The 53,355-nt window shown below is 66.8% G+C and carries 66 protein-coding genes (1 of these 66 only partly in view); 23 read left to right on the forward strand and 43 right to left on the reverse strand.

The annotated features are described in order from the left end of the window. Positions 1-109: 109 nt before the first annotated feature. Positions 110-403, reverse strand: a complete 294-nt coding sequence (locus AC07NC_RS11680) for a hypothetical protein (protein ID WP_494569663.1) — start codon at positions 401-403, stop codon at positions 110-112. A gap of 98 nt (positions 404-501) precedes the next feature. Here AC07NC_RS11680 and AC07NC_RS11685 point away from each other — a divergent pair, with 98 nt between their 5' ends. Both AC07NC_RS11685 and AC07NC_RS11690 read left to right on the forward strand, forming a co-directional pair. Beyond that, positions 502-1,029: an RNA polymerase sigma factor gene (locus AC07NC_RS11685; protein ID WP_494569664.1), complete on the forward strand. Its 528-nt coding sequence runs from the start codon at positions 502-504 to the stop codon at positions 1,027-1,029. Further along, entirely contained in the window at positions 1,026-1,598 is a 573-nt protein-coding gene (locus AC07NC_RS11690) for a hypothetical protein (protein WP_494569665.1), read from the forward strand. The genes AC07NC_RS11685 and AC07NC_RS11690 overlap by 4 nt, the downstream gene beginning before the upstream one ends. Before the next feature lie 7 nt (positions 1,599-1,605). Here the strand turns inward: AC07NC_RS11690 and rsmD are convergent, their stop codons facing one another. From rsmD to AC07NC_RS11705, 3 genes are read right to left on the reverse strand one after another with little or no spacing between them, the layout of a single operon-like run. Then, positions 1,606-2,169 (reverse strand): 16S rRNA (guanine(966)-N(2))-methyltransferase RsmD, encoded by a 564-nt coding sequence (gene rsmD, locus AC07NC_RS11695; RefSeq protein ID WP_492070836.1) that lies wholly within the window; start codon positions 2,167-2,169, stop codon positions 1,606-1,608. Positions 2,170-2,173: 4 nt separating this feature from the next. After that, on the reverse strand, positions 2,174-2,587 hold the full coding sequence (locus tag AC07NC_RS11700) for a GFA family protein (protein WP_292150462.1): 414 nt from the start codon (positions 2,585-2,587) through the stop codon (positions 2,174-2,176). Between the two features lie 21 nt (positions 2,588-2,608). Then, positions 2,609-4,165 carry a pseudouridine synthase gene (locus AC07NC_RS11705; protein WP_292150449.1) on the reverse strand — a complete coding sequence of 519 codons (1,557 nt, stop codon included), beginning with the start codon at positions 4,163-4,165 and terminating at the stop codon, positions 2,609-2,611. 12 nt (positions 4,166-4,177) lie between these two features. Between AC07NC_RS11705 and tadA the strand changes: the two genes are divergently transcribed. Both tadA and AC07NC_RS11715 read left to right on the forward strand, forming a co-directional pair. Then, a complete protein-coding gene (gene tadA / locus AC07NC_RS11710; protein WP_494569666.1) occupies positions 4,178-4,636 on the forward strand; it encodes a tRNA adenosine(34) deaminase TadA in 459 nt (152 codons plus the stop codon). Between the two features lie 39 nt (positions 4,637-4,675). Then, a complete protein-coding gene (locus tag AC07NC_RS11715) occupies positions 4,676-5,119 on the forward strand; it encodes an MliC family protein (RefSeq protein WP_008264014.1) in 444 nt (147 codons plus the stop codon). Here the strand turns inward: AC07NC_RS11715 and AC07NC_RS11720 are convergent. Genes AC07NC_RS11720 through AC07NC_RS11730 form a run of 3 tightly spaced genes read right to left on the reverse strand, consistent with a single transcriptional unit; the run spans position 5,116 to position 7,372 of the window. Next, positions 5,116-5,703 carry a GNAT family N-acetyltransferase gene (locus AC07NC_RS11720; protein WP_494569718.1) on the reverse strand — a complete coding sequence of 196 codons (588 nt, stop codon included), beginning with the start codon at positions 5,701-5,703 and terminating at the stop codon, positions 5,116-5,118. The two genes, AC07NC_RS11715 and AC07NC_RS11720, sit on opposite strands and share 4 nt — an antisense overlap. Further along, a complete protein-coding gene (gene aroB, locus AC07NC_RS11725) occupies positions 5,703-6,809 on the reverse strand; it encodes a 3-dehydroquinate synthase (protein WP_494569667.1) in 1,107 nt (368 codons plus the stop codon). Before aroB ends, AC07NC_RS11720 begins: the two co-directional genes overlap by 1 nt. Beyond that, on the reverse strand, positions 6,806-7,372 hold the full coding sequence (locus AC07NC_RS11730) for a shikimate kinase (RefSeq protein WP_035309752.1): 567 nt from the start codon (positions 7,370-7,372) through the stop codon (positions 6,806-6,808). The genes aroB and AC07NC_RS11730 overlap by 4 nt, the downstream gene beginning before the upstream one ends. A 125-nt stretch (positions 7,373-7,497) precedes the next feature. On the opposite strand from AC07NC_RS11730, the gene AC07NC_RS11735 reads away from it, so the two are divergent. The 5 genes from AC07NC_RS11735 (at position 7,498) to AC07NC_RS11755 (ending at position 10,956) form a co-directional block, all read left to right on the forward strand. Continuing rightward, complete coding sequence (locus AC07NC_RS11735) at positions 7,498-8,418, forward strand: site-specific tyrosine recombinase XerD (RefSeq protein WP_494569668.1); 921 nt, start codon at positions 7,498-7,500, stop codon at positions 8,416-8,418. 17 nt (positions 8,419-8,435) lie between these two features. After that, the gene (locus AC07NC_RS11740) at positions 8,436-8,729 is read left to right on the forward strand and encodes a DUF1902 domain-containing protein (protein ID WP_008259650.1); all 294 of its coding nucleotides are present in this window, start codon (positions 8,436-8,438) and stop codon (positions 8,727-8,729) included. Between the two features lie 175 nt (positions 8,730-8,904). Next, complete coding sequence (locus AC07NC_RS11745; RefSeq protein WP_035309756.1) at positions 8,905-9,852, forward strand: acetyl-CoA carboxylase carboxyltransferase subunit alpha; 948 nt, start codon at positions 8,905-8,907, stop codon at positions 9,850-9,852. Positions 9,853-9,988: 136 nt separating this feature from the next. Further along, on the forward strand, positions 9,989-10,471 hold the full coding sequence (locus AC07NC_RS11750; protein WP_230307721.1) for a response regulator: 483 nt from the start codon (positions 9,989-9,991) through the stop codon (positions 10,469-10,471). Beyond that, on the forward strand, positions 10,468-10,956 hold the full coding sequence (locus tag AC07NC_RS11755) for a chemotaxis protein CheE (protein WP_494569669.1): 489 nt from the start codon (positions 10,468-10,470) through the stop codon (positions 10,954-10,956). The genes AC07NC_RS11750 and AC07NC_RS11755 overlap by 4 nt, the downstream gene beginning before the upstream one ends. Here AC07NC_RS11755 and AC07NC_RS11760 read toward each other — a convergent pair. From AC07NC_RS11760 to AC07NC_RS11770, 3 genes are all read right to left on the reverse strand, one after another. Continuing rightward, the gene (locus tag AC07NC_RS11760) at positions 10,941-12,764 is read right to left on the reverse strand and encodes an ABCB family ABC transporter ATP-binding protein/permease (protein ID WP_494569670.1); all 1,824 of its coding nucleotides are present in this window, start codon (positions 12,762-12,764) and stop codon (positions 10,941-10,943) included. The genes AC07NC_RS11755 and AC07NC_RS11760 overlap by 16 nt on opposite strands. A gap of 125 nt (positions 12,765-12,889) precedes the next feature. Continuing rightward, positions 12,890-13,906, reverse strand: coding sequence for a threonine aldolase family protein (locus AC07NC_RS11765; protein ID WP_035308845.1), 1,017 nt, complete (start codon positions 13,904-13,906; stop codon positions 12,890-12,892). Continuing rightward, on the reverse strand, positions 13,906-14,853 hold the full coding sequence (locus AC07NC_RS11770; protein ID WP_372705661.1) for a mechanosensitive ion channel family protein: 948 nt from the start codon (positions 14,851-14,853) through the stop codon (positions 13,906-13,908). Before AC07NC_RS11770 ends, AC07NC_RS11765 begins: the two co-directional genes overlap by 1 nt. Before the next feature lie 782 nt (positions 14,854-15,635). On the opposite strand from AC07NC_RS11770, the gene ettA reads away from it, so the two are divergent. Genes ettA through metH form a run of 9 tightly spaced genes read left to right on the forward strand, consistent with a single transcriptional unit; the run spans position 15,636 to position 25,006 of the window. Continuing rightward, on the forward strand, positions 15,636-17,303 hold the full coding sequence (ettA, locus tag AC07NC_RS11775) for an energy-dependent translational throttle protein EttA (protein ID WP_035308847.1): 1,668 nt from the start codon (positions 15,636-15,638) through the stop codon (positions 17,301-17,303). Between the two features lie 24 nt (positions 17,304-17,327). Then, positions 17,328-17,561: a DUF433 domain-containing protein gene (locus tag AC07NC_RS11780; RefSeq protein WP_035308849.1), complete on the forward strand. Its 234-nt coding sequence runs from the start codon at positions 17,328-17,330 to the stop codon at positions 17,559-17,561. After that, a complete protein-coding gene (locus tag AC07NC_RS11785) occupies positions 17,558-17,890 on the forward strand; it encodes a DUF5615 family PIN-like protein (protein WP_494569671.1) in 333 nt (110 codons plus the stop codon). The genes AC07NC_RS11780 and AC07NC_RS11785 overlap by 4 nt, the downstream gene beginning before the upstream one ends. Next, positions 17,887-18,813, forward strand: a complete 927-nt coding sequence (locus tag AC07NC_RS11790) for a 2-hydroxyacid dehydrogenase (RefSeq protein WP_494569672.1) — start codon at positions 17,887-17,889, stop codon at positions 18,811-18,813. The genes AC07NC_RS11785 and AC07NC_RS11790 overlap by 4 nt, the downstream gene beginning before the upstream one ends. A gap of 47 nt (positions 18,814-18,860) precedes the next feature. Continuing rightward, positions 18,861-19,835, forward strand: coding sequence for an ArsR/SmtB family transcription factor (locus AC07NC_RS11795; protein ID WP_154726628.1), 975 nt, complete (start codon positions 18,861-18,863; stop codon positions 19,833-19,835). Further along, positions 19,835-20,788: a methylenetetrahydrofolate reductase [NAD(P)H] gene (gene metF, locus AC07NC_RS11800; RefSeq protein ID WP_494569719.1), complete on the forward strand. Its 954-nt coding sequence runs from the start codon at positions 19,835-19,837 to the stop codon at positions 20,786-20,788. Before AC07NC_RS11795 ends, metF begins: the two co-directional genes overlap by 1 nt. Next, positions 20,788-21,882, forward strand: a complete 1,095-nt coding sequence (locus tag AC07NC_RS11805; protein ID WP_494569673.1) for a homocysteine S-methyltransferase family protein — start codon at positions 20,788-20,790, stop codon at positions 21,880-21,882. The genes metF and AC07NC_RS11805 overlap by 1 nt, the downstream gene beginning before the upstream one ends. Beyond that, positions 21,879-22,340: a hypothetical protein gene (locus tag AC07NC_RS11810; RefSeq protein ID WP_494569674.1), complete on the forward strand. Its 462-nt coding sequence runs from the start codon at positions 21,879-21,881 to the stop codon at positions 22,338-22,340. Before AC07NC_RS11805 ends, AC07NC_RS11810 begins: the two co-directional genes overlap by 4 nt. Further along, entirely contained in the window at positions 22,340-25,006 is a 2,667-nt protein-coding gene (gene metH / locus AC07NC_RS11815; protein ID WP_494569675.1) for a methionine synthase, read from the forward strand. The genes AC07NC_RS11810 and metH overlap by 1 nt, the downstream gene beginning before the upstream one ends. A 45-nt stretch (positions 25,007-25,051) precedes the next feature. On the opposite strand, the gene AC07NC_RS11820 is transcribed toward metH, so the two are convergent. Both AC07NC_RS11820 and AC07NC_RS11825 read right to left on the reverse strand, forming a co-directional pair. Continuing rightward, entirely contained in the window at positions 25,052-25,660 is a 609-nt protein-coding gene (locus AC07NC_RS11820) for a hypothetical protein (RefSeq protein ID WP_246331471.1), read from the reverse strand. Between the two features lie 146 nt (positions 25,661-25,806). After that, on the reverse strand, positions 25,807-28,728 hold the full coding sequence (locus AC07NC_RS11825) for a TonB-dependent receptor domain-containing protein (protein ID WP_494569676.1): 2,922 nt from the start codon (positions 28,726-28,728) through the stop codon (positions 25,807-25,809). A 330-nt stretch (positions 28,729-29,058) separates the two neighbouring features. On the opposite strand from AC07NC_RS11825, the gene AC07NC_RS11830 reads away from it, so the two are divergent. Both AC07NC_RS11830 and AC07NC_RS11835 read left to right on the forward strand, forming a co-directional pair. Next, positions 29,059-29,577: a hypothetical protein gene (locus AC07NC_RS11830; RefSeq protein ID WP_494569677.1), complete on the forward strand. Its 519-nt coding sequence runs from the start codon at positions 29,059-29,061 to the stop codon at positions 29,575-29,577. A 219-nt stretch (positions 29,578-29,796) separates the two neighbouring features. Beyond that, positions 29,797-30,699: an MBL fold metallo-hydrolase gene (locus tag AC07NC_RS11835; RefSeq protein ID WP_494569720.1), complete on the forward strand. Its 903-nt coding sequence runs from the start codon at positions 29,797-29,799 to the stop codon at positions 30,697-30,699. Here the strand turns inward: AC07NC_RS11835 and AC07NC_RS11840 are convergent. Together AC07NC_RS11840 and AC07NC_RS11845 are read right to left on the reverse strand one after the other, a co-directional pair. Further along, positions 30,696-31,382: a DUF1499 domain-containing protein gene (locus AC07NC_RS11840; RefSeq protein ID WP_494569678.1), complete on the reverse strand. Its 687-nt coding sequence runs from the start codon at positions 31,380-31,382 to the stop codon at positions 30,696-30,698. The genes AC07NC_RS11835 and AC07NC_RS11840 overlap by 4 nt on opposite strands. Before the next feature lie 15 nt (positions 31,383-31,397). After that, a complete protein-coding gene (locus AC07NC_RS11845; RefSeq protein WP_008263562.1) occupies positions 31,398-33,032 on the reverse strand; it encodes a long-chain-fatty-acid--CoA ligase in 1,635 nt (544 codons plus the stop codon). A gap of 189 nt (positions 33,033-33,221) precedes the next feature. Here AC07NC_RS11845 and udk point away from each other — a divergent pair, with 189 nt between their 5' ends. Then, a complete protein-coding gene (gene udk, locus AC07NC_RS11850) occupies positions 33,222-33,869 on the forward strand; it encodes a uridine kinase (RefSeq protein WP_154726633.1) in 648 nt (215 codons plus the stop codon). Here udk and AC07NC_RS11855 read toward each other — a convergent pair. After that, positions 33,866-34,102, reverse strand: a complete 237-nt coding sequence (locus AC07NC_RS11855) for a hypothetical protein (RefSeq protein WP_154726634.1) — start codon at positions 34,100-34,102, stop codon at positions 33,866-33,868. The two genes, udk and AC07NC_RS11855, sit on opposite strands and share 4 nt — an antisense overlap. Positions 34,103-34,857: 755 nt before the next feature. Then, complete coding sequence (locus AC07NC_RS11860; protein WP_494569679.1) at positions 34,858-36,114, reverse strand: alkaline phosphatase family protein; 1,257 nt, start codon at positions 36,112-36,114, stop codon at positions 34,858-34,860. A 99-nt stretch (positions 36,115-36,213) separates the two neighbouring features. Here AC07NC_RS11860 and AC07NC_RS11865 point away from each other — a divergent pair, with 99 nt between their 5' ends. Together AC07NC_RS11865 and AC07NC_RS11870 are read left to right on the forward strand one after the other, a co-directional pair. Then, complete coding sequence (locus AC07NC_RS11865) at positions 36,214-37,140, forward strand: ABC transporter ATP-binding protein (RefSeq protein WP_494569680.1); 927 nt, start codon at positions 36,214-36,216, stop codon at positions 37,138-37,140. Then, entirely contained in the window at positions 37,130-37,987 is an 858-nt protein-coding gene (locus AC07NC_RS11870) for a hypothetical protein (protein WP_447941448.1), read from the forward strand. Before AC07NC_RS11865 ends, AC07NC_RS11870 begins: the two co-directional genes overlap by 11 nt. Here AC07NC_RS11870 and AC07NC_RS11875 read toward each other — a convergent pair. The 27 genes from AC07NC_RS11875 to rplB form a co-directional block, all read right to left on the reverse strand. Further along, positions 37,947-38,876 carry a LysR substrate-binding domain-containing protein gene (locus tag AC07NC_RS11875; protein ID WP_494569681.1) on the reverse strand — a complete coding sequence of 310 codons (930 nt, stop codon included), beginning with the start codon at positions 38,874-38,876 and terminating at the stop codon, positions 37,947-37,949. The two genes, AC07NC_RS11870 and AC07NC_RS11875, sit on opposite strands and share 41 nt — an antisense overlap. A gap of 189 nt (positions 38,877-39,065) precedes the next feature. Beyond that, complete coding sequence (locus tag AC07NC_RS11880) at positions 39,066-39,548, reverse strand: GNAT family N-acetyltransferase (RefSeq protein WP_494569682.1); 483 nt, start codon at positions 39,546-39,548, stop codon at positions 39,066-39,068. Then, positions 39,545-39,952, reverse strand: coding sequence for a hypothetical protein (locus tag AC07NC_RS11885; protein ID WP_492027852.1), 408 nt, complete (start codon positions 39,950-39,952; stop codon positions 39,545-39,547). Before AC07NC_RS11885 ends, AC07NC_RS11880 begins: the two co-directional genes overlap by 4 nt. A gap of 345 nt (positions 39,953-40,297) precedes the next feature. After that, the gene (gene rplQ / locus AC07NC_RS11890; protein ID WP_035307159.1) at positions 40,298-40,717 is read right to left on the reverse strand and encodes a 50S ribosomal protein L17; all 420 of its coding nucleotides are present in this window, start codon (positions 40,715-40,717) and stop codon (positions 40,298-40,300) included. A 104-nt stretch (positions 40,718-40,821) separates the two neighbouring features. Beyond that, positions 40,822-41,841: a DNA-directed RNA polymerase subunit alpha gene (locus AC07NC_RS11895; RefSeq protein WP_183194957.1), complete on the reverse strand. Its 1,020-nt coding sequence runs from the start codon at positions 41,839-41,841 to the stop codon at positions 40,822-40,824. Between the two features lie 91 nt (positions 41,842-41,932). Beyond that, positions 41,933-42,322: a 30S ribosomal protein S11 gene (gene rpsK, locus AC07NC_RS11900; protein ID WP_008264180.1), complete on the reverse strand. Its 390-nt coding sequence runs from the start codon at positions 42,320-42,322 to the stop codon at positions 41,933-41,935. 9 nt (positions 42,323-42,331) lie between these two features. After that, on the reverse strand, positions 42,332-42,700 hold the full coding sequence (rpsM, locus tag AC07NC_RS11905) for a 30S ribosomal protein S13 (protein ID WP_026108555.1): 369 nt from the start codon (positions 42,698-42,700) through the stop codon (positions 42,332-42,334). Positions 42,701-42,879: 179 nt separating this feature from the next. After that, positions 42,880-43,614 carry an energy transducer TonB gene (locus AC07NC_RS11910; protein ID WP_494569683.1) on the reverse strand — a complete coding sequence of 245 codons (735 nt, stop codon included), beginning with the start codon at positions 43,612-43,614 and terminating at the stop codon, positions 42,880-42,882. A gap of 30 nt (positions 43,615-43,644) precedes the next feature. Further along, positions 43,645-44,205 carry an adenylate kinase gene (locus AC07NC_RS11915; protein WP_008260031.1) on the reverse strand — a complete coding sequence of 187 codons (561 nt, stop codon included), beginning with the start codon at positions 44,203-44,205 and terminating at the stop codon, positions 43,645-43,647. Positions 44,206-44,238: 33 nt separating this feature from the next. After that, positions 44,239-45,618, reverse strand: coding sequence for a preprotein translocase subunit SecY (gene secY / locus AC07NC_RS11920; RefSeq protein WP_008262163.1), 1,380 nt, complete (start codon positions 45,616-45,618; stop codon positions 44,239-44,241). 132 nt (positions 45,619-45,750) lie between these two features. After that, complete coding sequence (gene rplO / locus AC07NC_RS11925) at positions 45,751-46,344, reverse strand: 50S ribosomal protein L15 (protein ID WP_008260404.1); 594 nt, start codon at positions 46,342-46,344, stop codon at positions 45,751-45,753. Between the two features lie 262 nt (positions 46,345-46,606). After that, positions 46,607-46,795, reverse strand: a complete 189-nt coding sequence (gene rpmD, locus AC07NC_RS11930) for a 50S ribosomal protein L30 (RefSeq protein ID WP_008258716.1) — start codon at positions 46,793-46,795, stop codon at positions 46,607-46,609. Between the two features lie 2 nt (positions 46,796-46,797). After that, the gene (rpsE, locus tag AC07NC_RS11935) at positions 46,798-47,406 is read right to left on the reverse strand and encodes a 30S ribosomal protein S5 (protein ID WP_008262674.1); all 609 of its coding nucleotides are present in this window, start codon (positions 47,404-47,406) and stop codon (positions 46,798-46,800) included. A gap of 12 nt (positions 47,407-47,418) precedes the next feature. Then, the gene (rplR, locus tag AC07NC_RS11940; RefSeq protein WP_008259637.1) at positions 47,419-47,775 is read right to left on the reverse strand and encodes a 50S ribosomal protein L18; all 357 of its coding nucleotides are present in this window, start codon (positions 47,773-47,775) and stop codon (positions 47,419-47,421) included. A 3-nt stretch (positions 47,776-47,778) separates the two neighbouring features. Next, on the reverse strand, positions 47,779-48,312 hold the full coding sequence (rplF, locus tag AC07NC_RS11945) for a 50S ribosomal protein L6 (RefSeq protein ID WP_035307166.1): 534 nt from the start codon (positions 48,310-48,312) through the stop codon (positions 47,779-47,781). 1 nt (position 48,313) lies between these two features. Next, positions 48,314-48,712, reverse strand: a complete 399-nt coding sequence (gene rpsH, locus AC07NC_RS11950; protein WP_008262310.1) for a 30S ribosomal protein S8 — start codon at positions 48,710-48,712, stop codon at positions 48,314-48,316. 15 nt (positions 48,713-48,727) lie between these two features. Further along, positions 48,728-49,033: a 30S ribosomal protein S14 gene (rpsN, locus tag AC07NC_RS11955; RefSeq protein WP_008259854.1), complete on the reverse strand. Its 306-nt coding sequence runs from the start codon at positions 49,031-49,033 to the stop codon at positions 48,728-48,730. 19 nt (positions 49,034-49,052) lie between these two features. Then, positions 49,053-49,613, reverse strand: coding sequence for a 50S ribosomal protein L5 (gene rplE / locus AC07NC_RS11960; protein WP_008262588.1), 561 nt, complete (start codon positions 49,611-49,613; stop codon positions 49,053-49,055). Beyond that, the gene (gene rplX, locus AC07NC_RS11965; protein WP_008263379.1) at positions 49,613-49,921 is read right to left on the reverse strand and encodes a 50S ribosomal protein L24; all 309 of its coding nucleotides are present in this window, start codon (positions 49,919-49,921) and stop codon (positions 49,613-49,615) included. The genes rplE and rplX overlap by 1 nt, the downstream gene beginning before the upstream one ends. Before the next feature lies 1 nt (position 49,922). Beyond that, positions 49,923-50,291, reverse strand: a complete 369-nt coding sequence (gene rplN, locus AC07NC_RS11970) for a 50S ribosomal protein L14 (protein ID WP_003164378.1) — start codon at positions 50,289-50,291, stop codon at positions 49,923-49,925. Between the two features lie 18 nt (positions 50,292-50,309). After that, positions 50,310-50,552, reverse strand: coding sequence for a 30S ribosomal protein S17 (gene rpsQ, locus AC07NC_RS11975; protein WP_008262472.1), 243 nt, complete (start codon positions 50,550-50,552; stop codon positions 50,310-50,312). A 10-nt stretch (positions 50,553-50,562) separates the two neighbouring features. Continuing rightward, complete coding sequence (rpmC, locus tag AC07NC_RS11980) at positions 50,563-50,760, reverse strand: 50S ribosomal protein L29 (RefSeq protein WP_008263673.1); 198 nt, start codon at positions 50,758-50,760, stop codon at positions 50,563-50,565. Next, positions 50,760-51,200, reverse strand: a complete 441-nt coding sequence (gene rplP / locus AC07NC_RS11985) for a 50S ribosomal protein L16 (protein WP_008259917.1) — start codon at positions 51,198-51,200, stop codon at positions 50,760-50,762. The genes rpmC and rplP overlap by 1 nt, the downstream gene beginning before the upstream one ends. A gap of 3 nt (positions 51,201-51,203) precedes the next feature. Next, positions 51,204-51,959, reverse strand: coding sequence for a 30S ribosomal protein S3 (rpsC, locus tag AC07NC_RS11990; RefSeq protein ID WP_008264251.1), 756 nt, complete (start codon positions 51,957-51,959; stop codon positions 51,204-51,206). After that, positions 51,959-52,339: a 50S ribosomal protein L22 gene (gene rplV, locus AC07NC_RS11995; RefSeq protein ID WP_008262904.1), complete on the reverse strand. Its 381-nt coding sequence runs from the start codon at positions 52,337-52,339 to the stop codon at positions 51,959-51,961. Before rplV ends, rpsC begins: the two co-directional genes overlap by 1 nt. Positions 52,340-52,342: 3 nt before the next feature. Then, complete coding sequence (gene rpsS / locus AC07NC_RS12000) at positions 52,343-52,621, reverse strand: 30S ribosomal protein S19 (RefSeq protein WP_008262211.1); 279 nt, start codon at positions 52,619-52,621, stop codon at positions 52,343-52,345. Positions 52,622-52,623: 2 nt separating this feature from the next. Further along, positions 52,624-53,355, reverse strand: partial view of a 50S ribosomal protein L2 gene (rplB, locus tag AC07NC_RS12005; RefSeq protein ID WP_008259904.1) — the 3' portion only. The gene runs 105 nt beyond the window's last position; the window shows 732 of its 837 coding nt (coding positions 106-837); its start codon lies beyond the right edge, outside the window; the stop codon is at positions 52,624-52,626.

Below are 53,355 nucleotides of genomic sequence, written 5' to 3' on the forward strand. Positions count from 1 at the left end.
TCCTCCCCCCTTGGGGGAGGGGGACCGCCGCGCCTCTTGCGCGGTGGTGGAGGGGGCTGGGCGCGCGGCCGGCGCCCGAAGCGGTCGCCCCCGCCGTCGGCTTCGACGATCAGTCGCGGCCCCGTCCCGTGATCCTGCGCCAGATCCGCTTGCGCGCCTCGACCACCGACACCCCCAGCAGGGCCGCCGTGGTCCAGAACAGGGCCTCGGTCGTCACCGCCGCGACGAGGACCAGGCTGATGCGCGCGCCGCGATCCAGATCCAGATAGAGGCCCAGCCCGAACCCGGCCCAGGCGCATACCGCCGCCACCAGCAGGGCCGCCGCCAAGGCCTTCAGGAACCCCTTGCCCCGCGTCAGCACGCCCTTTTTCGGCGTCTCCACCGTCCCTGTCTCGATCGTCATGGCGAACTCCTTTGTTTTTCGACGCCTGACCTGAAAGTCTCGGCCGGTTCCTGAGTCTTTCATCCCGACCGACGATTTTTTCACGGAGACCGCCGCGCTTGGGACGCGACCAGACCTTCGAGGCCCTGCTGGCCGAGCACGGCGGCATGCTGCGCCGCATCGCCTCGGCCTATGAGGCGGATCGCGAGCGGCGGCGCGAGCTGGAGCAGGACATATTGCTGGCGGTCTGGCGCGCCCTGCCCAAACACCGGGGCGAGGCGCCCCTGCGCCATTTCATCGCCCGGGTGGCCCACAACCGCGCCGTCACCCATGTGGCGCGCGAGGCGGCCGAGCCGCGCCGCCAGCCCCTGGACGAGGCCGCCCCCTGCGACGCCCCCACCCCGCACGAGGCGGCCGAGACGCGGGATCTGCACGACCGGCTGGGCCAGGCGGTGCACGCCCTGCCCCTGTCGCTGCGCCAGCCGGCGCTTCTGACCCTGGAAGGCTTCGCCCCGGCCGAGATCGCCGACATGCTGGGCCTGAACCCCAACGCCGTCTCCATCCGCCTGACCCGCGCCAAGGCGGCGCTCAGAATCGCTTTGGGCGAGGCGCTGAACCCCACACCGTCCCAAGAGGTCCGCTCATGACCCGCCCCGATGACGATTGGACCGACCTGACCCAGGCCTGGACCGACACCCCCGACCCCGAGCCCCGACTGGACGCCGGCTTCATCCGGTCCTTGCGCCGCCGCGACCGGCTGGCCCGGCTCAATTTCTGGGTGGAGATGGGCGGCGGGGTCGTCGTGCTGGGGATCGTGGGCTGGGGCGCCGATCGCGGCATTCCCCTGGCCCCGCTCGCGGCCGGCCTGGCCTTCGTCCTCGTGGCTCTGGGCCTGACCGTCTGGGCGCGACGCGACCATCCCGGCCTATTGACCGAGACGCCCCAGGCCGGGCTGCGCTTCGCCCTGGGCCAGGCTCGCACCGGCTATCGCTGGGCCCTGTCCGGCGTCGCCATCAGCGTGGCGGCCATGATCTTCCTGGGGGTCATCCTGACGACGGTCGATCCCGCGCGGGGACCCGCCGGGGCATTCATCGCCGGAATGTTCGGCTTCCTGGTGATCTGCATCGGCTACTACCTGCGTCACGCCCGCCGCTGCCGCCGTCGGATGGCGGCGCATCAGGCGGCGCTGGAGGCGCTGGAAATAGACGCCCCGTAGGTCCGGATTAGGCCACCCGGAGGAACAGCACCCGCGCCGCGCCATAATCCCGCGCGTCCAACCGTTCATAGCCCGGCGTGTCGATGTCGGGCTCGTCCGACCCGCGCTCGAACACCACCAGGGCGCCGGGTTTCAGCCAGTTCCCCTCCAGCAGCCTTGCCAGCGTCTGTTCTCCCAGCCCCTTGCCATAGGGCGGGTCCAGAAAGGCGATGTCGAAGGCCTCGCCGTCCGATCCGGGCCGCACGCCCAGATCCGTCGCGCTGCGCCGATGGACGCGGGTGCGCCCCATCACCCCATAGGCGTCGGCGTTCTCGCGGATCGCGCCCCGCGCCCCGTCGTCGGTCTCGACGAACAGGCAGAAGCCCGCGCCCCGACTGACCGCCTCGAACCCCAGGGCGCCCGATCCGGCGTACAGGTCGATGACCCGCGCGCCGTTCAGGCTCTCGGCCCAGGCGGCGTGTTCCAGGACGTTGAACACGGCCTGCCGCGCGCGGTCGGAGGTCGGGCGCGTGCCCTGCCCCTCCGGCGCGACGATGGCCCGGCCCTTCAGGCTTCCCGCAACGATCCGCACGGCGTCAGTCCTGCGGCGGCGCGAACTGCGCCCACAGCTGTTCGGTCGTCAGGCGCGGCCGGTCGCCCGCCAGCGCGTAGCCGTCCGGCTTGCTTTCAATGCAGAACTCGTCCTCCAGCGCAAAGGCCGTCGGATCGTCGAACGCCTGGGCCGAGACCATGGTGATCCCGCCGTCGTTGGCGCGCCAGAACAGGCCGGTTCCGCAGGCCGGGCAGAACTGCCGCGTCGCCCAGTCGGACGAGGCGTAGGTCGCCACATCGCCCTGGACCTCGACGCTGTCGCCGCAATCGACGCTGAACAGGATGCCGCCCGAAATGCGCCGGCACGTGCCGCAATGGCAGGCGTGCATGCCGCCGTTGGGCGTTGCTGTGAAGGTTACCGCGCCGCACAGGCACCGGCCGGACAGGCGTGCATCCATCGTCAGGTCTCCATTCGCCTCTTAGCGCGGCGTGCGGGGCTTGCCCCCCGGCGCGCGGCCGCTGGTGCCCGACGGGCCAGCCGGCTTGCCGCCGCCGGTGCGTGGCGGCCGGGTTTCGCGTCCGCTGGGCGAAGCCGCGCCGAAGCCGCGCGGCTTGAACTCGCGCTTGCCGGCGTCAGCGCCCGCCGTGCGCGGCTTGTACTCGCGCTTGGGCCCGTCGCTGCTGCGGGCCGGAGCCCCCTCGCGCGGCGTGTAGGCCCGTGCGGGACGATCACCCTCCTCGCGCGGCTTGTAGGTGCGGGCCGGGCGTTCGCCGTCGGTCGGCGCGCCCTCGCGCGGTTTGAAGCTCTTCTTCGGATGGCCGGTCTTGGGCGCGGCCTTGGCCCAGCCTTCCTTCTTCGGCGGGCGCTCGCGGCGCTCGACCGCGTCGGCCTGGGCCGTTTCGGCGGCGCGGACGCGGCTGGGCTTGCGCGACGGGTCCGACATGGCCGAGCCCGAACGCCCCTTGACGATGGGGGTCGACACCCGACGGCCGGGGATGGGCGCGGGCGTCTCGACCGTATTGCCGGTCGGCAGGTTCTCGGGCCGGATGTACTCCGCCAGCAGTTCGCGGATCACCCGCGGCCCGACCTCTTCGACCGAGCCGATGGGCAGGACGTCGAGGCGGAACGGACCATAGGCCAGGCGGATCAGGCGGTTGACCGTCAGGCCGACCGACTCCAGCACCTTGCGGACTTCGCGGTTCTTGCCCTCGGTGATCGAGACCGAGATCCACAGGTTGGCCGGCGCGCGACCATCCTCGGACTTGGACTCCTTGGCCTTGTCCAGCGTCGCCTCGATGGGGCCGTAGGAGACGCCCTCGACGGTCACGCCGTCCTTCAGCTTGTCCAGCTGTTCCTGGGTGATCTTGCCCCGCGCCCGCGCCCGGTACTGACGCACCAGCGAGGTCGCCGGCAGTTCCAGCGCCCGGCTCAGTTCGCCGTCGTTGGTCAGCAGCAGCAGGCCCTCGGTCGCCAGGTCGAGCCGTCCGACCGAGATCACGCGCGGCAGACCCGCCGGCAGGGCGTCGAACACCGTCGGCCGTCCGGTCGGATCGCTGTGGCTGGTCAGCAGACCGGCCGGCTTGTGATAGCGCCAGACCCGCGTCGCCTGGGTCGAGCCGATGGGCTTGCCGTCCACAGTAATCACGTCGTCGCGCGTCACCAGGGTGGCGGGCGTGTCCAGGATGCGGCCGTTGACCGCCACCTTGCCCAGACCGATCAGCCGCTCGACCTCGCGACGCGAGGCGATGCCGGCGCGGGCCATGGTCTTGGCGATTCGCTCGGCGCGCAGGGGCGTGTCGCTCTTGCCCGCATTGGACGACGGCTTGCCGTCCTTGCCGGCGCGCGGCCGATCTCCCCGGTCCGGCTTGTCGCCGAACCGCTTGGGGCCGTCTTCGCGAGGGCTGCGCGGCTTGTCGCCGAAGGAGGTCTTCCCGTCGCCGCTCTTGCGAGGACCGGAGGATTTAAAGGGCCGGGGCGACCGTTCGTCTTGACGGGCGCGGGGCTTCTTGTCGTTGTCGTCTGTATGGCGGACCATGATGAGCGGTTCATGCGCATGGCGCTGGACCAAGCGCAAGCGGCGGCGGACGCAGGAGAGGTGCCTGTGGGCGCAATTCTTGTCGATCCTGCCTCAGGTGAGGTAATTTCGACCGGCGCCAACGGTCCTATTGCGGCGCACGACCCCACCGCCCACGCCGAGATCGTCGCCATGCGGCGCGCGGCGACGGCGCTGGAAAACTACCGACTGACCGGCTTGACCCTCTATGTGACGCTGGAGCCCTGCGCCATGTGCGCCGGCGCCATCAGCCACGCCCGGATCGGCCGCGTGGTCTGGGCCGCCGACGATCCCAAGGGCGGCGCCGTGCTCCACGGCCCCCGCCTGTTCGAACAGCCCACATGCCACTGGCGCCCATCGACGGACTGGGGTCTTCTGGCCGACGAGTCGTCCGGCCTGCTCAAATCCTTCTTCCGCCAACGGAGGGGAACGGCCGCGAGCGGCGTACGTTAGACCGGCGCGCCAAGCGGCGCCGTTGTGAGGATAAGCGTCTTGTTCAAGCCGGTTCCGCCGTCGTCCCTCGTCCACCGCGGCCTGGCCGCCCCCGCCCTTGTCGCCGCCCTGGCGCTTCTGGCCGCCTGCGGCCCCGATCCCGACAAGGCGCCCAGCACCGGCGACGAGGTCAAGGAACGCGCCATCGAGGCCCAGACCGCCCGCCAGCGCACCGGCGCCGAGGTGCAGGACCGCACCCTGAACCGCGTCGTCCACACCGTCTATCTGTGCGACAACGGCGAACGCCTTTCAGTCGATTTCGACAATCCGCGCCAGATGGCGACCATCCGCAACTCGTCGGGCGAGGCCATCGACCTGTACCAGGAACGCGCCGCCGACGGCATCTGGTACCGCGCCTCCAACGTCGATCTGCGCGGCAAGGGCGTCCTCGCCACCTGGTCCGTCCAGGGCCGCCAGCCGACGCAATGCCGGGCGGTGGATTAGGCCAGCGCCGCCAGCCTTCGATCCAGCCCGTCCCGCACCTCGGGCCAGTCGTCATCGATGACGGCGAACATCGCGGTGTCACGCGCACGCCCTGTCCAGGTGATCTTGTGCTTTCTCAGCACCCCCTCGGCCCTGGCGCCCAGTTTCAGGATCGCCGCCCGGCTTCGGGCGTTGAGGGCGTCGGTGATGATCTCGACCCGCACCGCCCCGGCGTCAAAGGCATGGCCCAGCAACAGCCGTTTGCAGGCCGGATTGATCGCCCCGCCCCGCGCCTCAGGCCGATAGAAGGTCGAGCCGATCTCGCAGCGACGATAGGCCGGGTTGATCTCGTACAGACTGGTCGTGCCCACCACCGCCCCGTCCAAACACCGCCGCACGGCATAGGCGATCCGCGTCCCGGACCGCATGGCCGTCAGGGCGCTGTCCCACCAGCCGCCGAAATGCGCGCCCTGGGCCGAGCCGACCATGGCGGCCCAGGCCTCGGGATCGCAGTTCAGCGCCGCACGAACCTCGTCTTTCAGACCGTCCTCGAACGGCTCCAGCCGCACGAACCGATCCTCTAGCGGGACCGGGACGATCCGCATCACGCCGACGCGCCTTCCTCGATCAGGAAGGCGCGCACCTTGGCCGCATCCACGCCCTTGGCGACGAAGGCCTGGCCGATCCCGCGCGCCAGGATCAGGGTCAGGGTCCCGCCTTCGGCCTTCTTGTCGCCGGCCATCAGGGCCAGCAGCCGGTCGGCGCCGAACACGCCCGCCTGATCCAGACGCGTCGGCAGGCCCGCCGCCGCGACCACCGCCTCGACCCGCGCCACATCCTCAGCCGAACACAGGCCCTCGCGCGCCGAATAGCGGAAGGCCATGCAGCAGCCCAGGGCCACCGCCTCGCCGTGGGCCAGGGCGTCTTCGTCGAAGCCGACCTCGGTCTCGACCGCATGGCCGAAGGTGTGGCCCAGGTTCAGCAGGGCGCGCCGCCCGGCCTCCTTCTCGTCCTCGCCGACCACGGCGCTCTTGATCTCGACCGAGCGGATCACGGCCCGTTCCAGCGCCGCCGGATCGCCCTCGGCGCCCGCCGACCCTTCGCCCGCCAGCCAGTCGAAGAAGCCCGCGTCGCAGATCAGCCCGTGCTTCAGCACCTCGGCCCAGCCGGACTTCACCTGCCGCGCCGGCAGGGTCGCCAGAACGTCGATGTCGGCCAGCACCAGGCGCGGCTGATGAAAGGCGCCGACCAGGTTCTTGCCGCGTGGCGTGTCGATGGCCGTCTTGCCGCCGACCGACGAATCCACCTGGGCCAGCAGGGTGGTCGGAATCTGCACGAAGTCGACGCCCCGCATGTACAGCGCCGCCGCCAGACCGGCCAGATCGCCCACGACCCCGCCGCCCAGGGCGACGACCACGTCCTTGCGGTCCAGCCCGATCTCCAGCAGCCGGTCCAGCACCCGCTCCAGCTCGGCGAAGGACTTGGAGGCCTCGCCCGCCGGCACCGCCACGATCTCGCTCTTCACGCCCGCCGCCGTCAGGGACGCCGTCAGGGCCGGCGCGTGGATCGCCGCAACGGTCTCGTCGGTGATGATGACGGTCCGTCCCCTGGCCAGGGGGGCGATGCGCGCGCCCGCCTGGGCCAGCAGCCCACGCCCCACCACGACCTCATAGGCCGCAAAGGCCCCGCCGCTGACCGGAATGATCGTCATCGCCTCGTCTCCGCGCGCCGTCTGTGGCGCCAGTGTCGGCGCAGGTTCTTGTGAATGGCGTCCACCGCCTGGCCGTGCGAGCCCTGGCCCACGTCCACGGTCACATCCGCCTCGCCATAGATCGGATAGCGGGCTTCGGCCAAGGTCGTCAGCACCGCCAGCGGATCCTTGCCCCGCAACAGCGGCCGGGTGTCGCGCCGCGCCACCCGTTCGGCGATCACCGCCAGATCGGCCCTCAGCCAGACCGTGTCGGCCCGTTCCTTGAGCAGGGCGCGGGTTTCCGCATTCATCATCGCCCCGCCGCCGGTGGCCAGGACAATGGGCGGCCCTTCCAGCAGGCGACGGATCACCCGCGCCTCGCCCGCGCGGAATTCCTCCTCGCCCAGGGCGGCGAAGATTTCGGACACCGTCATCCCGGCCGCCGATTCGATCTCCACGTCGCCGTCGGCGAAGGGCAGTTTCAGCCGGTTGGCCAGCCGCCGCCCCACCGACGATTTGCCCACCCCCATCAGCCCGACCAGGGCTATGGTGCGGCTCGGGCCCGGATTCGCGCGCCGCCTCATCCGGCGGCTCCGGCGGAACGGACGGTCGAAAGGACGGCGAAGGCGGCGGAACGGGCAGGCATGATCGATCAAACCTCTACACCAAGCCCGCCCGCGCGCCAGCCGCCCAGGGACCGGATCGCGTCATGACGCCCCAGATCGAGGCCTTTCTGGAGATGATGGCGGTCGAACGCGACGCCTCGCCCCACACCCTGTCCGCCTACGGCCGCGACCTGGCGGACGCCGAGGCCGCCCTGGCCGAGGCCGGTGGGCTCATGCAGGCCGACCAGGAAGCGCTTGAGGTCTGGTTCGCCGACCTGTCGCGGCGCGGCCTGTCGGCCGCCACCGCCGCCCGACGTCGTTCCTCGGCGCGCCAGTTCTACCGGTTCGCCCTGGCCGAGGGCTGGCGCACGGACGATCCGTCGTGCCGCCTGGACGCGCCCAAGCAAGGCCGCCCCCTGCCCAAGCTGCTCAGCCGCGACGAGATCGACCGCCTGCTGGCCGCCGCCGCCGCGCGCGACGCCGCAGGGGGGCTGCGCCTGGTCGCCCTGGTCGAGATGGCCTACGCCTCGGGGCTGCGGGTCTCGGAGCTGCTGGGGCTCAAGGTCGAAGCGGTGCGTCGCGACCCCGCCTATCTGATCGTGCGCGGCAAGGGCGGCAAGGAACGGCTCGCCCCCCTGAACGCCGCCGCCCGCGAGGCGATCAAGGCCTGGCTGACCGCCCGCGACGCCAAGCTCAAGGGCAAAGATGGGCGAAAGCCCGAGGCGCCCGACAGTCCCTGGCTGTTTCCCTCGTCCGGCCGCACCGGCCATCTGACGCCGCGCCGCTTCGCCCAGCTTCTGGACGAGGCGGCGCTGGTCGCCGGCATCGACCCCGCCCGCGTCAGCCCCCACGTCCTGCGCCACGCCTTCGCCACCCACCTGCTGGAAGGCGGCGCCGACCTGCGCGTCGTCCAGACCCTGCTCGGCCACGCCGACATCGCCACGACCCAGATCTACACCCACGTCGCCACCGACCGCCTGGCCCAGGTCGTCCAGCAGAACCACCCCTTGGCGCGGGATGATTGAAAGGGCATATTTCGGGCATGGCCGAGGATTTCTACGTCAAGGCGATCTGGGATCCCGAGGCCGAAGTCTGGTTCAGCGACTCCAACATCGTTGGCCTCGTGATCCAAACCGCGACGCTGACCGAGTTCGAAGTGCTGGCCCGGCATTTCGCTGCAGAGCTTCTGGCCGAAAATATGAACGTTATCGGCGACACCCTCATTAGGTTCGAGGCTGCAGCACATTTCACAGTCGCGGCTCTTCCCTTCCCTCTCCCAGCGGGAGAGGGCTTGAGCGCCCGAGAGCGCAGCGATCGGTCTTGCGCGAAAGGGTGAGGGGTATGGGTGCGAACTCGCCCACCGACAGGCCCTCATCCGGCCCTGCGGACCACCTTCTCCGCATGGGAGAAGGAAGCGGCTCTGAACCCGGCTTGCCCGGCGGCCTCGACCTCTCTAGTTTCCCCCGCCTTCCCTAGGGGCGGTTTTCCCGCCTGCAGTCCCGGACGCCTTTATGGCCACGCACTATCTCGACTTCGAAAAGCCGATCGCCGATCTGGAAGCCAAGATCGAGGAACTGTCGGCCCTGTCCGAGACCTCCGGCGGTTTCGACGCCGAGATCGCGGGCCTGCGCAAGAAGGCGGAACAGCTGCGCAAGAAGACCTACGCCGGTCTCGATCCCTGGATGAAGACCCAGGTGGCGCGCCATCCGCAGCGGCCGCATTTCATTGACTATGTCGAGAGCCTGTTCACCGACTGGAACGAGCTGCACGGCGACCGCAAGTTCGGCGATGATCAGGCCATACTGGGCGGTCTGGCCCGGTTCCGCGGTCGGCCCGTCGTCATCATGGGCCAGGAAAAGGGTCACGACACCGCCACCCGCATCACCCACAATTTCGGCATGGCCCGGCCCGAGGGCTATCGCAAGGCCGTGCGTCTGATGGACCTGGCCGAACAGTTCGGCCTGCCGGTGCTCAGCTTCATCGACACCGCCGGCGCCTATCCGGGCCTCGGCGCCGAGGAGCGCGGCCAGGCTGAGGCCATCGCCCGTTCGACCGAACGCTGCCTGACCCTGGGCGTCCCCTCCATCGCCACCATCGCGGGCGAAGGCGGCTCAGGCGGGGCCATCGCCATCGCCGCCGCCAGCCGCGTGCTGATGCTGGAACACTCGATCTACTCGGTCATCTCGCCCGAAGGCGCGGCCGGCATCCTGTGGCGCGACGGCGCCCGGGCCAGGGACGCGGCCATGGCCATGAAGATCACGGGCCCGGACCTGCTGGCGCTGAAGATCGTGGACCGGCTGATCGACGAACCCGTCGGCGGCGCCCACACCGACCGCGCCGCCGCCATGGCCAACGTCGGCGACGTCCTGGCCGAGGAGCTGAAGGCCTTCGAAGGCCTGTCGCCCCAGCAGATCCGCAAACAGCGCGCCGACCGCTTCTACGCCATCGGCGCGCTTTGACCGAACGACGTTAACCCCGAATCCATGAAATCAGGTGAAGCTCTCCCCTGACCGGGGCGAAATCTAACCAATCATGGCGACACAGGGCGATTCTCTTCGAGAAAGCGCGGTTTTCAACCTCAGCGGCGCCATCACCATGGTCGTCGATGATTCGCCCTTCTCCCTGACCCTGACGGCGGGCGCCCTGGCCGGTTTCGGCATTCGCCCCGCCTTCACGGTCGGCAGAGGCGCCGAGGCGCGCCGTATTCTTCAGGAGAAGCCGGTCGATCTGCTGTTGGTCGATACCGACATGCCGGACATCGACGGTTTCGAACTGGTGCGCTGGCTGCGTCGGTCAGGGCCCAACCCCAACGCCTTTACGCCCGTGATCATGACCGCCAGCCATATTCGGCGCGGACGCGTCACCGAAGCGCGCGACTGCGGCGCCAATTTCGTCGTCACCAAGCCGTTCAGCGCCGCCATGCTGCTGGAGCGGATCCTGTGGGTCGCGCGCGACAGCCGGCCCTTCCTCGAGGTCGGGGACTATCTGGGACCGGATCGCCGGTTCCGGCACGACGACTATGACGGCGAAGAACGGCGGGCCGACATGATCCGCAAGAAGACCATGGAGTTCGCATGACGGTCATCACCCATGTCCAGCGCAAATCCCGTCTCGCGGAGATGGTGGATCGTCCCGGCGGCGTCAGCGTGGGGGTCGCCCTGGCCCAGGCCAAGGCCAATCTGGACGGGCTGAAGGACCAGGCCCTGGCCATCATATCCGAGAACATCGGCGCCCTGCTGGTGCCCCCGACGCCGGACATCCCCGAAGCCCTGCGTCTGGACAGCGCCTACGCCGCCTCCAGCCAGGTCATCGACGCCGCCAGCCCCTTCGCCCTGGACGACCTGTGCACGGCGGCCAAGGGTCTGTGCGATCTGCTGGACGCCGCGCCGCGCCAGGGCGGGTTCGACTGGCGCATCGCCACGGTCCACGCCCAGGCGATGAAACTGCTGCTCAGCCTGACCCCGGACGCCCCCGGCACGGCCGAGGCCCGCATCGCCATCATGGCCAATCTGAGCGAAGTCCTGAAACGCAAGCTGCCGACGTCGCCTCAGTCCCCGGCCTGAGCCGCCTTGCCCGCCCGTGTCTGCTTGCGCCACAGGGCGGCGTATTCCCCGCCCAGCCGCGCCACCAGCTCATGGTGCGCGCCCCGCTCGACGATCCGCCCGGCCTTCAGCACCAGGATCTGATCGGCGTCGGCCACGGTCGACAGCCGGTGCGCCACCACCAGGGTGGTCCGCCCCTGGCTGACCCGGCGCAGGGTCTTCTGGATCGCCGCCTCGGTGCGGCTGTCCAGGGCGCTGGTCGCCTCGTCCAGGATCAGGATGCAGGGATCGGCCAGCAGGGCGCGGGCGATGCCCACCCTCTGGCGTTCTCCGCCCGACAGTTTCAGCCCCCGCTCCCCGACCCGGGTCTCCATCCCGTCGGGCAGACCCTGGATGAAGTCGGACAGTTCCGCCGCCGCCGCCGCCGCCCACACCTGGGCCGCATCGGCGTCCGGCCGGGCGAAGGCGATATTGGCGTAGAGGCTGTCGTTGAACAGGGCCACGTCCTGCGGCACCAGGGCCACCGCCGCCCGCAACGAGGCCTGGGTCACCGTCCGCGCGTCATGCCCGTCGATCAGGACCCGCCCCTCCTGCGGATCCAGCAGCCGCAGCGCCAATTTGACGATGGTGGACTTGCCCGCTCCCGACGGCCCCACCAGGGCCGTGGTCGTGCCCGGCGCGGCGACGAAGCTGACGTCCTCCAGCCCGCTGGTCCGGGCGTCGTGGCGATAGCCGACCTGCTGGAACTCCACCGAGGCCCCGCGCGCATCGACCGGTCGCGGCAAAGGGACGGCGTCGGCCGCATCCGCCACCTGGGGCGTCAGCCGCGTCACCTTCAGCATCTCCTCCATGTCGATGAAGGACTGGCGGATTTCCCGATAGGCGAAGCCCAGGATGTTCAGCGGCGCATACAGCGAGATCATGATCAGCACCGCCGCCGTCACATCCCCCGGCCCCATCCGCCCGGCGGCCGCCTCGAACCCGGCCATCACCGCCATGACGCCCAGGCCCAGGTTCATGATCAGGGCCTGGATGCCGTTCAGCAGGGCCAGCGAACTGTTGGCCTTCAGCGACGCCTGGGCGTAGTCGCCCAGGGCCCGGTCATAGGTCTGGGCCGCCCGGCTCTCGGCCCCGAACGACTTGACCGTCTCATAGTTCAGCAGGGCGTCGACCGAGACGCCGGCCGCCTCTGAATCGGCGGCGTTCATGACCCGGCGATGCTCCAGCCGCCAGTTGGACAGGGCGAAGGTCGCGATCGTGTAGACCGCCACCACCGCCACCGCGACCGCCGCGAACCGCCAGTCGTACTTGCCGCCCAGCACCGCCGCCGCCAGCGCCAGCTCCACCCCGGTCGGAACCAGGTTGAAGGCCAGGATGCGCAACAGGAAATCCACCGCCCGCGAGCCGCGATCCATGGTCCGCGACAGGGCGCCCGAGCGTTTGGTCTGGTGGAAATCCAGCGACAGGCTCAGCGCATGGGCGAACACCTCGGCCGCCGTCTTTCTCTGCGCCGCGGACCGCACCGGGGCGAACACCACATCCGACACCTGGGGCGCGACCGACGACAGGAAGCGCACGATGGCCCAGCCTACGGCGAAGGCGGCGAAACCCCAGCCGACCGCCACGGCCGCCCCCTGCCCCGCCGCCAGCCGATTGACCGCCGCGCCCAGCATCAGGGGCGCCAGCACCCCCAGCGCCTTGCCCGCCAGCGTCAGACCGACGGCCGAGACCAGCCGCACCCGCAGCTGCGGCGCGCCCGACCGGCCCACCAGCCGCACCAGGTCCGCCAACGCCTGCAGCGTCGGGGGTCCCTCTGTCTTTTCCTGCATGCTCCCCGCCTGTTGCGCCTTGACCATAGGGTCGCGCCGGCCGCCGGAGCGCTCTCCGCGCATCGCCATGATCCGCATATGGACAGACTATGCGACCGGGGAAAGGCCGCACGCGCGACAAGGGCTCAGTTCAGGCCCGCGATCGCCTCGATCAGTTCGTCCACGGCCTCTGCCTGGGTCGCCCAGGAACAGACGAACCGCACCGATCCGTCGTCGAACTGATAACAGGCCCAGCCCAGGGCGTTCAGCCTCTGGTGCGCCTCGGCCGGCATCCGCACGAACACCGTATTGGCCTCGACCGGATGGGCCAGGACATAGGGCGAGCGGGTCGCCACCCCCGCCGCCAGCCGTTTCGCCATCAGATTGGCGTGGGCGCCGCCCGATTCCCAGTCGCCGCTTTCCAGCAGGCCCAGCATCGGCCCGGCCAGCAGCCGCGCCTTGGACGCCACCTGCCCCGCCTGTTTCAGCCGGTTGTCCAGCCGCCGCGCCAGGCTCTTGTCGAACAGGACCAGGGCCTCGACGCAGTTCGCCCCTGCCTTGGCCCCGCCGAACACCAGCACATCCACGCCCAGGCGCGGAATATCCTTCAGGTCGAACCCGGCCGCGACGGCGTTGGCCAGCCGCGCCCCGTCCATGTGAACGCCGTATCCCCTGGCCTTCACCGGCTCGATCAGATGGCGCAGTTCTTCCTCGGTATAGACCGCGCCGTATTCGGTCGCCTGGGTCAGGGACAGGGCCGCCGGCGGCTGGCGATGGCCGACCTCGGGCTCGGCCAGTTGCGCCTTCAGCGCCAGCGGATCGATCCGCCCCGAAAACCCCGGCAGGCCGATCAGGCCGACGCCCTGGCCGAAGAAGCCCGGCGCCCCCGTCTCGTCGGTGCAGACATGGGCGGCGTTGTGCGCCAGCACCGCCTCGAACGGAAAGGCCAGCATCGACAGGGCGATGGCGTTGGCCGCCGTGCCGCTGAAGACGAACCGGATCTCGGCGTCGGCGTCCAGCCGTTGGCGGATCTGATCGGCGGCCCGCGCCGTGATCTCGTCTGAACCATATGACCGGGCGTATCCGGCGTTGGCCCGCGCCAGACCTTCGACCGCGCTCGGCGCCATGCCGGCGGTGTTGTCGGATCCGAAATCGTATCGCATCAGCGCGTCTTCACCTTCACGTCATGCCCGCCGTCTTCCACCGTCCGTACACGGACGACCGGCATGACATCTTCATCGCCATAGGGCACGGCGACCTGATGCGGGAAGGGAATTTCGATCCCGGCGGCGTCCAGCGCCTCCTTGCCGCCCTGCATCAGATCGGCCTGGGTCTGCCACCAGTCCTCGACCTTGACCCAGGCGTGCAGCGTCACCTGCACCGAACTGTCCAGCAGCCCCGTCACCCCGGTCCAGGGGGGCGGATCAGCCAGCACGGTCTCGTGCGCCGCCGCCATGTCGGCCAGGACGCAACGCGCCTTGTTCAGGTCGTCGCCGTAGCCGACGCCGAAATTGATCTCGATCCGCCGCGTCTGCTGACCGGTCAGATTGGTCAGGGGATCGCTCAGAACCTTCGAATTGGGAATGACGATCTTGTGGTTGTTGGCGTTCGACAATTGAGTCGTGAACAGATCGAGCCGTTGCACCGTGCCCGCCATCCCGCCCACATCCACCACGTCGCCCACGCGATAGGGTCGCAGCACCAGCAGCATGATCCCCGATGCCACGTTCGACAGCGTCCCCTGCAGGGCCAGACCCACGGCCAGGGACGCCGCGCCCAGAACCGCGATGATCGAGGTCGTCTGCACCCCCAGCCGCTGCAGCACGGCGATCATGCCGATGATGAACACCACCACCCGCACGACCTGAACGGCGAAGCTCAGGACGGTCTGGTCGTGCCGGAAGGCGCCGACCCGCGACAGGGCGTTGCGCGCCAGGCGGGCCGACCATTTGGCCGCGATCACCGTCGCCGCAAAAATCAGGGCGGCGATTGTCAGATTGATGGCGAAATCACCGGCCATGTCGGTGATCTTGGCGATCATGACGGTATCGACCGCCACGGCCTGACGCCCGGCGGCGACGGCTTCGGCTATAGGGGAGGCATTCGACATAAGGGGGGTCTAACGTCTCGATCTCCGAATGGAAGCCCGCTCAAGGCAATTTCACCACGACGCCGACGCGACACGCCCCCTCCGTCACGGCGCTTTGCGCCGCGCCACCTCCCCCAAGGGGGGAGGAATGCGAACACCAAAATCCTCCCCCCCTGGGGGAGGTGGATCGCCGGCGCAGCCGGCGAGACGGAGGGGGCCCGAACGGCCCCAACTGTCACAATGACGCTGGTCTCACTCCAATGATTCCAACCGCTTGTCCGATTCTCGCCCCGACTTCCCCGCCAGGGTTTCCCCGTCCCTTATAATCACGCCCGGTCTCGTCGCTTGGAGGGCTCGCTTGGCCTGCGACCTTGCGGCGGCGAGAGCGGATGGAACGGGAGCGGGGATGCAACTCCCCCGCGCCGGCGGCGTCTCAAAACGCCGGCGGAGGGTCGAGGGGGATACTCGGCCGTACTCGGGACGGGGTTCGCAGACCCTGCCGACCCGTCGCAGGCTTATGGGGTTAGGCGATAAGACCGCCACCGCTCGGCGCCCCGAGCTTGCAGGCCAACCAACCGCGCGGGGCGTCAAACCTTCGTCGAAACGGTAAAAACCAAACCAACCCCGGGCGAAGGCCCGGCGCCCCGCCCAGCCCTCCGCTTCCAAAGGGCCTCCAACTCCGCCGCGAAAACGGCGGAGGCGCCGTCGTTCGCCGCTCGCCTTATTTGCTCTCGCGCCTCAGGATCGCTACATCCGCCCAAACCTCCCAATCCGACGAAACCCGAAGGGCGAAACCGCACCTCATGGCGCAGCAATATATTTTCCAGATGCAGGGTCTGACCAAGACCTTCCCCGGCGGCCGCAAGATCTTCGAGAACATCTGGCTCAGCTTCTATAACGACGCCAAGATCGGCGTCGTCGGCGTCAACGGCTCGGGTAAATCCACCCTGCTGAAGATCATGGCCGGCCTGGACAATGAGTTCACCGGCGAGGCCCGCGCCGCCGACGGCATCAAGCGCGGCTATCTGGAGCAGGAGCCCCAGCTGGACCCCGCCCTGAACGTTCGCGAGAACGTCGAGGCCTGGTGCGAAGAGAAACAGTGGGTCAACCGCTTCAACGCCGTCGCCGCCGAACTGGGCGAGAACTACACCGACGAGCTGATGGAGGAGATGACCGCCCTCCAGGAGAAGATCGACGCCGGCGACGTCTGGGACATCGACAGCCGTATCGAAATGGCCATGGGCGCCCTGCGCTGCCCGCCCGATGACTGGGAGGTCGCCAACCTGTCCGGCGGTGAGAAGCGCCGCGTGGCCCTGGCCCGCCTGCTGCTGTCCAAGCCCGACATGCTGCTGCTCGACGAACCGACCAACCACCTGGACGCCGAATCCGTCGCCTGGCTGCAGCACCACCTGGAAAACTTCCCCGGCTGCGTCATCCTGGTGACCCACGACCGCTACTTCCTGGACCTCGTCACCAAGTGGACGCTGGAGCTGGACCGCGGCAAGGGCCACCCGCACGAGGGCAACTATTCCTCGTGGCTGGAAGCCAAGACCAAGCGCGTCATTCAGGAACAGTCCGAATCCGAAGCCCGCCAGCGCGCCCTCACCCGCGAACTGGAATGGGTCCGTTCCGGCGCCAAGGCCCGTCAGGCCAAGTCCAAGGCCCGTCTGGCCGCCTATGAGCGGATGGTCGACGAGCAGGAATCGATGCGCGGCGCCCAGACCCACGCCCACATCCAGATCCCGCCTGGGCCGCGCCTGGGCAATGTCGTGCTGGAAGTCGAAGGCCTAGCCAAGACCTATGGCGACAAGACCCTGTTCGACAACCTGACCTTCAAGCTTCCGCCCAACGGCATCGTCGGCGTCATCGGCCCCAATGGCGCCGGCAAGTCGACCATGTTCAAGCTGATCACCGGTCAGGAAACCCCCGACGGCGGCACGATCAAGGTCGGCGAGACGGTCAAGCTGGCCTATGTCGACCAGTCGCGCGACGACCTGAAACCGGACGAGACCATCTGGCAGGCCATCTCGGGCGGCACCGACGTGATGATGGTCGGCAAGCGCGAGATCAACACCCGCGCCTATGTCGGCAGCTTCAACTTCAAGGGCGGCGACCAGCAGAAGAAGGTCGGCCAGCTGTCGGGCGGTGAGCGCAACCGCGTCCACCTGGCCAAGACCCTGGCCTCGGGCGGCAATCTGATCCTGCTCGACGAACCGACCAACGACCTGGACATCGAAACGCTTCAGAACCTCGAAGAGGCTCTGGAAGAGTTCGCCGGCTGCGCCGTGGTCATCTCCCACGACCGCTGGTTCCTGGACCGTCTGGCCACCCACATCCTCGCCTTCGAAGGCGACGGCCATGTGGAATGGTTCGAGGGGAACTTCGAAGCCTACGAACAGGACAAGATGCGTCGCCTGGGCGCCGACAGCATCATCCCCAAGCGCATCCAGCACCAGAAGTTCGGGCGCTGATCGATCTGTGATAGGATGCGGGACATGAGCGATGATCTTCTGTCCCGCATCACTATCGAAGACGGCAAACGCGCCGGTCGGCCCTGCATCCGGGGCATGCGTATCGCCGTGCATGACATTCTCGGGTGGCTGGCCTCCGGAATGACTGAGGCCCAGATCCTTTCCGACTACGAGGAATTGGAAGCCGACGACCTGCGGGCCGCCCTGGCCTACGCCGCGCAGGCGCTCGATCATTCGGTGGCGGCCGCTGCAGCTTGAAATTCCTGCTCGATCAGAACCTGCCCGTCCGCCTGATCGATGCGATCACCGCATTCGATCATGAGGTCGAACACGTCAGATTGATGGGGCTGGCCACGGCAGGCGACCGGGAAATCTGGGCCTTGGCGGCGTCACGGGGGGCGGTCGTCGTCAGCAAGGACAAGGACTTTCTTTTGCTGGCGCAGCTTAGCGCCAGCGGTCAGCCACTGGTCCACCTCAACCTCGGAAACTGTTCGAACGACGAACTCTGCGCCATCGTGCGGCGCGACTGGACCAGCGTCGTCGCTCGGCTGACCGACGGCGAGGCCATTGTGGAGGTCCGACCATGACCCAACGCCCCGCCGTTCTCATCATGCAGCGGCATCTCGCCCCGCTCTCGCCGATCCTGGAGAGCGCCTATGACGTCTACCGCTTCTGGGAAGGCCCGCCGATCGAGGCCGCCCACGACATCCGCGCCTTGGTCGTCGCCGGCGAGGCGCCGCTGGACAAGGCGCTGATCGAACGCCTGCCCAACCTCGACCTGATCGCCTGTTTCACCTCGGGCTACGACGGGATCGACGTCGACTGGTGCCGTGAACGCGGCCTGCCGGTCACCCACGCGCCCGGCGTCAATCACGAGGACGTCGCCGACCACGCCCTGGGCCTGATCCTGGCCGCCCGCCGCCAGATCGTCTCGGGCGACCGTCAGGTCCGGTCCGGCGACTGGACCGCCGAGACCCGCACCCTCACCCCTTCCGTCCGGGGCCAGAAGGTCGGCGTCGTCGGCCTGGGCGCCATCGGCAAGGCCGTCGCCGCTCGCTGCGCGCCCTTCCGAATGGAGGTGGCGTGGTGGGGCCCCCGCCCCCGCGACGCCGAATGGCCCCGGGCAGAATCTCTGCTCAGCCTTGCGAAACAGAGCGACATCCTCGTGGTCGCCTGCAAGGCCGACGAAACCAACCGCGGCTTGATCTCGCGCGAGGTGCTTGAGGCGCTCGGTCCCGACGGCCTGCTGATCAATGTCTCGCGGGGCCAGGTGATCGACGAGGACGCCCTGATCACCGCGCTGAAATCCGGCGCCCTGGGCCAAGCCGCCGTTGATGTTTTCGCAGAGGAACCGACCGATCCGAACCGTTGGGCCGACGTACCCAATATGGTCCTGACGCCTCACACCGCCGGCGCCACGACAGCCGGCGTTCAGGGCATGCTGATGCTGCTGATGCAGAACCTTCAGGCGCATTTCGCCGGGGAACCACTGAAAACGCCCGTCCTCTAGGCGGTTTTCACTTGCATAATCATATAAGGATATCCTTATATGATCTCATGAGTCTTACCGCCGACCAGACTGTCGAAGCCCTGCGCGCCGCCGGCGAGCCGACCCGTCTGCGCATCCTGTCGCTGCTGGCCGGCGAGGAGCTTTCGGTCATGGAGATGTCGCGCATCCTCGACCAGAGCCAGCCGCGCGTCTCACGCCATCTGAAACTGATGACCGACGCCGGCCTGATCGAACGATTCCCCGACGGCGCCCGCGTCTATTATCGCCTGTCCCACGACGCCCACGCCCGCCGGTTGATCGACACTGTTCTGGACATCCTGGCCGACGACGCCGGGGAGGCGGACCATCGTCGCCTGGACGAGGTTCGCAAGGATCGCGAACAGGCGGCCGAAAGCTATTTCGAACAGATCGCCCCGCAATGGGACCGTCTTCGCTCCCTCTATGTCAGCGAAGCCGCCGTCGAGGCCGCCCTGGAAAAGGCCGTCGGCCCCGGCCCGTTCAAGCGGGTCGTCGATCTGGGCACCGGCTCCGGCCGCATGCTGACCCTGTTCGGCAAGAAGGCCAAGATGTCGGTCGGGCTGGATCTCAGCCAGAACATGCTCAACATCGCCCGCGCCAATGTCTCCAAGGCCGGGCTGAACAAGGTCGAACTGCGTCATGGCGACATCTTCGCCACCCGCCTGCCCGCCGGCAGCGCCGATCTGGTGATCGTGCATCAGGTGCTGCACTATCTGGCCGACCCCTTCGCCGCCGTGGCCGAGGCCGCGCGCCTGGTCTGCCCCGGCGGCCGGCTGGTGATCGTCGATTTCGCGCCCCATGATTTCGAACATATGCGCGAGGCGCATCAGCATCGCCGCCTGGGCTTCGCCGACCACGAAATCAACGGCTGGCTGACCGACAGCGGTCTGACGCCCTCCCCGCCGATCGCCCTGCCGCCCGACAATGAGGGCCTGACCGTGACGATCTGGACGGCGGAACGTCCCGTCAACGCATCCTTGGCCCAGGCCAGAAAGACCGCATGATGGCCGCGTCCTCCACCAATCTCGCCGAAGCCCGCGCCCTGCTGCTGTCGCCGCTGGGTCCGGTCGCCCGCGCCGGCTCGAACCATGACGCCGTGCGCGTCTCCTTCGAATTCTTCCCGCCCAAGACCGACGAGGCCGAAGCCAATCTGTGGACGGCGATCCGCCGCCTTGAGCCGCTGAATCCGGCCTTCGTCTCGGTCACCTATGGCGCTGGCGGCTCGACCCGCGAACGCACCCACCGCACCGTCCAGCGCATCATCGCCGAGACCTCGCTGCGTCCCGCCGCCCACCTGACCTGCGTCGAGGCCAGCCGCGACGAGGTCGACGAGGTCATCGCCGGCTACAAGACCATCGGCGTCGATCATATCGTCGCCCTGCGCGGCGATCCGCCCGGCGGGGGCGGCATCGGCGGCGTCTACCAGCCCCGCGCCGACGGCTACGCCAACGCCACCGAACTGACCGCCGCCATCAGCCGCGTCGGCGGCTTCGACGTCACAGTCGGCGCCTATCCCGAAAAACACCCCGAAAGCCCCTCCATCGACCACGACATCGATGTGCTGAAGGCCAAGGTGGACGCCGGCGCGACCCGCGCGATCAGCCAGTTCTTCTTCGACATCGACGCCTTCCTGCGCTTCCGCGACCGGGTGCGGGCGGCGGGCGTAACCATTCCGCTGATCCCCGGCGTCATGCCCGTGTCCAACTTCGCCGGCCTGACCCGCATGTGCGGCGCCTGCGGGACCAGCATCCCCGACTGGCTGAAGGCTCACTTCGACGGACTGGACGACGATCCCGAAACCCGCCGACTGCTCGCCGCCTCCGTCGCCGCCGAAACCTGCGCCCGCCTGCACGAAGAAGGCTTCTCCGACTTCCACTTCTACACCCTGAACCGCGCCGATCTGGTCTATGCGATCTGCCGCGTGCTGGGCGTGCGTGAACAGAAGGCAGCCGCCTGATGACCTCTCCCCTCACCCGCGCCGAGCGCATCGCCGCCCTGCATGCGGCAGCCAAGGAACGCATCCTCGTTCTCGACGGAAGCTGGGGCGTGATGATCCAGCGTCGCGGCCTGTCCGAAGCCGACTTCCGCGCCGACCGGTTCGTCGCCGCCAACGGCTATGACGAGGCGCAGCAGATGAAGGGGAACAACGACATCCTCTGCATCACCCGCCCGGACATCATCTCGGACCTGCACGACCAGTATTACGCCGCCGGCGCCGACATCTCCGAGACCAACACCTTCTCAGGCACCACGATCGCCCAGGAGGACTACGCCCTGGACGCCCAGGCGGTGTGGGACATCAATCTGGAAGGCGCCAAACTGGCCCGCGCCGCCGCCGACCGCTGGACGGAAAAGGAGCCGCACAAGCCGCGCTTCGCCGCCGGCTCCATCGGCCCGCTGAACAAGATGCTGTCGATGTCGTCCGACGTGAACGACCCCGGCGCCCGCAGCGTGACCTTCGACCAGGTCTATGAGGCCTATCGCCATCAGGTGAAGGCGCTGAACGAGGGCGGCGTCGACCTCTATCTGATCGAGACCATCACCGACACGCTGAACTGCAAGGCCGCGATCAAGGCCATCAAGGACCTCGAAGACGAGGGTATGGACGCCCTCCCCATCTGGATCAGCGGCACCATCACCGACCGTTCGGGCCGCACCCTGTCGGGTCAGACGGCCGAGGCCTTCTGGAACAGCGTGCGTCACGCCAAACCCTTCGCGGTCGGCTTCAACTGCGCCCTGGGCGCCGACCTGATGCGGCCCTTCATCGCCGAACTGAGCCGCGTCGCCGACACCCTGGTCGCCGCCTATCCCAACGCCGGCCTGCCCAACGCCATGGGTCAGTACGACGAGGAGCCGCACCAGACCGCACACTTCATCGAGGAATGGGCCGCCTCCGGCTTGGTCAACATCGTCGGCGGCTGCTGCGGCACGACGCCGGATCACATCAAACACGTCGCCGAAGAAGTCGCGCCGCTGAAGCCGCGCACGATTCCCGAACGGCCAGTGGCCCTGCGGCTGTCGGGGCTGGAGCCGTTCGAGATGGTGGCGTGAGCAGGACTGCTGAGATCGGCGCGTTCCGGCGCTTACGCGGCGAACTAGCAAGTTTTACTGCGGCCAATTCTGCTTGCGAGATCGACCATGCTTCCGAAAAAGCGGTCCTTTTACGAATGGGAAACGGCGACGACATGTCTCTCCTCGACGTGAGCGTCGGCAGTTTCGAACTGCGAATAAGTAGCGGCCAAGGGCTCGATTTCGAGCAACTCCGAAATGACCGTGATGTCGATCGTGCGGTCGCCCTTTGCGATGCCATCGTTTCCGGCAAAGGCGTGTCTCTCAGCGGACCGAACGGATATCCGACCCGTTCTTGGATTTTCCTCGACAGTCGCGGCTTCAAGGAAGCGGTTACGACAACGGCTGTGTCCGTCCGATCATGCCGACGTGCTCGGTCGATCAAGAAAAGTCTTTGGCGCCGCAAGAAGTTACCTGTCCTAAAAGCTGAGTTGGTCTGATGCGCCCCACCTTCATCAACGTCGGCGAACGAACCAACGTCACCGGCTCGGCCAAATTCCGCAAACTGGTGGTCGAAGGCGACTATTCCGCCGCGCTCGACGTCGCCCGGCAACAGGTCGAGGCCGGGGCCCAGATCATCGACATCAACATGGACGAGGGCCTGCTGGACGGCGCCGTCGCCATGCGGACCTTCCTGAACCTGATCGCGGCCGAGCCCGACATCGCCCGTGTGCCGGTGATGATCGACAGCTCCAAATGGGAGGTGATCGAGGCGGGCCTGAAGTGCGTCCAGGGCAAGCCCATCGTCAACTCCATCTCCATGAAGGAAGGCGAGGCCAAGTTCCGCGAACAGGCCGTCGCCTGCCTGCGTTACGGCGCCGCCGTCGTGGTCATGGCCTTCGACGAGGTGGGCCAGGCCGACACCGCCGCCCGCAAGATCGAGATCTGCACCCGCGCCTACAACATCCTGGTCAACGAGGTCGGCTTCCCGCCCGAGGACATCATCTTCGACCCCAATATCTTCGCCGTGGCGACGGGGATCGAGGAGCACGACAACTACGCCGTCGACTTCATCGAGGCGGTCAAGGTCATCAAGGCTGCCCTGCCCTACGCCCGCATCTCGGGCGGCGTCTCGAACGTCTCGTTCAGCTTCCGCGGCAATGAGCCGGTGCGCCGCGCGATCCACAGCGTCTTCCTGTATCACGCCATCGCGGCCGGCATGGACATGGGCATCGTCAATGCGGGCGACCTGCCGGTCTATGACGACATCGACGCCGAGCTGCGTGAGGCGGTCGAGGACGTGATCCTGAACCGCCCCCAGCGGACCAATGTCTCGAACACCGAGCGGCTGGTCGACATGGCCCCCCGCTACAAGGGCGAAAAGGGCCAGGCCCGCGTCGTCGATCTGAAATGGCGCGACCAGCCGGTCGGCAAGCGGATCGAACACGCCCTGGTCAACGGCATCACCGAGTTCATCGAGGCCGACACCGAAGAGGCGCGCTTGGGCGTCGAACGTCCGCTGCACGTCATCGAAGGTCCGCTGATGGACGGGATGAATGTCGTCGGCGACCTGTTCGGTTCGGGCAAGATGTTCCTGCCGCAGGTGGTGAAGTCGGCCCGGGTGATGAAACAGGCCGTGGCCTGGCTGGAACCCTATATGGAGGCCGAAAAGGCCGGCAAGCCGCGCGAACAGGCGGGCCGAATCCTGATGGCCACGGTCAAGGGCGACGTCCACGACATCGGCAAGAACATCGTCGGCGTCGTGCTGCAATGTAACAACTACGAGGTCATCGACCTGGGCGTCATGGTCCCGGCCGACCGCATCCTGGACGCCGCCGTCGAGCACAAGGTGGACATCATCGGCCTGTCCGGCCTGATCACCCCGTCGCTGGACGAGATGGTCTTCGTCGGCGCCGAGATGGAGCGGCGCGGCTTCGACATTCCCCTGCTGATCGGCGGCGCCACCACCAGCCGCACCCACACGGCGGTCAAGATCGAACCCGCCTATCGCCGCGGCTCGACCACCTATGTCGTCGATGCTTCGCGCGCCGTCAGCGTCGTCTCGGGCCTGCTGTCCAAGACCGACCGCGCCAAGAACGAGGCCGCCACCCGCGACGAATATATCCGCATTCGCGAGCAATACGCCCGCGGCCAGGAGGTCAAGGCCCGCGCCACCCTGGCTCAGGCGCGCGAGAACCGCTTCCGCATCGACCCGACCCAGCCCCTGCCCGGCAAGCCGTCCTTCATCGGCGTGAAATCCTTCGACGCCTGGGACCTGAAGGACCTCGCCGACCACATCGACTGGACCCCCTTCTTCGCCAGCTGGGAGCTGATCGGCCGCTATCCGCTGATCCTCGAAGACGAGATCGTCGGCGAGGCCGCGCGCGACCTGTTTGAGGACGCCAAGCTCATGCTGAAGCGGATCATCGACGAGAAGTGGTTCACGGCCAAGGGCGTGGTCGGCTTCTGGCCCGCCCGCGCCGACGGCGACGACGTCATCGTCTTCGCCGACGAGAGCCGGGACGCCGAGATCGCCCGGTTCCACACCCTGCGCCAGCAAATCAAGAAGTCGAACGGCAAGCCGAACCTGGCCCTGTCCGACTTCATCGCCGAAGAGGGCGACGACTATATCGGCGCCTTCGCCGTCACGGCCGGCCATGGCGAACTTGAGATCGCCAAACGCTTCAAGGACGCCGGCGACGACTATTCCGCCATCCTCGCCACCGCCCTGGCGGACCGCCTGGCCGAGGCCTTCGCCGAGCGGCTGCACAAGGAAGTCCGCACCCAGCTCTGGGGCTACGCCGCCGACGAGACGAGCAGCATCGACGACCTGATCACCGAACAGTACCAGGGCATCCGTCCCGCCCCCGGCTACCCGGCTCAGCCCGACCATACGGAAAAAGCCACCCTGTTCCGCCTGCTTCAGGCCGAGGCCAACGCCGGCATGGCCCTGACCGAAAGCTTCGCCATGACGCCCCCCGCCTCGGTCTCGGGCCTCTATTTCGGCCATCCAGGCAGCCACTATTTCGGCGTCGGCAAGATCGATCTGGACCAGGTCGAGGACTACGCCCGGCGCAAGGGCTGGGACGTCGCCACCTGCGAACGCTGGCTGGCCCCCATCCTCAACTACGATCCCTACGCCGCGAAACGCGAAACGGCGGCCTGAGCCGTAGCTCGGACCGCCGTCTAGACGTCTTGAGGTTTGCCGCGATCAGTTCGGCGCGGCTGTCGCCGGCGCACCGGTCTCGGTCAGGCCCACCTCGGCCAGGGTCGCAGGCGGGGTGGTGATATTGGCGCGGATGCGACGCGCGGCGTGTTCGCACCGGCCCGGTAGGCCATAGAACAGTCCAAACGACTGGCTGCGCGCCGCCTCGTCCTGCGTGGCCAGAAGCGCAGCCCACTGGGCCTTGGCCGACGCGGCGGCTTGCTGCGCAGCGGCCTTGGTCGCGGCGGTCTGACGCGGTTCTGCGGCGGCCAGGGCGCTGCGGAAATCCTGCGCCTCCAGACGGCCCAGACGCACCAGTTCGAGATCTTCCGGCGAATGATCGGTCAGGCTCTCGCCAAGATCGGCATGGCCCGTGACCAGGGCGTCGCACCAGGCCACCAGCGGATAATCCTGCGTCGGCGCCCCGCGCGGCAGCGGCCGGGCATAGGCCATGGCCTCGCGCACCTTCAGGGCGTCGGCGGTCTCGGCCGAGCGCGCGCCGGTGACGATGGGGCCGTCCTGATTTTGGCTCGGCCCTTGCCCCTGGGTCTGGGCCTGGGCGGTCGCACCCGCGAGAGTAATGATGGCGGCGAGCGCGGCTGCGGAATTCTTCAATTTTGGCATCCCTGTATTATGAGCCCCCCGGCCCATTCTCGGCACCGTAACGCTTGACCGCCGGAATGGTTTTTCTGCGGCCACAAAAAAGAAAGGGCGGCCAACCCAAAGGTTGGCCGCCCCGTCCGACTTGACTGAATGTGAGCTTAGAAGCTCGCGGTCACGCTGATGAAGGCGTAACGGCCCATCGCATCATAGACTTGCGGATAGGTGTTGTTGTTGCCCGTGGTGCCGACCGAGTAGGACAGCGGCGGGTCGTTATCGAGGATATTGTTGACGCCGCCGCGAACCGTGACGTTGTCACGCAGCTGCCACGACCCGTTCAGATCGAAGTAGTGCTGCTCTTCCAGGGTGCTGTCCAGACGCGTGGTGACGCCCGAGTCCAGATCGACTGCGGAGATGTAACGCCACGTCAGGCCAAGGTTCACGCCGTCAACCGGAGTACCCCAAGAAACAGCGGCGCGATGACGCCATTCCGGAGAGGCCGCGATATCGTTCGCCGCACAGGTATTGCCGAACTTGCCCGCGCAATCGAAGACATCGAGGCCCGTGTCGGTTTCCAGCTTCTCGAGCCAGGTGCCCGTGAAGCTCAAGCCAATCGTACCCCAGTTGGATACGCCCCAGTCTTCGAGCGGCAGATTATAGCCGCCGACGAAATCGATACCCGAAGTCGCCAGGCCGCCGATGTTGGTGTTCCGGTCTTCGATGTAGCCGTCGCCTGACCAGAAGTTTCCATTATCGTTTCGGTTGATAAGGTTACAGGCGCCCAGATCTCCCAATGTGTAGCAATAGGTCGCGATATTCGCCCCGCCGAGAGGCTGAATGAGGTTCGTGATTTTAATGTCGAAGTAGTCGATCGACATATTGAAACCAGGCAGGAAGCTCGGGGTAAAGACAATACCAAAGGTGGTTGTCTCTGAATCTTCAGGGCTCAGAGTGGAAGTACCGCTTTGAAGACGATTATACTGTCCAGCATCATTGCTCAGGAAGCCGCTGGTGGCTTGGTCCGAGGTCACTTGCCACGGGTTTGTTCCGATACAAGCCGCATCGCCTGCATAGGTTGCGGCGCTGGTTGCATCGCAGGGGTCCACGTCAAGATCGAACAGATTGAACCCTTCGGCCGTGAAAAGATCGATGACGTTGGGGGCCCGTGTGGCCGACTGATAGCTCGCGCGGAATCGGATGTCGGAGACGGGGGCGTAGTCCATGCCGACCTTCCAAGTGTCGGTCTTGCCGCCAAGCGCATAGTCCGACGCGCGATAGGCGCCGTCCACGGTGATCGAATCTGCAAAGGGCAGGCCCTCGACGATCGGCATCTGGAACTCGCCGAACAGATCGTAGGTGGACTGGGCGCCGCCGAGTCCGATGGTGGGTCCGCCTTGCCCAGCCCCGTCGCCCGTCGAGTAGGTCACGTCAGTCACCAGATCGAGCGCGTCCCGACGATACTCGGCGCCCAGCGCCACTTGCAGGCCGCGAGAGGCCCACGGCGACACGACGCCGCGCTCCGTCAGATCGCCGGTAACCGACGCCGTGACGACCTGCTGCTCGGTATAGCCCGTCATCACCAGGGGCACCTGGAGGTAATCCAGAGTTTCCTGTGTCACGCCTCCGGCAGAGAAGACGTTGTAAGGGACGCAGTTTGGATCAGTCCCATCCAGCACCGAAGAACAAACCGGAGCGCCCGAAACCGGATCAGCAACGACGTCCAGCGCACGCGTCAGGCGAGCGACCGAGAACTCGTTCCGGTAAATCTGCGAGAGCTTGACCTTGGCGTATTGGGCCGAAACTTCATAGCTCCACGCATCATCAAGATCACCGCGCATCCCGATGACCCCGCGATAGGATGTGTAATCGAGGTGCGACTGACGCCCCCCCCCTTCTACGTTGCGACGAAGGATGTAGAGATCGGTGTCGGTCCCAGCCGCGATGTCTGCCGGCGTGCAGCCGATCCCTGCCGCCTGACTGGCTGACAGCAGCGGATTGTCACAGTTGATGGTGGTCGTGTTGCCGAAGTTGCCGGATGGCGCGATCTGAGCGACCGATTGATAGTCGCTGAACATCAACTGAGTAAAAACCTCAATCTTGTCGTTGACCTGGTAATGGCCCATGGCGCCGAGATTGTAGCGTTCGTCAGGACGTTGGTAGTAGTTCAGAGGGCCGAAATTATAGGCGTCTCTTGCCGCGCTGTACGGTATGAAGTTTCCGGACGCATCAAGCGTGTAGTTAAAGTTCGCGAAATCCGTAAACCGACCAGGGAAGGACGTACTAGAGCCACCGCAGGTAAAGCTGCCCGCGTCTTCACCACCCAAGGAGCACGACGCGTAGTCGTAATCGCGCCCCAGAACCTTGTTGTTCTTACGATATCCGGCATAGGCCGTGATATTGCCCTTCCCGTCAGGCGAGCTCACACCCATGATGGCGGTGATCTCCCGGCTGAAACCGGTCTGCACATCGTCGTCCGGCAGTTGGAACTGCGACGGGTTGGTCGCACCGCGCCCCTCGATCACCGAGCGCAGATTGCCCGGGCCATCGTAATCATTGTGGTGGAGGTACTGGCCGTACTGGGCCGTGATCTCGAGGCCTTCGAAGTCCTTCTTCATGATGAAATTGACGACGCCGGCAATCGCATCCGAACCGTAGACGGCCGAGGCGCCCCCGGTCAGCACTTCGACGCGCTCAACCAGTTGGGCCGGGATCTGGTTGAGGTCGGCCGCGGCGTCCAGCGGCGAACCGTAGGGCATCCGCTTGCCGTCGATCAGCACCAGGGTGCGGGTCGCGCCAAGGTTCCGCAGCGAAACCGTGGCGGTGCCCGAGGCGCCGTTGGACACGGTCGAATTCTGAGCCGCAAAGGCTTGCGGCAGCTGGGTGACCAGATCTTCAACGCGACTGACGCCCGATTCACGCACGTCCTCAGCCGTAACCTGGGTCACCGGGCTGGTCGTGGTCAAATTCGCCTGGCGAATGCGCGAACCCGTGACGACGATTTCCGACACCGACGCCGGTTCGTCCTGAGTCGATTGGGCTACAGCAGGCGCCGCCATGCCGATGGCGGCGAAGCCTGCGATCATGGTCGATGCCAGCAGACGTCGACGCTGGTTCTGTGATCTCACGTTGATAACCCTCCAAGGTTCAAATCGCGTTCGGGGCCAAGGGCTCCGAAGACATTGCTTGTCGCGTCCCCGTTTCCGGCGCGACACGAACAGTGAAGTGTTGGCCCGCCTTCGGCCGCGCCGCCATGCTAATTACACAATGGCAACCCCATTGCAGCAGGACTGTCGCAAAATCGCCACGCCATAGACACCTCCGGCGCGAAGATGCAGAATCACCGTAATCTCTGAGGCATATTGGTTATATTTTCTCTTTTCTGGGCAAATGGAGGTGCGAATTTGCGGTACTTTATGGCGATTTTGGTCGGTATTTCAGCCACAATCTTCGCAGGATCAACGGCGGCCGCCCCGGCGCAGGAAGGGGAGCGAGCGGAAAGGCTCATTGAACTCACCCGCTGTCGCGAGGTGACGCGGGACGCAGATCGCCTTTTGTGTTTCGATCGCGCGGTCGCAGCACTCGAAACGGCCGAGCGCACTGGCGAAGTCGTCGTGCTTGATCGAGCGCAGGTGCGCGAAACGAACCGCCAATTGTTTGGGTTCCAGATCACCAATCCGTTTGCGGGACGCACAGACCTGTCCCCGGAGCCGCAGATCGAAGCGATCGAGACCACGCTGCTTTCCGCCAGCCCCTCCGGCGAGGGCAAGTGGCTGTTCAGGCTGGCGGACGGATCCGAATGGCGGCAGATCGATTCAGGCGCTGTCCGCTTCAGAAATCGTGAAGGTGAGCCCGTGCGCGTTCGCCGGGCATCGCTGGGAAGCTATATGCTGACGATCTCCAACAGCCGTGCTGTTCGCGTCCGTCGGCAGTAGACGTCATCGCTGAATCGCCACCCGACTGGCGTAGGGCGCCGGCTCCGGCGTGCAGGAGGCGGCGATCAACTGCGTCGCCATGAGACAGAGAAGGGCCGCCGCGATGGGTTGGAGCCGATTTGAGACAGCGAAGGCGATTGATCGGGCCATGGCGGGCGCTCCGGCAAGGGTTGCCAAGAGGTTAAGGCAAGGCCCGCGCCAGATGCGGACAGGTCGGTGATGATTCCCTTCGTGCGTGAGTTCGACTTCGCCTATGGGCGGCGCGACCAGGTTTCGCCCCTGATCCAGCGGGTGATCGCGAACAATCCAGGGCCGTTCACCTTCACCGGAACCGGGACCTATGTGGTCGGACGGCCCGAGGCGGGATCAGCGGTCGCGGTGATCGATCCGGGGCCGCTGGACCCGGCGCATCTGGAGGCCTTGCTGGCTGCGGTGGAGGGGCGGACGGTCAGCCACGTGCTGGTCACCCATACGCACCGCGATCACGCTCCCCTCGCCCGCCCCTTCGCCGAGCGGACCGGCGCCGTGATCCTGGCCGCCCGGCCGCCGGCGCAGGAGACGCACGCCTCGGGCGGGCTGGACGAGGATGAGGACGCGGTCTTTGCGCCTGATCAGGTTCTGACGGGCGGCGAAATCATCGAGGGCGATGGCTGGACGATGGAGGCGATGTTCACGCCCGGCCATGCGTCAAATCACATGGCCTTCGTGCTGAGGGAGGAAAACGCCCTGTTCAGCGGGGATCACGTCATGGGTTGGGCGACGACGGTGGTGGCGCCCCCGGACGGAAACATGCGCGATTACATGGCCAGCCTGGATGCGGTGATCGCCCGGGACTTCGCCACGCTGTGGCCGACGCACGGGGCGCCGGTGACGCGGCCCGCACCCTTCCTGGCCGCCTATCGCGCGCACCGGCTGGAGCGGGAGGCCCAGGTGCTGGCGCGGCTGCGGGCGGGGGACCGGAGCGTGGCGGAGATGGTGCCGGTGCTCTATGCGGCGGTGGATCAGCGGCTGTGGCCTGCGGCGTCGCTGTCGGTCCTGGCCCATCTGATCAAGCTGGTGGAGGACGGGGCGGCGACGGCGGAACCGGAGCCGGGCCTAAGGGCCGTGTTCGACCTGGCCTAGCGGATCTCCTCTTCCAGGGCGGTGACGATCCTGTTCATCAGGCGGCAGGTCGCGCCGCCGTCGGGGCGGGAGTCGCGGGCGGCGACGCGGATGTCGGTTCGGCCGGGGCGGATGCGGACGACGGCGTCATAGGCGAAGCCGAACCAGGCGCCTTCGTGAACGCCCTCGACCTCGAAGGTCGAGGCGCGGACGATCGGGAAGCCGGCGTCGACCAGGGCCGAGACGGCCTGCTGGGCCAGGACCTGGGTCGGGATCGAACGGGCGGCCGAACAGGATTCGGGGCCTGTCACGCCGGAGGCGTCCGGATGCAGGGCCGACAGGCGACTGTAGGCCGGGGGTTCGGCCACATTGGTGCTGATGTCGCGCGGCGACGGCTGGGCCAGCCGCTGTCCCTGATGCAGAAACACCGCCAGGGTCGCGCCGGCCAGGACCAGGGCGACGACGGCGAAGATCCAGCGCCGGCCGAGGTCTCGCAGCGCCAGGGCCAGGACGAGCAAGGCCGCCGCCATCCCGACCCAGGCCAGGCCTCGCGCCACGGTCCAGGTCAGCAGGTCATAGGTGACGGCTCGATCGACGCCGCCGAACAGGGTCGCCGCCATGGCCGCGACCACCAGGACCGGGGCGACCGCCGTCAGGGCGGTCAACCCCGGGATCAGGGCGGGGACGGGCTTTTTCGACGACATCGGCGCTCCGGATCTTCAACCAGGCTGGATCTCTGGCAAGCGGTAGTCCTTCATCCGCTCGCGCAGAAGCTTCTTGTCGATCTTGCCGGTGGCGCCCAGCGGAATCTCGTCCACGGCGACCACGTCGTCGGGCATCCACCATTTGGCGATCTTGCCGTGCAGGAAGTCGAGATGCTCCTGCTTGTCCAGGGTCTCGCCGTCCTTGAGCCGCACGATCAGGACCGGCCGTTCGTCCCATTTGGCGTGGGCGGCGCCGATGACGGCGGCCAGTTCGACCTTGGGATGGCCGACGGCGATATTCTCGATCTCGATGGAGCTGATCCATTCGCCGCCGGACTTGATCACGTCCTTGGAGCGATCGGTGATCTGCATGAAGCCCAGGTCGTCGACCGTCGCCACGTCCCCGGTGTCGAAGAAGCCCTCGTCGTCGACGATGTCGCCCTCCTCGCGGAAATAGGCGCGGGCGACGGTCGGACCCTTGACCATCAGATGGCCGAAGGTCACGCCGTCGTGCGGCAGGGCCGCCCCGGCGTCGTTCTTGAGCTTCAGCTCGACGCCCAGCGGCGGCGTGCCCTGTTTGACGCGCCATTTCAGCTGTTCCTCGAACGGCTTGTCCGCCAGTTCGGGGGTCATGTTCGACAGGGTGCCGATGGGCGAGGTCTCGGTCATGCCCCAGCCCTGCAGCACCTCGATCCCATAGTCGTCGTGGAAGGCGCGGATCAGGCTTTCGGGCACGGCGGAGCCGCCGATCAACACGCGCTTGACCGTCGAGAGCCGCAGGTCGTTCTGCTTCATATGGCCCAGCAGCCCCTGCCAGACGGTGGGCACGGCGGCGGAGAAGGTGACCTTTTCGCTCTCCAGCAGTTCGTAGATCGAGGCGCCGTCCATCTTGGCGCCCGGCATGACCAGTTTGGCGCCCGCCGCCGGTCCGCCGAAGGCGATGCCCCAGGCGTTGGCGTGGAACATCGGCACGACGGGCAGGATCACCTCGTTGGGCGTGGCGCCCAGGACGGTGGACTGCAGGCCCAGCAGGGTATGGATGAAGTTCGAGCGGTGCGAATAGAGCACGCCCTTGGGATGGCCCGTGGTGCCCGAGGTGTAGCACAGGCCGCAGGCGGTCTGTTCGTCGAAGTCGCCCCAGACCACCTCGGCCGACTGACCTGCGATCACCGTCTCATAGGCCTCGGCCTTGGGCAGAGTCGTCTGCGGCATATGGGCGTCGTCTGTCATGATGATGACGCGCTCGACCTTGGGCAGGTGCGGCAGGATGGCTTCCAGCAACGGTACGAAGGTCAGGTCGGTGAAGATGACCCGGTCTTCCGCATGGTTGATGATGTAGACCAGTTGTTCGGGGAACAGGCGCGGGTTCAGGGTGTGGCAGACCGCGCCGATCCCCATGACGCCGTACCAGGTCTCGATATGTTTGTCGGTGTTCCAGGCCAGGGTGGCGACGCGGTCGCCGGGCGCGATCCCCCAGGCCTTGAGGGCGTTGGAGACGCGCCTGGCCCGGTCGTGAATCCGGCCGTAGGTGGTGCGGACGATCGGCCCCTCGACCGAGCGCGTCACCACCTCGCGGTCGCCGTGCCAGTGTTTGGCGTGGTCGATGATCTTGTCGACCGTCAGCGGCCAGTCCTGCATCAAGCCCAGCATGTCGTTTCCTGTTCCTATGGATGCGTCTGCTCGAGGCGACGCTTGCCCGGACGCTAACTTGGTTATCGGCGATAAGCAACGTGACCGAGGGAAGGTCCGGCGCGACGGATCGTCCCCGGATCGTCTGGCGGGGGCTGCTCGCGCAAGCCGCTGTGGCGCAGGCTTCGTCGACGTTCTAGAAGGCCGGCCATGACCATATTGATCGCGATCACGGGGGGCTCCGGCTCCGGCAAGAGCACCCTGGCCGAGGCCCTGGTCTCGGCCCTGCCGGAGGGCAAGGCGGTGCTGGTGCGCGAGGATTCCTATTATCGCGACGCGGCCTCCCTGCCCGGCTTCGACGCGGCCACCTTCGACTTCGACGATGTGGCGGCGCGCGACCACGCCCTGATGATCGCCGACCTGATGGACCTGAAGGCCGGGCGGCCGGTCACGGCGCCGGTCTATTCCTTCATCCATCACGGCCGCGAGCCGGGCGGCGAGCCGATCCCCGCCAGCGAGGTGGTGATCGTCGAGGGCACCCATGTGCTGTGCACCCCCGAACTGACGGCCCTGTTCGACATCCGGGTCTTCGTCGACACCCCGTCCGACATCCGTTTCATTCGCCGCCTGTTGCGCGACCAGTCCGAACGCGGCCGTTCGGCGGATTCGGTCGTGGCCCAGTATCTGGCGACGGTGCGGCCGGGCCACGAACGGCTGACCGAGCCGTCGCGCACCCATGCCGACTTCATCATCGCCGACGCCACGGCGGCGGTGCGGCTGGAGGATCCGCAGGCTGTGGTGCGTCTGGCCGCGCCGGTCCTGGCCCATCCGCTGCTCCAGCCGCTGCTGGAGGCCTAAAACCAGGGATCGTCGTCCGCGAAGACGGCGCCGGCGGCGGCCCGTTCGGCCTGGATGCGAACCTGCTCCGCCGCCTCAGCCCACTTGTCGGCCAGTATGGCGTCCATCCGGGCGCACTGGATGACCAGTTCCGCCCGCAGGCGGTCGTCTTCCGCCTGTTCTTCGGGACTGCGCCTTTCCGGCGGCGGCAGGCCGCGGCCGGGTCTGGGACGACGGGGTCTGGGACGGGCCATCAACGGCTCCTTTCAGGACAGGTCTGATCGTCCTCGCGCTTTCGCTGCGAAGTTCATGGAGGGCTGGGCGGGGCGCCGGGCCTTCGCCCGGAGTTTTGTGTTTTGAGTACCGTTTCGACGAAGGTTTGACGCCCCGCGCGAATGGTTGGCCTGCAAGCTCGGGGCGCCGAGCGGTGGCGGTCTTATCGCCTAACCCCATAAGCCTGCGACGGGTCGGCGGTCCCTGCGAAGAACCGTCCCGAGTGCGATCGAGTATCCCCCTCGACCCTCCGGCGACGTCCTGAGACGCCGTCGGCGCGGAGGGATTGCACCCCCGCTCCCGTTCCATCCGCTCTCGCCGCCGCAAGGTCGCAGGCCTTACGAGCCCTCCAAGCGACGAGACCGGGCGTGATTATAGGGGGTGGGGAAACCCTGGCGGGAAAGTCGGGGCGAGAATCTGACAAGCCCTTGGAATCGTTACGGCAGGACCAGCGTCATTGTGACAGTTGGCGCCGTTCGCCCCCCCCCCGTCTCGCCGGCTTCGCCGGCGATCCACCTCCCCCAGGGGGGGAGGATTTTGGTGCTCGCATTCCTCCCCCCTTGGGGGAGGTGGCGCGGCGCAGAGCGCCGTGACGGAGGGGGCGACTCCGGCAGTGATGATGACCCTTGCTGGCTTCTGGAAGAAGACTTCCCTCTCCGACCCGGGTCCGCTGCGCGGACGCCGGGGATGGTCTCTCCCGCAAGCGGGAGAGGGTCTGGGGCGCGGAGCCGGCGTTCTAATGCGTGGTGACCGGCAGAGTGTCCTCGGCCCGGCCGTCGCCCTGGGGCGCGGTGACGCCCAGCATGCGGGCCAGGAAGGGCTGGACATCGACGCTGTCGAGGTCGGTCAGGCGGCGGCCGGGGATGACGCCGGGGCCGTGGGCGATGAACAGGGCCTGCATCTCGGGCGCCTGATTGTCATAGCCGTGGGCGCCGCCGGGCCGCGTGACGGGCCGGTCGCGCGTGGCGGTCAGCCAGCCGGTCTCGACCAGGCAGACGATCCGGGCCACGCGCGGATTCGAGCCATAGACCAGGCGGGCGGGGACATCGGCCTTGTTCCAGCATTCCATGTGGGGGTGACGCCCGACCAGCTTCTGCTGCACCTCGGCCTCGCGGCCCGGCGCGGGGTCGGCGGTCAGGACGGCGCCGCCATAACCGATCTGGAGCGCCGCCGGATCGATGATGTCGTCGATCCACACCACCCGGTCCGGCGAGGTGGCGGCCATGCCGTGATCGGACACCAGGACCAGAAGCGTTCGGTCATAGAGTCCCCTCGCCTTCAGACCCTCGACCAGCCGACCGATGGAGGCGTCCACCGAGGCGACGGCGGCGCGGGTCTCGGCCGCATCCGGCCCATGACGGTGACCGGCGCTGTCGACGATGTCGAAATAGAGGGTCTCGAACCTCGGCCGCTGATCGGCGGGCAGGTCCAGCCACGACAGGATCCGGTCCACCCGGGCGTCGCCCGACATCGACTGGTCGAAGGGCTCCCAACGACTGGGCCGGACACCGTGGATCTCGACCTCGGAGCCCGGCCAGAACATGGTCCCGGTGCGGACGCCCGCCTTTTCGGCCGAGACCCAGATCGGCTCGGCCTGGTCCCAGAAGCCGCTCTCCTTGCTGGCCATGGTGAAGACGCCCAGTTCGGCGTCGGTGAAGCGGTTGCCGACGATCCCGTGGTGGTCCGGGTGCAGGCCCGTCACCAGCGTATAGTGGTTGGGGAAGGTCACGCTGGGAAAGGACGGACGCATCGGCCCGAAGGCGCCGCCGGCGACCAGGCCATCCATGACCGGGGTCGCCCCCCGGCCCAGATAGTCGGGGCGGAATCCGTCGATGGAAATCAGAATCACCGGGTCCGGACGGTCGGCCTGAGTCGCAACGGCCGAAACGACCGGGGATTGCGTGACCGGCGCGGTCGAGGCCGGCGCCCCGGCGCAGGACGCAACCGCCAGTGCGGCGACGAGCGCCAGGCCGGAAACCAGGAAGCGGGACATGGGCGAACTCCGAAGCGACATGGAACCATTGCCTAAACTTAATGGACGACAACCGCGCGACGGCTTGTCGGAACGGCGTTCGCGGGCCAAGCTCGCCTCATGGAAACCGTCATCGAAATCCGCGGCCTGACCAAGACCTATGGGACGGTCAGGGCCCTGGACGGTCTGACCCTGTCGATCCCGCGCGGCGGGGTCTATGGCATTCTGGGGCCGAACGGCGCCGGCAAGTCGACCCTGTTCCGCACCCTGCTGGGCCTGATCCGCCCGACCGCGGGCGAGGCCACGGTCATGGGCGGGCGGATCGGCGATCCGGCGGCGACGCGGCGCATGGGCGCGATGATCGAAACCCCGCGCTTTCCCCCCTTCATGACGGCGCGCCAGGTGCTGGTCTGGCTGAGCTACGCCCACGGCGGCGTGCCGACCGCCGAGATCGAGGCCTGGCTGAAGCGGGTCGGCCTGGCCGAGGCGGCGGACCGGCGGGTGCGCGGCTTCTCGGTCGGCATGCTGCAGCGGCTGGGCGTGGCGGCGGCCCTGATGACCAGGCCCGACCTGGTCATCCTGGATGAACCGACCAGCGGCATGGATCCGCCCGGCATCCAGGAGATGCGGGCCCTGATCCGCAGCCTGGCCGACGACGACGGCGTGACCGTCATCCTGGCCAGCCACCAGTTGCAGGAGGTCCAGCGCGTCTGCGACCGCGTCGCCATCTTCAACAAGGGCAAGGTGATCACCGAGGGTCGGGTCTCGGACCTGACCGCCTCGGGCGAGCGGCTACGCCTGTCGGTCACGCCCCTGGCCAGGGCCCTGGGCGTGCTGGGCGACCGGGCGACGCTGGACGGCGACGCCCTGATCGCCGCCGTGCCGCGCGCCGAGGCGGCGGCGACGATCCGCGCCCTGGTCGAGGCCGGGGTCGATATCGAGGAGGCCCGCTGGATCGGCGCCGACCTGGAAGACGTCTTCATGAGCGAGACCGGCTGGACCGGGGTGCAGGGCGCGCCTGTGAAGGGGACCGATCATGCTGGTTGATGCGCTGAAATCCGAGGCCTATCGCGTCTCGCGCAACCGGACGGCGGTCTTCTGCAGCGTCCTGCTGACGCCGCTGCTGTTCATCATCGGCGGCGTGGCCTTCCACATCATCACCAAGACCAAGGGCGACGCCCTGGCGGCCAAGGCCAGTCTGCCCGCCGAGATGGGAAATCAGCCGGTCAATCTGGCGGACGCCCTGGGCTTCACGGCCACCTACGGCGCGAACGGCGTGCTGCTGGCCTTCATGCTGCTGGCGGCGGCGACCGTCTACGCCGGCGACTATCGCTGGGAGACCTGGCGTCTGATCAGCGCCCGCAACGGCCGGCCCTGGCTGATCCTGGGCAAGATCGGGGTGATGAAGGCCCTGGCCATGATCGCCATGCTGGCCATGCTGATCGCCGCCTTCGTCTTCTTCATCTCCCAGGCGGTGGTGACCGGGCGGCCGATGGCGTTCGACCTGACCGATTTCGACCTGGGCCGGTTCCTGCTGCTGTGGCTGTTGTCCCTCATCCGCATCGTCCAGTACGGCCTGATCGCCCTGCTGGCGGCGGTGGTCAGTCGCTCGCTGCTGGCGGCCCTGTTCGTGCCCTGGGCCCTGGGTTTCGCCCAGTCCATCCTCGGAGGACCGCTGACGCCCGTGATCGGCTGGGCGCCGACCGACTGGGCCGCCCAGCTGCTTCTGCCCGGCCTGGCCTATGACACGCTGAAGGCCGCCGTCTCTCCCGGCCCCATGCCCATGCCCGAAGGCGCGGTCATGAAGGCGATCACCAGCCTGACCCTGTGGTGCGTCGTGCCGGTCGCGGCCTCTATCGCCTGGTTCCAGCGTCAGGATCTGTCGAAGGAATAGGCGGCGGGGGGCTGAGCGCGCCTTCCACCACCAGCCAGTCGCGGAAGGCGTCCACGGCCGCGTCCCGGCGCCCCTCGGGGCGCAGGAAGGCGAACCAGGACGGACGTTCGACGAAGCCGAAGGGGGCCGCCAGCCGCCCCGCGATGACGTCCGGCGCCACGAAGGCCCAGGGCGCGATGGCGACGCCCATGCCGGACACGGCGGCCTCGACCATCGAATGATTATGGGCGAACTCGCGCTCCACCCTGGCCGGGGGCAGGTCCAGCCCCGCCAACTCGGCCCAGGCCGGCCAGGCGCGACGGAAGGTGGCGGATCGCAGGCGTGGAGCGCCGGCCACGGCCGCCAGGGTCGCAAACTGCGCCATCAGCCCCGGAGCCCCGACCGGCCCCTGATACTGGGGCAGGAAACGTGTCGCCTCGGCGCGCGGATGAACCTGGTCCGGCTCAACAATCCGGATCGCCCCGTCGAATCGATCGCGCCGATAATCGACCGGCGAATAGGATTCCAACAGCCGCACCCGAACCTCGGGATGGGCCTCGAGAAAATCCGGCAAGCGAGGGATCAGCCATTTCAGTGCGAAGGTGCCCGGGCAGGAGATCTCGATCTCTCGCGCGGCGCCGTGACGGGTCGCCTGAACCGCGTCGGCTATGGCGCCGAAGGCCGGGGTCAGGCGCTCGGCCAACTGCGACCCCGCCTCGGTCAGGACCAGGGCGTGACGCGGACCCGACACCAGCACCACGCCCAGGGACGCCTGCAGGGCCGCGATCTGGCGGCTGACCGCGCCATGGGTGACGCAAAGCTCGGCGGCGGCGCGGGTCATGCTGCCGTGGCGGGCGAAGGCCTCGAAGGTGCGCAGGGCGTTCAAGGGCGGCGGCGCGGCGGGCTTCATGTGACTTCCCCTCACAGACCCCTGCCCGCTTAATCGATTTCGGGCTCCAGGGAAATCGGCTCCAACCCGGCCCATGCCTCAGTTGGACCCGCCGCCGCGCCCGCCCCGCCGCACCCGCCTGGACAAGATGGTCTACGGCCTGTGCGTTCTGCTCATATGGATCCTGGCCCTGGGCGAGGCCTTCACCGGCTAGAGCCGCTTCTCCATGAAGACGTCGGCGCGGGCGTAGGGGGTCGGGCGGGGCGGCAGGTGGATGAAGCCGACGCTTTCATACAGGGCGATGGCCGGCTTCAGCGCGCTGTTGGTCTCGAGATACAGATGCGTCGCCTCCACCTCGCGCGCCGCCGCTTCACAGGCCCCCAGCAGACGCCGCGCCAGGCCCAGGCCGCGGGCGGTCGGCGTCACCGTCATCTTCGACACTTCGAAGCCGTCGGGGATGCGGATCAGGGCGCAGCAGCCGACCGCCTCCCCGTCCCGTTCGGCGATGAAGATCCGCCCGCCGCCGACGATGAAGACACCGTGCGGATCGTCGATGGAGCGCCGGTCCTTGGCCTCGATGGCGAAGCCGCCCTCGGCAAGCCAGGCCTCGTTCAGCCGGGCCCAGGCGGCGGCGTGGTCGGGGCGGTAATCGACGATCAGGACACGACTCGAGAATTCAACGCCCCGATTCAACCCGCGAGCGAGAGAAGGTCGATACCGGCGCGCTTCAGGATGATGACGATCGCCACAAGGACGAGCGTATAAATAGCATTCGCCGCAATAGACTGGGTCACCGAGCGCCAGAACCCGCCCTTCAGCGCCTCTTCGACAATGGCGGGCTTTGCGTCGGTAACCGCGCTTTCCGCGAAATTGGCCAGCACGCCAGCCGCCTGCGCCTCAAACACATCCCGCATCTGTTGTGTGTAACCATCTACATAGGCCTGGACCTCGGCGGGTCTCGGTTTCCTCAGATGGCTGGTCTCGAACTCGCGAATCCACTCACGTTTCGCACTCTTGTACAGGCCGTAGGCGATGTAACCCTGAACGGTGTTCGAGCTGCCATCGACAAGGCGCTCGTACATCGCATTGTATGACATCTATTTCTTCTTGGCCGGCATGGCCGGCGGGCTTCGGAGCGCCTGCGTAATCGCGGAATTGGCCTTCGCCGACGCCCGGGTATAGGCGTCGTTGGACATCACCGTGGCTGAAAACGCGCCGCTGGAAACGTTCCGAAAGGTTCGCTCAGACGTCGGGCCGACCCGACCTGAAACCACATACGCCTGTTTTGCCATTTGACACTCCGAGCAGAAATCTAGTGCGGTTTTCGACAAACGCAAACTGAAGTTGATGATGACGCCAACCGGTCAACGGCGCATGAAAGAAAAGCGGCCGGATCGCTCCGGCCGCCCTTTCGAACATCAGTCTCGTCAGAGACGAAAGGCTTAAGCCTCGTCGTCGCCTTCGAAGGCCAGGACCGGACCGGAGTCCTTGCCCTTGGCTTCGACATCGCGATCGACGAACTCGATCACAGCCATCGGAGCGTTGTCGCCGTGGCGGAAGCCGGCCTTCATGATGCGGATATAGCCGCCGTTACGCTCGCTGTAGCGCGGGCCGAGCGTTTCGAACAGCTTGCCGACTTGCGGCACGTCGCGAACCTGGCTGATGGCCTGACGACGGGCGTGCAGATCGCCCTTCTTGGCCAGGGTGACCAGCTTCTCGACGAAGGGACGCAGTTCCTTCGCCTTGGGCAGGGTCGTGGTGATTTGCTCGTGCTTGATCAGCGAGGCGGCCATGTTCGCGAACATGGCGGTGCGGTGGCTGGTCGTGCGACCGAGTTTACGATGGGCGGCGCCGTGGCGCATCTGGGTCTCTCCTACTCCGGAACCGGTATCCCAACAGGGACCTGGAACCGTAATCTTCTAACCGCCCCGGCATTCTCCCGAGGGAGACGGGCGGAGGGTTGAACTTAGATCTGGTCGTCGAACTTCTTGGCCAGATCTTCGATGTTTTCGGGCGGCCAGTTCGGCACGTCCATGCCGAGGCTGAGGCCCATCGTCGCGAGAACTTCCTTGATCTCGTTCAACGACTTGCGGCCGAAGTTCGGGGTGCGAAGCATTTCGCCCTCGGTCTTCTGGATCAGGTCGCCGATGTAGACGATGTTGTCGTTCTTCAGGCAGTTGGCCGAACGGACCGACAGCTCCAGCTCGTCCACCTTTTTCAGCAGGGCCGGGTTGAAGGGCAGGTCGGGCTTGCCGTCCGACTGCTCGACAGCCTTCTTGGGCTCTTCGAAGGTGATGAAGATCTGCAGTTGGTCCTGCAGGATGCGCGCGGCGTAGGCCACGGCGTCAACCGGCGTGACCGCACCATTGGTTTCGACTTCCAGCAGCAGCTTGTCGTAATCCAGCGACTGGCCCTGACGGGTCGGCTCGACGCGATAGGCGACGCGCTTGACCGGCGAATACAGGGCGTCGACGGCGATCAGGCCGATCGGCGCATCTTCCGGACGGTTCAGCTCGGCGGCGACGTAGCCCTTGCCGTTCTGGACGGTCAGTTCCATGCGGACCGACGCGCCGTCGTCCAGGGTGCAGATGACGTGATCGGGGTTCAGGACCTCGATGTCCGCCGGCACGTCGATCTGGCCGGCCGTCACGGCGCCGGGGCCCGTGGCGCGCAGGGTCATGCGCTTGGGGCCTTCGGCGTGCATGCGCAGCGCCAGTTGCTTGATGTTCAGGACGATGTCGACCACGTCTTCCCGAACGCCTTCCAGCGACGAGAATTCATGAACGACGCCGTCGATCTGGATGGCGGTGACGGCCGCGCCTTGCAGCGAGGACAGCAGAACGCGACGGAGCGCGTTGCCGAGCGTCACGCCGAAGCCACGTTCGAGAGGTTCGGCCACCAGGCGCGCCTTGCGCTGGGCGTCGGAACCGATCTCGATCTGCGGCTTCTCGGGACGGATCAGCTCTTGCCAGTTTCTTTCGATCATTTTGTCCCTCGAACGGGTTTCGTAGACTCCGGCCTTGTCGACGAGGCCATGGTGGAGCCGACGGAGATGGGGGTGCTTTAGGCGGTGTCGCTTAGACGCGACGACGCTTGGGCGGACGGCAACCGTTGTGCGGCATCGGCGTGACGTCGCGGATGGTGGTGATCGTCAGACCGACCGACTGCAGCGCGCGCAGGGCCGATTCACGGCCGGAACCCGGACCCGAGACGTTCACTTCCAGCGTCTTCACGCCGTGTTCCTGCGCCTTCTTGCCGGCGTCTTCAGCGGCCATCTGGGCCGCATACGGGGTCGACTTACGCGAGCCCTTGAAGCCCATGTGACCGGCCGACGACCAGGAAATCGCATTTCCCTGCGCGTCGGTGATGGTCACCATGGTGTTGTTGAAGCTGGCGTTCACGTGGGCGACGCCCGAGGTGATGTTCTTGCGCTCGCGCTTCTTTACGCGACCCGGTTCCTTGGCCATGTGTCTGTCTTACTTCTTCTTGCCGGCGATCGGCTTGGCGGGACCCTTGCGGGTGCGGGCGTTGGTGTGCGTGCGCTGACCACGGACCGGCAGGCCCTTGCGGTGACGCAGGCCGCGGTAGCAGGCCAGGTCCATCAGACGCTTGATGTTCATCGACGTCTCGCGGCGCAGGTCGCCCTCGACCGTATGATCCTTGTCGATCGTTTCACGGATCGACAGGACTTCGGCGTCCGTCAGCTGGTTCACCCGGCGAGCCGGCTCGATGCCGACCTTCTCGGTGATGTCCTTGGCGGCGGCGGGGCCGATGCCATGGATGTACTGAAGCGCGATTTCAACGCGCTTGTTGGTCGGGATGTTGACGCCAGCAATACGGGCCACGAAATTCTCCAGATACGCGTTAGTCAGACGCAACAAACGCTCCGGTTAACAAACCAGGAGCGTGGCGCCCTTCGCGGGAAGGCGCCCTTATACAGATGATTCACATCGCGTCAACGCCTGGGTGGATCGAAGACAAGCGAAGGCCGCTGCGACTTGGATGCCCGGTGTGCGTGCGGACGTCAACGCGGCCGATTGCCGAAGTCGATTCCCACCACCAGCCTCTGGCCCTCCACCGGACGGCCGCCCTCTGTCGGGGGCAGGACGCGGAACTGATCGACCAGGCGCAGGGCCGCCTCGCCGAAGCCCAGACCCGCCGGCGTCTCGCTGATCACCCGGCAGTCTTCCAGCCGCTGGTCCAGGCGAACGACACAGGACAAGGCCGCATTGCCGTATCGGCTGCGCGCCGCCCGGGGGTGGTTGGCGCGGATTTCCGACACGGGCGGAGAGCGGAGCACCCGCGCACGGGTGGAGCCGGCGCCCGGCCCTGAGCCCGATCCTACCCCGGATCCGCTGCCGCTCCCCTGCCCGCCCTGGCCGAAACCGGGCGCCAGCGAAGGCGCGGCCGCGACGCCGACGACCGGGGCCGGCTCAGGCGCCTGTTTGGGCGGGGCGGGCAGTTCGACAGGACGCGGCTGCTTCAGCGGCGGGGGCGTGTGGATGCGCGACGGCGCGGCTGGGGCGCCTCCCCCGATCTCCGGCGCAGGCGGCTCAAGCGAGATCGGCGGCGGCGGCTCATAGAGCAGGACTTCGACCGGGCGGGGCTGCGTCCCCAAGGTCTCCGGCGCCCTGCCCTTCACCTGGCCCAGCAGCAGGGCGAGGCCCAGCTCGGCGCCGGCCACGCCGACGAAAACGACAAAGGCGCGCCAGCGTCTGCGGGCGCGCCTTCTTTCATCAGGGGTCTTGGCGTCAGGCATCGGTCGTCTAACGCCCGACGCCCGGTTTGGTCACGCCAGAGCTTCGTCGATCGCCTTGGCGACGGAGTCGATGGAGCCCATGCCGTCCGCTTCGGTCAGCTTGCCCTGGGCTTCATAATAGGGAAGCAGCGGGGCGGTGTTGCGGTTGTAGGCGTCCAGACGCACCACGAAGGTGTCGGGATTGTCGTCGGGACGCCCCTGTTCGGCATAGCGTTTGGCGATCCGCTCCAGCAGGGCGGAATCATCGACCTTCAGCCGCACCACGGCGTCGATCTGGGCGCCGCGTTTGGCCAGCATGGCGTCCAGGGCCTCGGCCTGGGCCACGGTGCGGGGGAAGCCGTCGAAGATGGCGCCGCCGGCGGCCTCGGCCTCCGGCAGGCGATCCTCGATCAGGGCGATGACGATCTCGTCCGTCACCAGATCGCCGCGCGCCAGCACGTCCTTGACCTTGAGCCCCAGCTCCGAGCCCGAGGCGATGGCGGCCCGCAGCATGTCGCCGGTCGAGAGCTGGACCATGCCCCGCTCTTCGACCAGCCGCTTGGCCTGTGTCCCCTTGCCCGCCGCCGGCGGTCCGAACAGGATCAAGTTCACGCGTAGGCCCTCCCCAGGCTTCTTGTAGTCAACTCAGCGCCGCACCGGAGTGGGCGCGCCACGACCGCCGCGACCGCGCAGCTTGGCCTTCTTGATCAGGCCCTCGTACTGGTGCGCCAGCAGTTGGGACTGGATCTGGGCCACAGTGTCCATCGTGACCGACACGACAATCAAGATAGACGTTCCGCCGAAGTAGAGGCTGTTGCCCATCTGGGCGACCAGGAACTCGGGCAGCAGACAGACGGCGGTGATATAGGCCGCGCCGATCACCGTCAGACGGGTCAGGACATAGTCCAGATACTCGGCCGTGCGCTTGCCCGGACGGATGCCCGGCAGGAAGCCGCCGTATTTGCGCAGGTTCTCGGCCGTGTCCTCCGGGTTGAAGGTGATCGAGGTGTAGAAGAAGCAGAAGAAGATGATCAGGGCCGCGTACAGGGCCATGAACAGCGGCTGGCCGTGCGTCAGCTGCGACGTGACCAGCGGCAGCCAGCCCAGATAGTCGGGCAGGTCCGCGTTGGCGGTCAGGCTGGCCACCGTGGTCGGCAGCATCAGCAGGGACGAGGCGAAGATCGGCGGGATGACCCCGGCGGTGTTGACCTTCAGCGGCAGGAACGAGCGTTCGCCCCCGGCCATGCGGTTGCCTTCCTGGCGCTTCGGATACTGGATCAGAAGCCGGCGCTGGGCGCGTTCCATGAAGACGATGAAGACCACGGTCGCCACGGCCAGAACGGCGATGAACAACAGGGCGAAGGCGGACATCTGACCCTGCTGGGCCAGGCCCAGCATGCGGGCGATGGTGGACGGCAGGACCGCCACGATGCCGGCGAAGATGATCAGCGAGATGCCGTTGCCGACGCCGCGCGCCGTCACCTGCTCACCCAGCCACATCAGGAACATGGTGCCGCCCGTCAGGGTCACGACGGTCGAGACCAGGAAGAAGATCCCCGGATTATCGACCAGACCCGGCTGGGCGTTCAGACCCGCCGCGATGCCCAGCGACTGGGCCAGGGCCAGGAACACCGTCAGATAACGGGTGTACTGGTTCAGCTGCTTGCGGCCGCTCTCGCCGCCTTCCTTCTTCAGCTTTTCCCAGGGCGGATACACGGTGCCCATCAGCTGCACGATGATCGACGCCGAGATATAGGGCGCGACGTTCAGCGCGAAGATGGCCATCCGCTCGACCGCGCCGCCCGAGAACATGTTGAACATGTCCAGGATGCCGCGCTGACCCGACGGGTCTTGGAAGAACTGCAGGAAGGCCTGCGAATTGATGCCCGGGATCGGAACGTAAGTCCCGATGCGATAAACCAGCAGCGCGCCCAGCGTGAACAGCAGGCGCTTGTGCAGCTCGGTCGCTTTCGCGAACGAGCCCATGTTCATATTGGCGGCGAGTTGTTCTGCGGCCGAAGCCATTATGCGTCCCCACGACTGACTGAGTCGTCAGATAGGCGGAAAGCGGCCCTCATGCGAGGGCCGCTTCCGTTGTTTCGTCGTCGCAGGTGTAATCAGGCCACGGCCTAGTCCAGCCGCGACGACGCGTTTGCTTTAAGCCTTGGCCGCGGCGCGCTTGGTGCGGGCCGAGATCTTGTTCTCGTCGCCGCGCGGGGCCTTCGGAGCCGGAGCCTTGCCCTTGGCGGCGTTGCGCTTCTCGACGCGCGCAGCGGCCTTGGCTTCGGCTTCGATACGTTGTTCCAGCACGGTGCCGCCAGCGGCTTCGATGGCCTTCTTGGCGCCGGCGGTGGCCGACCAGACGACCAGGTTCAGGGCTTGCTTGACTTCACCGGTGCCGAGCAGACGCACGCCGTCCTTCACGCGACGGATCACGCCGGCGGCGACCAGGGCGTCGCCCTTCAGTTCCGACTTGGCGTCCAGCTTGCCGGCGTCGATGGCGTCTTGCAGGCGCCACAGGTTCACTTCGGCCAGCTTCAGGGCGTTCGGGTTGTTGAAGCCGCGCTTGGGCATACGCATGTACAGCGGCATCTGGCCGCCTTCGAAGCCCAGCAGGCTGACGCCGGTACGCGACTTCTGACCCTTGACGCCGCGGCCCGAGGTCTTGCCCTTGCCCGAACCGGGGCCACGGCCGACACGCATGCGCTTCTTGTGCGCGCCTTCGTTGTCGCGGATTTCGTTCAGTTTCATATGCCTGATCCTTTCGGGTGCTAGCGCCCGGACCCATGATCCGGACTCGGCGTTCAAAGTTTGTCGTCTCCCTCCCCCGCGGGGGAGGGTGGTCGGCAAAGCCGACCGGGTGGGAAGGGCTCGGCGAGCCCGTCCCGGATATCTCAAGGTCGGGCGCTATAGCGGCTCCCCGAACAGCAGTAAAGGCGACTCTTGCGAGCCGCCCCCACCTGGTCGCTTGCGCGACCTGCCCTCCCCCGAGGGGGAGGGAGAGTCTTTCGTCTTACTTTTCGACGATCTCGGTCAGGTGGGCGACCTTGGCGATCATTCCACGAACCGAAGGCGTGTCCACGAGGGTCGATTCACGACCCAGGCGGTTCAGACCCAGGCCCACCAGGGTGGCGCGCTGGTCGTTCTTGCGGCGGATCGGCGAACCGGTCTGCTTGACGGTGACGGTCTTTTGCTCGGCCATGATTAGGACTCCACAGCTTCGGGCGCCGAGGCGCCGTCGTTGCGACGGCCCATCAGATCCGCGACCTTCTTGCCGCGCTTGGACGCGACCTGACGGGGCGAGGACTGGACCTTCAGCGCTTCGAAAGTCGCGCGGATCATGTTGTAGGGGTTCGACGAGCCGGTCGACTTGCCCACGACGTCCTGGACGCCGAGGGTTTCGAGCACGGCGCGCATCGGACCGCCCGCGATGACGCCGGTCCCGGGAGGGGCGGCGCGCATCATGATCTTGCCGGCGCCCCAACGGCCGTTGCCGTCGTGGTGCAGGGTGCGGTTCTCGCGCAGCGGAACGCGGATCATGGTCTTCTTGGCTTCTTCGGTCGCCTTGCGGATGGCTTCCGGCACTTCGCGCGCCTTGCCGTGACCGAAACCGACGCGGCCCTTGCCGTCGCCGACAACCATCAGGGCGGCGAAGGAGAACCGACGGCCGCCTTTGACGGTGGCCGCAACGCGGTTGATGTGAACCAGCTTCTCGACGATGTCCGAATCCGGACCGTCGACAGCGGGACCGTTGCGATTGTCACGACGGTTGCGATCGTTACCGCCGCCGCCGCGCTGGGGTTGATGCGCCATGCTTCGCGTCCCTTAGAAGTTCAGGCCGGCTTCGCGCGCGGCTTCCGCCAGCGCCTTGACCCGGCCGTGATAGATGTACTCGCCACGGTCGAAGACGACGTCCTTGACGCCCTTCTCGATGGCGCGTTCGGCGATCAGCTTGCCGATCGCTGCGGCTGCGGCCGTGTCCGAACCGCGCTTGCCCTTGCCGCCTTCCAGCGACGAGGCCGCAACGACGGTCACGCCCTGGGCGTCGTCGATGATCTGGGCCGAGATGTTCTTGTCCGAACGGTACACCGACAGGCGCAGACGGCCGTTGGCGACGGCCTTCAGGCGGCGACGGGTGCGCTCCGAGCGGCGCTTGGCTTGTTGTCGAAGAGAAAGAGCCATGACTTACTTCTTCTTGCCTTCCTTGCGACGGACCTTCTCGCCCGCGTAACGGACGCCCTTGCCCTTGTAGGGCTCCGGCGGACGCAGCTTGCGGATGACCGAGGCGATCTGACCGACAGCCTGCTTGTCCGAACCCAAGATCTTGATCTCGGTTTGCTTCGGAACAGCGAAGCTGACGCCGGCCGGGGGATCGATGTCGACTTCGTGCGAGAAGCCGAGCTGCAGCGACAGGGCGTTGCCCTTCATCGCGGCGCGGTAACCGACGCCGACCAGCTCAAGCGACTTCTCGAAGCCGGTGGTGACGCCGACGACCATGTTGTCGACCAGCGTGCGCGACAGGCCCCACATCGCGCGACCGCGTTGCGTGTCCGACCGCAGGCCCAGCGACAGTTCGTCGCCTTCCCGGGTGACTTCGATTTCCTCGGCGACGGTCCAGGAGCTCTCGCCCTTGGGGCCCTTCACGGAGACGGTCTGACCGTCGAGCGTGACAGTCACGCCCTTCGGCACAGCGATGGTTTTCTTGCCAATACGGGACATATCAGTAGACCCTGCAGAGGACTTCGCCGCCGACGTTGGCGTCGCGGGCAGAAGCGTCGGACATGACGCCCTTCGAAGTCGAGAGGATCGAGATGCCGAGGCCGTTCTTGACGGGCTTCAGATCGCCGATCGCCGAATAGACGCGGCGGCCCGGCTTGGACACGCGCGCGATCTCGGCGATGACGGGCTGACCGTCGAAGTACTTCAGCTCGATCTCGAACTGCGGAAACTCACCCGGGTTCTGAACCAGGTTGTAGCCGCGGATGTAGCCTTCGTCCTGCAGCACGTCGAGGACGCGCTGACGCAGACGGGAAGCGGGGGTCAGCACCTTGGAACGCTTGCGGGTCGCCGCGTTCTTGATGCGAGCGATCATGTCGCTCAGGGGATCGTTGATCATCATGTCTGTTCGCTCCCCTTACCAGCTGGACTTGGTCAGGCCAGGGATCTGGCCCTGGTTGCCGAGTTCGCGCAGCGCAATCCGGCTCATCTTGAGCTTGCGATAGAACGCACGCGGACGACCGGTCACTTCGCAACGGTTGCGAATACGGGTCGGCGCGGAGTTGCGCGGCAGTTCAGCCAGCTTCAGGCGCGCGTCGAAACGCTCCTCAAGCGGCAGGTTTTCGTCGTTGGCGGTCGCCTTCAGGGCGGCCCGCTTCGCGGCATACTTCGCAACCAGGGCCTTGACGGCTTCGTTGCGGTTTACGGCGCTCTTCTTAGCCATTGTTCTCTTCCCTTCCCGCTCAGTTCTTCACGAACGGGAACTTGAACTCGGTGAGGAGAGCCTTGGCTTCCTCATCGGTCTTGGCCGTGGTGCAGACGATGATGTCCATGCCCCACATCTGGTCGATCTGGTCGTAGTTGATTTCCGGGAACACGATGTGTTCCTTCAGACCGGTGGCGTAGTTGCCGCGACCGTCAAACGACGTGCCCTTCAGACCACGGAAATCCTTCACGCGCGGCAGCGCGATCGTGATGAACCGGTCCAGGAACTCGTACATCTGGTCGCCGCGCAGGGTGACCTTGCCGCCGATGACCATGCCCTCGCGCAGCTTGAAGCCGGCGATGGAGTTACGGGCCTTGGTGGCGACGGCCTTCTGACCGGCGATGGCCGTCAGATCCTTGAGGGCGGCGTTCGCCTTCTTGGAGTCCGCGACGGCTTCGCCGATGCCCATGTTCAGGACGATCTTGTCCAGCTTGGGCACCTGCATTTCGTTCGTGTAGCCGAACTTTTCCTTCAGCACCTGGCGGATGCGCGCCTGGTACTCGCCCTTGAGGCGCGGGGTGTACTTCTCGGTAGCCATCAGATGACGTCTCCCGTCGTCTTGGCGATGCGGACCTTGGTGTCCCCATCGATCTTGAAGCCGACGCGGGTCGCCTTGCCGTTGGCGTCGGCGATCGCGACGTTCGACAGGTGAAGCGAGGCTTCCTTGTTCTTGATGCCGCCCTGCGGGTCAGCCTGGCTCGGGCGCGTGTGGCGCTGAACCATGTTGACGCCTTCAACCAGGACGCGGTTTTCGGTGGGCAGGACCTTCAGCACGTTGCCCGTGCGGCCCTTGTCCTTGCCGGTGAGGACGACGACGCGGTCGCCCTTTTTGATCTTGGCGGCCATGTTACAGGACCTCCGGAGCCAGCGAGATGATCTTCATGTGGTTCTTGGCGCGCAGTTCGCGGGGAACCGGGCCGAAGATCCGCGTGCCGACAGGCTCGTTCTGCTTGTTGACGATGACGGCGGCCGACTTGTCAAAACGGATGACCGAGCCGTCCTTGCGTTGGATGTCCTTGGCGGTGCGCACGACGATGGCGCGAACAACGTCGCCCTTCTTCACGCGGCCACGCGGGATGGCTTCCTTCACGGAGGCGACGATTGTGTCGCCGATCGAGGCGTAGCGGCGCTTGGAGCCGCCCAACACCTTGATGCACATGACCCGGCGGGCGCCCGAATTATCGGCCACTTCCAGGTTAGTTTGCATCTGGATCATAAGATCAGATCCTTCTGATTACGAGGCGGAGGCGTTGGAAAGGACTTCCCAGCGCTTCAACTTGGACTTCGGGGCGCACTCGACGATGCGAGCGATGTCGCCGACTTTGAGCGCGTTGGCTTCGTCGTGGGCGTGATACTTCTTCGAAAGACGAACGATCTTCTTCAGAACAGGGTGAAGCAGCGTGCGCTCCACCTTCACGACGACGGTCTTTTCGCCCTTGTCGGACACGACCACGCCTTCGAGAATTCGCTTGGGCATATTCGTTTCCTTACGAGGCCGCACGCTTCTCGCGCAGAAGCGTCGAGATGCGGGCGATGTCTTTGCGCACTTCACCCACGCGGTGGGTTTTTTCCATTTGGCCGGTGGCCGCCTGGAAACGCAGGTTGAACTGTTCCTTCTTGAGCTTCAGCAGCTCGTCGGACAGTTGGTCGGTCGTTTGCGACCGCAGATCGGCGATCTTGGTCATTAGGCGGCTACCTCGACATGGGCGACGCCGGCGTCGATACGGGTCACGACCTTGGTGCGGACCGGCAGCTTGGCGGCGCCGAGACGGAGCGCTTCACGGGCCACTTCGTCCGTCACGCCGTCGATTTCAAACAGGATGCGGCCGGGGTGGCAACGCGCGGCCCAGTGGTCCACGGCGCCCTTGCCCTTACCCATCCGGACTTCGGCCGGCTTGCCCGTGACGGGCAGGTCGGGGAAGACGCGGATCCAGACGCGGCCCTGGCGCTTCATCTGGCGGGTGATCGCGCGGCGAGCCGCTTCGATCTGACGCGCAGTGATGCGTTCCGGCTCCAGCGTCTTCAGGCCGTACGACCCGAAGTTCAGCGAGAAGCCGCCCTTGGCCGAGCCGTGGATGCGGCCCTTGAAGGCCTTGCGGTACTTGGTCTTCTTCGGTTGCAACATGACTTAGTTCTCACGTCCCCGGTCGCGACGCGGACCGCGGTCGCCACGGGGGCCGCCGCGTTCGCGGCCTTCGTTCGAGGACGGACCCGACGCTTCCTGGGCCCAACGCTTGTCCTGGGCCATCGGATCGTGCTCGAGCACTTCACCCTTAAACACCCAGACCTTCACGCCGATGATGCCGTAGGTCGTCTTGGCTTCGTAGAAACCGTAGTCGATGTCGGCGCGCAGGGTGTGAAGCGGCACGCGACCTTCGCGATACCATTCCATCCGCGCGATTTCCGCACCGCCCAGACGACCCGAGACGTTCATCCGGATGCCCTTGGCGCCCAGACGCATGGCCGACTGCATCGAGCGCTTCATGGCGCGGCGGAAGGCCACGCGACGCTCGAGCTGCTGGGCGATGTTCTCGGCGATCAGCTGCGCATCGGTTTCCGGCTTGCGGACTTCGATGATGTTCAGGTGAACTTCACCTTCGGTCTGGGCCGAGATGTCCTTGCGGAGCTTCTCGATGTCAGCGCCCTTCTTGCCGATCACGACGCCCGGACGGGCGGCGTAGATGGTGATGCGGCACTTCTTGTGCGGGCGCTCGATGATGATGCGCGACACGCCGGCGGCGGCCAGACGTTCCCGCAGCCACTCACGCAGCTTCAGGTCCTGGTGCAGCAGGCGGGAATAGTCGGCGCCGGCGGCGAACCAACGGCTGTCCCACGTACGGTTCACGCCGAGGCGCAGACCGATCGGATTGATTTTCTGACCCATCAGGCGGCCTCGCCGGCTTCACGGACCACGATGGTGATCTCGCTGAACGGTTTCAGGATGCGCGACGAACGGCCACGAGCACGGCTCGCGAAACGCTTCATCACCAGGTTCTTGCCCACGAAGGCCTCGGCGACGACCAGGTTGTCGATGTCGAGGTTGTGGTTGTTCTCAGCGTTCGAGATCGCCGAATACAGGACCTTGCGGACGTCGGTCGCGATACGCTTACGGCTGAATTCCAGCTCGTTCAGCGCCTTCTGAACCGGCATGCCGCGGATCGATGCGGCGACCAGGTTCAGCTTTTGCGGGCTGATGCGCACGTTGACCAGCTTGGCGCGGGCCTCGGTCGGGGCGACCCGACGAATGTTCTTGGTCTGGGCCATCAGTTACTTCCTTTTGGCCTTCTTGTCCGCCGCGTGACCCGGGAAGTTCCGGGTCGGGGCGAACTCGCCGAGCTTCATGCCGACCATCTCTTCCGAGACCGACACGGGCACATGCTTCTGACCGTTATGGACGCCGAACGTCAGACCGACGAACTGCGGCAGGATGGTGGAGCGGCGCGACCAGGTCTTGATCACGTCCTTGCGGCCCGACGTTTGAACGGCGTCGGCCTTCTTGAGCAGATACCCGTCGACAAACGGGCCTTTCCAGGAGGAGCGGGCCATTCTTAGCGAGCCTTCTTAACGTGGCGGGTACGGATGATGTACTTGTCCGTAGCCTTGTTCTTGCGGGTACGGGTGCCCTTGGTGTCCTTACCCCACGGCGTGACGGGGGTGCGACCACCAGAGGTCCGGCCTTCACCACCACCGTGCGGGTGGTCGATCGGGTTCATGGCGACGCCGCGGACGTGCGGGCGGAAGCCCATGTGACGCTTGCGACCGGCCTTGCCCAGGTTCTGGTTCATGTGGTCGGGGTTCGAAACCGCGCCCACAGTGGCGATGCAGCCGTCCAGGACCATGCGCAGTTCGCCCGAGCCGAGACGGATCTGGGCGTAGCCCTGATCGCGACCCACCAGCTGGGCGTAGGCGCCGGCCGAGCGAGCCAGCTGAGCGCCCTTGCCCGGCTTCATCTCGATGTTGTGGATGATCGTACCCACCGGCATCGAACGAAGCGGCATGGCGTTGCCCGGCTTCACGTCGGTCTTTTCGCCCGCGATCACCGTGTCGCCGGCCTTAAGGCGTTGCGGCGCGATGATGTAGGTCTTCTCGCCGTCTTCGTAGGTCACGAGGGCGATGAAGGCCGTGCGGTTCGGATCGTATTCCAGACGCTCGACCGTGCCGACCATGTCCCACTTGCGACGCTTGAAGTCGATCTTGCGGTACAGGGTCTTGGCGCCGCCGCCGCGGAAGCGGACCGCGATGCGACCGCCCTGCCCGCGTCCGCCCGACTTGGTCAGGCC

The sequence above is a fragment of the Brevundimonas sp. GW821-FHT10A07 genome, from assembly GCF_059415785.1.

Coding starts and splice junctions, on each gene's coding strand:
- AC07NC_RS11680 (WP_494569663.1), bottom strand. CDS start 403: ATGACGATCGAGACAGGGACGGTGGAGACGCCGAAAAAGGGCGTGCTG.
- AC07NC_RS11690 (WP_494569665.1), top strand. CDS start 1,026: ATGACCCGCCCCGATGACGATTGGACCGACCTGACCCAGGCCTGGACC.
- AC07NC_RS11700 (WP_292150462.1), bottom strand. CDS start 2,587: ATGGATGCACGCCTGTCCGGCCGGTGCCTGTGCGGCGCGGTAACCTTC.
- AC07NC_RS11705 (WP_292150449.1), bottom strand. CDS start 4,165: ATGGTCCGCCATACAGACGACAACGACAAGAAGCCCCGCGCCCGTCAA.
- tadA (WP_494569666.1), top strand. CDS start 4,178: ATGCGCATGGCGCTGGACCAAGCGCAAGCGGCGGCGGACGCAGGAGAG.
- AC07NC_RS11720 (WP_494569718.1), bottom strand. CDS start 5,703: ATGCGGATCGTCCCGGTCCCGCTAGAGGATCGGTTCGTGCGGCTGGAG.
- aroB (WP_494569667.1), bottom strand. CDS start 6,809: ATGACGATCATTCCGGTCAGCGGCGGGGCCTTTGCGGCCTATGAGGTC.
- AC07NC_RS11730 (WP_035309752.1), bottom strand. CDS start 7,372: ATGAGGCGGCGCGCGAATCCGGGCCCGAGCCGCACCATAGCCCTGGTC.
- AC07NC_RS11735 (WP_494569668.1), top strand. CDS start 7,498: ATGACGCCCCAGATCGAGGCCTTTCTGGAGATGATGGCGGTCGAACGC.
- AC07NC_RS11740 (WP_008259650.1), top strand. CDS start 8,436: ATGGCCGAGGATTTCTACGTCAAGGCGATCTGGGATCCCGAGGCCGAA.
- AC07NC_RS11745 (WP_035309756.1), top strand. CDS start 8,905: ATGGCCACGCACTATCTCGACTTCGAAAAGCCGATCGCCGATCTGGAA.
- AC07NC_RS11750 (WP_230307721.1), top strand. CDS start 9,989: ATGGTCGTCGATGATTCGCCCTTCTCCCTGACCCTGACGGCGGGCGCC.
- AC07NC_RS11755 (WP_494569669.1), top strand. CDS start 10,468: ATGACGGTCATCACCCATGTCCAGCGCAAATCCCGTCTCGCGGAGATG.
- AC07NC_RS11760 (WP_494569670.1), bottom strand. CDS start 12,764: ATGCAGGAAAAGACAGAGGGACCCCCGACGCTGCAGGCGTTGGCGGAC.
- AC07NC_RS11765 (WP_035308845.1), bottom strand. CDS start 13,906: ATGCGATACGATTTCGGATCCGACAACACCGCCGGCATGGCGCCGAGC.
- AC07NC_RS11770 (WP_372705661.1), bottom strand. CDS start 14,853: ATGTCGAATGCCTCCCCTATAGCCGAAGCCGTCGCCGCCGGGCGTCAG.
- ettA (WP_035308847.1), top strand. CDS start 15,636: ATGGCGCAGCAATATATTTTCCAGATGCAGGGTCTGACCAAGACCTTC.
- AC07NC_RS11780 (WP_035308849.1), top strand. CDS start 17,328: ATGAGCGATGATCTTCTGTCCCGCATCACTATCGAAGACGGCAAACGC.
- AC07NC_RS11790 (WP_494569672.1), top strand. CDS start 17,887: ATGACCCAACGCCCCGCCGTTCTCATCATGCAGCGGCATCTCGCCCCG.
- AC07NC_RS11795 (WP_154726628.1), top strand. CDS start 18,861: ATGAGTCTTACCGCCGACCAGACTGTCGAAGCCCTGCGCGCCGCCGGC.
- metF (WP_494569719.1), top strand. CDS start 19,835: ATGGCCGCGTCCTCCACCAATCTCGCCGAAGCCCGCGCCCTGCTGCTG.
- AC07NC_RS11805 (WP_494569673.1), top strand. CDS start 20,788: ATGACCTCTCCCCTCACCCGCGCCGAGCGCATCGCCGCCCTGCATGCG.
- metH (WP_494569675.1), top strand. CDS start 22,340: ATGCGCCCCACCTTCATCAACGTCGGCGAACGAACCAACGTCACCGGC.
- AC07NC_RS11825 (WP_494569676.1), bottom strand. CDS start 28,728: ATGATCGCAGGCTTCGCCGCCATCGGCATGGCGGCGCCTGCTGTAGCC.
- AC07NC_RS11830 (WP_494569677.1), top strand. CDS start 29,059: ATGGCGATTTTGGTCGGTATTTCAGCCACAATCTTCGCAGGATCAACG.
- AC07NC_RS11835 (WP_494569720.1), top strand. CDS start 29,797: ATGATTCCCTTCGTGCGTGAGTTCGACTTCGCCTATGGGCGGCGCGAC.
- AC07NC_RS11840 (WP_494569678.1), bottom strand. CDS start 31,382: ATGTCGTCGAAAAAGCCCGTCCCCGCCCTGATCCCGGGGTTGACCGCC.
- AC07NC_RS11845 (WP_008263562.1), bottom strand. CDS start 33,032: ATGCTGGGCTTGATGCAGGACTGGCCGCTGACGGTCGACAAGATCATC.
- udk (WP_154726633.1), top strand. CDS start 33,222: ATGACCATATTGATCGCGATCACGGGGGGCTCCGGCTCCGGCAAGAGC.
- AC07NC_RS11855 (WP_154726634.1), bottom strand. CDS start 34,102: ATGGCCCGTCCCAGACCCCGTCGTCCCAGACCCGGCCGCGGCCTGCCG.
- AC07NC_RS11860 (WP_494569679.1), bottom strand. CDS start 36,114: ATGTCCCGCTTCCTGGTTTCCGGCCTGGCGCTCGTCGCCGCACTGGCG.
- AC07NC_RS11865 (WP_494569680.1), top strand. CDS start 36,214: ATGGAAACCGTCATCGAAATCCGCGGCCTGACCAAGACCTATGGGACG.
- AC07NC_RS11870 (WP_447941448.1), top strand. CDS start 37,130: ATGCTGGTTGATGCGCTGAAATCCGAGGCCTATCGCGTCTCGCGCAAC.
- AC07NC_RS11875 (WP_494569681.1), bottom strand. CDS start 38,876: ATGAAGCCCGCCGCGCCGCCGCCCTTGAACGCCCTGCGCACCTTCGAG.
- AC07NC_RS11885 (WP_492027852.1), bottom strand. CDS start 39,952: ATGTCATACAATGCGATGTACGAGCGCCTTGTCGATGGCAGCTCGAAC.
- rplQ (WP_035307159.1), bottom strand. CDS start 40,717: ATGCGCCACGGCGCCGCCCATCGTAAACTCGGTCGCACGACCAGCCAC.
- AC07NC_RS11895 (WP_183194957.1), bottom strand. CDS start 41,841: ATGATCGAAAGAAACTGGCAAGAGCTGATCCGTCCCGAGAAGCCGCAG.
- rpsK (WP_008264180.1), bottom strand. CDS start 42,322: ATGGCCAAGGAACCGGGTCGCGTAAAGAAGCGCGAGCGCAAGAACATC.
- AC07NC_RS11910 (WP_494569683.1), bottom strand. CDS start 43,614: ATGCCTGACGCCAAGACCCCTGATGAAAGAAGGCGCGCCCGCAGACGC.
- secY (WP_008262163.1), bottom strand. CDS start 45,618: ATGGCTTCGGCCGCAGAACAACTCGCCGCCAATATGAACATGGGCTCG.
- rplO (WP_008260404.1), bottom strand. CDS start 46,344: ATGAAACTGAACGAAATCCGCGACAACGAAGGCGCGCACAAGAAGCGC.
- rpmD (WP_008258716.1), bottom strand. CDS start 46,795: ATGGCCGAGCAAAAGACCGTCACCGTCAAGCAGACCGGTTCGCCGATC.
- rpsE (WP_008262674.1), bottom strand. CDS start 47,406: ATGGCGCATCAACCCCAGCGCGGCGGCGGCGGTAACGATCGCAACCGT.
- rplR (WP_008259637.1), bottom strand. CDS start 47,775: ATGGCTCTTTCTCTTCGACAACAAGCCAAGCGCCGCTCGGAGCGCACC.
- rplF (WP_035307166.1), bottom strand. CDS start 48,312: ATGTCCCGTATTGGCAAGAAAACCATCGCTGTGCCGAAGGGCGTGACT.
- rpsH (WP_008262310.1), bottom strand. CDS start 48,712: ATGATGATCAACGATCCCCTGAGCGACATGATCGCTCGCATCAAGAAC.
- rpsN (WP_008259854.1), bottom strand. CDS start 49,033: ATGGCTAAGAAGAGCGCCGTAAACCGCAACGAAGCCGTCAAGGCCCTG.
- rplE (WP_008262588.1), bottom strand. CDS start 49,613: ATGGCTACCGAGAAGTACACCCCGCGCCTCAAGGGCGAGTACCAGGCG.
- rplX (WP_008263379.1), bottom strand. CDS start 49,921: ATGGCCGCCAAGATCAAAAAGGGCGACCGCGTCGTCGTCCTCACCGGC.
- rplN (WP_003164378.1), bottom strand. CDS start 50,291: ATGATCCAGATGCAAACTAACCTGGAAGTGGCCGATAATTCGGGCGCC.
- rpsQ (WP_008262472.1), bottom strand. CDS start 50,552: ATGCCCAAGCGAATTCTCGAAGGCGTGGTCGTGTCCGACAAGGGCGAA.
- rpmC (WP_008263673.1), bottom strand. CDS start 50,760: ATGACCAAGATCGCCGATCTGCGGTCGCAAACGACCGACCAACTGTCC.
- rplP (WP_008259917.1), bottom strand. CDS start 51,200: ATGTTGCAACCGAAGAAGACCAAGTACCGCAAGGCCTTCAAGGGCCGC.
- rpsC (WP_008264251.1), bottom strand. CDS start 51,959: ATGGGTCAGAAAATCAATCCGATCGGTCTGCGCCTCGGCGTGAACCGT.
- rplV (WP_008262904.1), bottom strand. CDS start 52,339: ATGGCCCAGACCAAGAACATTCGTCGGGTCGCCCCGACCGAGGCCCGC.
- rpsS (WP_008262211.1), bottom strand. CDS start 52,621: ATGGCCCGCTCCTCCTGGAAAGGCCCGTTTGTCGACGGGTATCTGCTC.